The organism is Chloroflexota bacterium (assembly GCA_016197225.1).
Taxonomy (GTDB): Bacteria; Chloroflexota; Anaerolineae; order Anaerolineales; family VGOW01; genus VGOW01.
On the sequence record JACPWC010000057.1, the window covers coordinates 1 to 57,671 of the forward strand.

Annotated in this window: 48 protein-coding genes and 1 CRISPR repeat array (1 of these 49 running past the window's edge); of the genes, 45 read left to right on the forward strand and 3 right to left on the reverse strand. The window is 54.0% G+C overall.

Annotated features, from left to right (window positions below):
* Positions 1 to 26: 26 nt before the first annotated feature.
* Positions 27 to 497: direct repeats of the CRISPR family, unit length 36 nt; unit sequence CTCTCCACGCTTGAAAAAGCGTGGCCCCATTGAAGC.
* 362 nt (positions 498 to 859) lie between these two features.
* The 45 genes from HYZ49_09645 to HYZ49_09865 all read left to right on the forward strand — a co-directional run bounded on the left by HYZ49_09645 (position 860) and on the right by HYZ49_09865 (position 55,696).
* On the forward strand, positions 860 to 3,265 hold the full coding sequence (locus HYZ49_09645; GenBank protein ID MBI3242540.1) for a glycosyl transferase family 36: 2,406 nt from the start codon (positions 860 to 862) through the stop codon (positions 3,263 to 3,265).
* Positions 3,266 to 3,363: 98 nt separating this feature from the next.
* Positions 3,364 to 4,806: an extracellular solute-binding protein gene (locus HYZ49_09650; GenBank protein ID MBI3242541.1), complete on the forward strand. Its 1,443-nt coding sequence runs from the start codon at positions 3,364 to 3,366 to the stop codon at positions 4,804 to 4,806.
* 129 nt (positions 4,807 to 4,935) lie between these two features.
* Positions 4,936 to 7,785 carry an extracellular solute-binding protein gene (locus HYZ49_09655; GenBank protein MBI3242542.1) on the forward strand — a complete coding sequence of 950 codons (2,850 nt, stop codon included), beginning with the start codon at positions 4,936 to 4,938 and terminating at the stop codon, positions 7,783 to 7,785.
* Complete coding sequence (locus HYZ49_09660; GenBank protein ID MBI3242543.1) at positions 7,782 to 8,750, forward strand: sugar ABC transporter permease; 969 nt, start codon at positions 7,782 to 7,784, stop codon at positions 8,748 to 8,750. The genes HYZ49_09655 and HYZ49_09660 overlap by 4 nt, the downstream gene beginning before the upstream one ends.
* A gap of 9 nt (positions 8,751 to 8,759) precedes the next feature.
* Positions 8,760 to 9,668 (forward strand): carbohydrate ABC transporter permease, encoded by a 909-nt coding sequence (locus tag HYZ49_09665; protein ID MBI3242544.1) that lies wholly within the window; start codon positions 8,760 to 8,762, stop codon positions 9,666 to 9,668.
* Entirely contained in the window at positions 9,668 to 11,674 is a 2,007-nt protein-coding gene (locus HYZ49_09670) for a hypothetical protein (protein MBI3242545.1), read from the forward strand. The genes HYZ49_09665 and HYZ49_09670 overlap by 1 nt, the downstream gene beginning before the upstream one ends.
* Complete coding sequence (locus HYZ49_09675) at positions 11,667 to 13,889, forward strand: hypothetical protein (protein MBI3242546.1); 2,223 nt, start codon at positions 11,667 to 11,669, stop codon at positions 13,887 to 13,889. The genes HYZ49_09670 and HYZ49_09675 overlap by 8 nt, the downstream gene beginning before the upstream one ends.
* Positions 13,890 to 13,918: 29 nt before the next feature.
* Positions 13,919 to 14,653 (forward strand): sugar ABC transporter permease, encoded by a 735-nt coding sequence (locus HYZ49_09680; GenBank protein MBI3242547.1) that lies wholly within the window; start codon positions 13,919 to 13,921, stop codon positions 14,651 to 14,653.
* Positions 14,650 to 15,579, forward strand: a complete 930-nt coding sequence (locus HYZ49_09685; GenBank protein ID MBI3242548.1) for a carbohydrate ABC transporter permease — start codon at positions 14,650 to 14,652, stop codon at positions 15,577 to 15,579. The genes HYZ49_09680 and HYZ49_09685 overlap by 4 nt, the downstream gene beginning before the upstream one ends.
* Before the next feature lie 427 nt (positions 15,580 to 16,006).
* Entirely contained in the window at positions 16,007 to 16,996 is a 990-nt protein-coding gene (locus tag HYZ49_09690) for a LacI family DNA-binding transcriptional regulator (GenBank protein ID MBI3242549.1), read from the forward strand.
* A 76-nt stretch (positions 16,997 to 17,072) separates the two neighbouring features.
* A complete protein-coding gene (locus HYZ49_09695) occupies positions 17,073 to 18,371 on the forward strand; it encodes a glycoside hydrolase family 1 protein (protein ID MBI3242550.1) in 1,299 nt (432 codons plus the stop codon).
* A 205-nt stretch (positions 18,372 to 18,576) separates the two neighbouring features.
* Complete coding sequence (locus HYZ49_09700; protein ID MBI3242551.1) at positions 18,577 to 19,824, forward strand: hypothetical protein; 1,248 nt, start codon at positions 18,577 to 18,579, stop codon at positions 19,822 to 19,824.
* Positions 19,825 to 19,890: 66 nt separating this feature from the next.
* Positions 19,891 to 21,216, forward strand: a complete 1,326-nt coding sequence (locus HYZ49_09705) for an ADP-ribosylglycohydrolase family protein (GenBank protein ID MBI3242552.1) — start codon at positions 19,891 to 19,893, stop codon at positions 21,214 to 21,216.
* On the forward strand, positions 21,209 to 23,533 hold the full coding sequence (locus tag HYZ49_09710) for a beta-galactosidase (GenBank protein MBI3242553.1): 2,325 nt from the start codon (positions 21,209 to 21,211) through the stop codon (positions 23,531 to 23,533). Before HYZ49_09705 ends, HYZ49_09710 begins: the two co-directional genes overlap by 8 nt.
* A 108-nt stretch (positions 23,534 to 23,641) precedes the next feature.
* Positions 23,642 to 25,327, forward strand: coding sequence for a sensor histidine kinase (locus HYZ49_09715; protein MBI3242554.1), 1,686 nt, complete (start codon positions 23,642 to 23,644; stop codon positions 25,325 to 25,327).
* Positions 25,317 to 25,982 (forward strand): response regulator transcription factor, encoded by a 666-nt coding sequence (locus HYZ49_09720; GenBank protein ID MBI3242555.1) that lies wholly within the window; start codon positions 25,317 to 25,319, stop codon positions 25,980 to 25,982. Before HYZ49_09715 ends, HYZ49_09720 begins: the two co-directional genes overlap by 11 nt.
* Before the next feature lie 21 nt (positions 25,983 to 26,003).
* The gene (locus HYZ49_09725) at positions 26,004 to 29,468 is read left to right on the forward strand and encodes a PAS domain S-box protein (GenBank protein MBI3242556.1); all 3,465 of its coding nucleotides are present in this window, start codon (positions 26,004 to 26,006) and stop codon (positions 29,466 to 29,468) included.
* Positions 29,469 to 29,687: 219 nt separating this feature from the next.
* Positions 29,688 to 30,020, forward strand: coding sequence for a winged helix-turn-helix transcriptional regulator (locus HYZ49_09730; GenBank protein ID MBI3242557.1), 333 nt, complete (start codon positions 29,688 to 29,690; stop codon positions 30,018 to 30,020).
* A gap of 66 nt (positions 30,021 to 30,086) precedes the next feature.
* A complete protein-coding gene (locus HYZ49_09735; GenBank protein MBI3242558.1) occupies positions 30,087 to 30,326 on the forward strand; it encodes a sulfurtransferase TusA family protein in 240 nt (79 codons plus the stop codon).
* Positions 30,327 to 30,356: 30 nt separating this feature from the next.
* Positions 30,357 to 30,878, forward strand: a complete 522-nt coding sequence (locus HYZ49_09740) for a DsrE/DsrF/DrsH-like family protein (GenBank protein MBI3242559.1) — start codon at positions 30,357 to 30,359, stop codon at positions 30,876 to 30,878.
* An 89-nt stretch (positions 30,879 to 30,967) separates the two neighbouring features.
* Positions 30,968 to 31,351, forward strand: a complete 384-nt coding sequence (locus HYZ49_09745; protein ID MBI3242560.1) for a DsrE family protein — start codon at positions 30,968 to 30,970, stop codon at positions 31,349 to 31,351.
* 58 nt (positions 31,352 to 31,409) lie between these two features.
* Positions 31,410 to 32,099 carry a 4Fe-4S dicluster domain-containing protein gene (locus tag HYZ49_09750; GenBank protein ID MBI3242561.1) on the forward strand — a complete coding sequence of 230 codons (690 nt, stop codon included), beginning with the start codon at positions 31,410 to 31,412 and terminating at the stop codon, positions 32,097 to 32,099.
* Positions 32,100 to 32,149: 50 nt separating this feature from the next.
* Entirely contained in the window at positions 32,150 to 33,355 is a 1,206-nt protein-coding gene (locus HYZ49_09755; protein MBI3242562.1) for a heterodisulfide reductase subunit B, read from the forward strand.
* 79 nt (positions 33,356 to 33,434) lie between these two features.
* Positions 33,435 to 34,502 carry a CoB--CoM heterodisulfide reductase iron-sulfur subunit A family protein gene (locus tag HYZ49_09760; GenBank protein MBI3242563.1) on the forward strand — a complete coding sequence of 356 codons (1,068 nt, stop codon included), beginning with the start codon at positions 33,435 to 33,437 and terminating at the stop codon, positions 34,500 to 34,502.
* A 127-nt stretch (positions 34,503 to 34,629) separates the two neighbouring features.
* Positions 34,630 to 35,388, forward strand: coding sequence for a hypothetical protein (locus tag HYZ49_09765; protein ID MBI3242564.1), 759 nt, complete (start codon positions 34,630 to 34,632; stop codon positions 35,386 to 35,388).
* A gap of 48 nt (positions 35,389 to 35,436) precedes the next feature.
* Positions 35,437 to 36,747: a (Fe-S)-binding protein gene (locus HYZ49_09770; GenBank protein MBI3242565.1), complete on the forward strand. Its 1,311-nt coding sequence runs from the start codon at positions 35,437 to 35,439 to the stop codon at positions 36,745 to 36,747.
* A gap of 84 nt (positions 36,748 to 36,831) precedes the next feature.
* A complete protein-coding gene (locus HYZ49_09775) occupies positions 36,832 to 37,599 on the forward strand; it encodes an electron transfer flavoprotein subunit beta (GenBank protein ID MBI3242566.1) in 768 nt (255 codons plus the stop codon).
* A 73-nt stretch (positions 37,600 to 37,672) separates the two neighbouring features.
* On the forward strand, positions 37,673 to 38,635 hold the full coding sequence (locus HYZ49_09780; protein ID MBI3242567.1) for an electron transfer flavoprotein subunit alpha/FixB family protein: 963 nt from the start codon (positions 37,673 to 37,675) through the stop codon (positions 38,633 to 38,635).
* A 68-nt stretch (positions 38,636 to 38,703) separates the two neighbouring features.
* Positions 38,704 to 40,755 carry a (Fe-S)-binding protein gene (locus HYZ49_09785; protein MBI3242568.1) on the forward strand — a complete coding sequence of 684 codons (2,052 nt, stop codon included), beginning with the start codon at positions 38,704 to 38,706 and terminating at the stop codon, positions 40,753 to 40,755.
* 30 nt (positions 40,756 to 40,785) lie between these two features.
* A complete protein-coding gene (locus tag HYZ49_09790) occupies positions 40,786 to 41,307 on the forward strand; it encodes a hypothetical protein (protein ID MBI3242569.1) in 522 nt (173 codons plus the stop codon).
* Positions 41,308 to 41,500: 193 nt separating this feature from the next.
* Positions 41,501 to 41,956: a hypothetical protein gene (locus HYZ49_09795; protein ID MBI3242570.1), complete on the forward strand. Its 456-nt coding sequence runs from the start codon at positions 41,501 to 41,503 to the stop codon at positions 41,954 to 41,956.
* A gap of 61 nt (positions 41,957 to 42,017) precedes the next feature.
* Positions 42,018 to 42,308, forward strand: coding sequence for a hypothetical protein (locus HYZ49_09800; protein ID MBI3242571.1), 291 nt, complete (start codon positions 42,018 to 42,020; stop codon positions 42,306 to 42,308).
* Between the two features lie 43 nt (positions 42,309 to 42,351).
* The gene (gene gcvH / locus HYZ49_09805; GenBank protein MBI3242572.1) at positions 42,352 to 42,792 is read left to right on the forward strand and encodes a glycine cleavage system protein GcvH; all 441 of its coding nucleotides are present in this window, start codon (positions 42,352 to 42,354) and stop codon (positions 42,790 to 42,792) included.
* Between the two features lie 75 nt (positions 42,793 to 42,867).
* Positions 42,868 to 43,329, forward strand: coding sequence for a glycine cleavage system protein H (locus HYZ49_09810; protein ID MBI3242573.1), 462 nt, complete (start codon positions 42,868 to 42,870; stop codon positions 43,327 to 43,329).
* A gap of 12 nt (positions 43,330 to 43,341) precedes the next feature.
* Entirely contained in the window at positions 43,342 to 43,782 is a 441-nt protein-coding gene (locus tag HYZ49_09815) for a glycine cleavage system protein H (GenBank protein ID MBI3242574.1), read from the forward strand.
* 3 nt (positions 43,783 to 43,785) lie between these two features.
* Positions 43,786 to 44,913: a hypothetical protein gene (locus HYZ49_09820; protein MBI3242575.1), complete on the forward strand. Its 1,128-nt coding sequence runs from the start codon at positions 43,786 to 43,788 to the stop codon at positions 44,911 to 44,913.
* Positions 44,876 to 45,805, forward strand: coding sequence for a radical SAM protein (locus tag HYZ49_09825; protein MBI3242576.1), 930 nt, complete (start codon positions 44,876 to 44,878; stop codon positions 45,803 to 45,805). The genes HYZ49_09820 and HYZ49_09825 overlap by 38 nt, the downstream gene beginning before the upstream one ends.
* Entirely contained in the window at positions 45,806 to 46,888 is a 1,083-nt protein-coding gene (locus HYZ49_09830) for a radical SAM protein (protein ID MBI3242577.1), read from the forward strand.
* Between the two features lie 47 nt (positions 46,889 to 46,935).
* Positions 46,936 to 47,940 carry a lipoate--protein ligase family protein gene (locus HYZ49_09835; protein ID MBI3242578.1) on the forward strand — a complete coding sequence of 335 codons (1,005 nt, stop codon included), beginning with the start codon at positions 46,936 to 46,938 and terminating at the stop codon, positions 47,938 to 47,940.
* Entirely contained in the window at positions 47,937 to 48,701 is a 765-nt protein-coding gene (fabL, locus tag HYZ49_09840) for an enoyl-[acyl-carrier-protein] reductase FabL (protein ID MBI3242579.1), read from the forward strand. Before HYZ49_09835 ends, fabL begins: the two co-directional genes overlap by 4 nt.
* Positions 48,702 to 48,713: 12 nt before the next feature.
* Positions 48,714 to 50,261: a polysulfide reductase NrfD gene (gene nrfD / locus HYZ49_09845; protein MBI3242580.1), complete on the forward strand. Its 1,548-nt coding sequence runs from the start codon at positions 48,714 to 48,716 to the stop codon at positions 50,259 to 50,261.
* 59 nt (positions 50,262 to 50,320) lie between these two features.
* Positions 50,321 to 53,227: a molybdopterin-dependent oxidoreductase gene (locus HYZ49_09850; protein ID MBI3242581.1), complete on the forward strand. Its 2,907-nt coding sequence runs from the start codon at positions 50,321 to 50,323 to the stop codon at positions 53,225 to 53,227.
* The gene (locus tag HYZ49_09855) at positions 53,224 to 54,129 is read left to right on the forward strand and encodes a molecular chaperone TorD family protein (GenBank protein MBI3242582.1); all 906 of its coding nucleotides are present in this window, start codon (positions 53,224 to 53,226) and stop codon (positions 54,127 to 54,129) included. Before HYZ49_09850 ends, HYZ49_09855 begins: the two co-directional genes overlap by 4 nt.
* Positions 54,126 to 54,887 (forward strand): hypothetical protein, encoded by a 762-nt coding sequence (locus HYZ49_09860; protein MBI3242583.1) that lies wholly within the window; start codon positions 54,126 to 54,128, stop codon positions 54,885 to 54,887. The genes HYZ49_09855 and HYZ49_09860 overlap by 4 nt, the downstream gene beginning before the upstream one ends.
* Positions 54,866 to 55,696, forward strand: a complete 831-nt coding sequence (locus tag HYZ49_09865) for a DUF2270 domain-containing protein (protein MBI3242584.1) — start codon at positions 54,866 to 54,868, stop codon at positions 55,694 to 55,696. The genes HYZ49_09860 and HYZ49_09865 overlap by 22 nt, the downstream gene beginning before the upstream one ends.
* 93 nt (positions 55,697 to 55,789) lie before the next feature.
* Here HYZ49_09865 and HYZ49_09870 read toward each other — a convergent pair whose 3' ends face one another.
* The 3 genes in view from HYZ49_09870 to HYZ49_09880 are tightly spaced (at most 7 nt apart) and all read right to left on the reverse strand, a layout consistent with a single transcriptional unit that may run on beyond the window.
* Entirely contained in the window at positions 55,790 to 56,953 is a 1,164-nt protein-coding gene (locus HYZ49_09870) for a CPBP family intramembrane metalloprotease (protein ID MBI3242585.1), read from the reverse strand.
* A 7-nt stretch (positions 56,954 to 56,960) separates the two neighbouring features.
* A complete protein-coding gene (locus tag HYZ49_09875; GenBank protein ID MBI3242586.1) occupies positions 56,961 to 57,653 on the reverse strand; it encodes a methyltransferase domain-containing protein in 693 nt (230 codons plus the stop codon).
* Positions 57,650 to 57,671: the end of a methyltransferase domain-containing protein gene (locus HYZ49_09880; protein ID MBI3242587.1), read on the reverse strand. 800 nt of this gene lie beyond the right edge of the window; only the last 22 of its 822 coding nucleotides appear in the window; its start codon lies off the right edge, out of view — the gene reads right to left on this strand; the stop codon is at positions 57,650 to 57,652. The genes HYZ49_09875 and HYZ49_09880 overlap by 4 nt, the downstream gene beginning before the upstream one ends.

A 57,671-nucleotide genomic window follows, 5' to 3' on the forward strand; every position in this document is an offset into this window, starting at 1 on the left:
CGTGGCTCTCGGTCATAATGCGTGGTCTCTCCACGCTTGAAAAAGCGTGGCCCCATTGAAGCACGGTGACAGATTCATTAGATGTCCGTCGTGTTCAAACTCTCCACGCTTGAAAAAGCGTGGCCCCATTGAAGCTTTGAGGTGTCATGCGGTGGAGAGATGCCCTGGAAACTCTCCACGCTTGAAAAAGCGTGGCCCCATTGAAGCCAGGTTGGTAAAATTGTTAGGCAAGACGGCGGCCACCTCTCCACGCTTGAAAAAGCGTGGCCCCATTGAAGCTGGCGGCAAAGGCCCGCAATGCGTCAAGGTGTTCAACTCTCCACGCTTGAAAAAGCGTGGCCCCATTGAAGCTTCAGCGTAGGCGAGGGGATGACCGTCACTTACTCTACTCTCCACGCTTGATAAAGCGTGGCCCCATTGAAGCGATACCGACAATTTCCCAACTCCGCCCGTCGCCTATTCTCTCCACGCTTGAAAAAGCGTGGCCCCACTGAAGCGGCTCTAACGCCCCTTTGGGTATCGGCATCCCGCAGGCTCTCCAACCTTGACAAATAAAAAAAGGTATGATAATTTTTGCCATGCCCTTAACCACAAGGAACCCTCTCGAAAAACGAATTTTCGTTTTTTTTTCTAAGAGAGTGAAACGTTTCACTTTTTGAGATTATCAATAATTGATGTCAAAGATGTAGAAAAGGAAAGACTCTTGGTTCTCCCGTTTTAGCGGGAAACGGGACGCGGATAAACGCGGATTTTGTTTTTTTTCAGCGAAAACCAGCGTTCATCTACGACCCAAGAAATTTCTCAAGTTAAATCTGATAGAGCCAGACTCTTGTCACAACCTATCTTCTCAGAAAGCAAAATGAATAAGAAATTTGAAAATGCCTACGGTTATTTTTCAGAAGATGGAAAAGAATACATTATTACGACTCCTATAACGCCCAGACCTTGGGGAAACATCATAAGCAACGGAGATTATGGGTTCATGATTTCCCAAAACGGATCCGGTTACAGTTGGCGAGGTAATGCAGGACAAAATCGGATTACACGGTCGTTTCAGGATCTGATAAAGGACAACTGGGGAAAGTATTTCTACATTCGCGACTTAAAAAGAAATGTTTATTGGTCTGCAACTTATAAACCGGTGATGCACCCGTATAATTATTATTCAGTTGTTCACGGAATTGGTTACTCCAAATTCATCCAGCAAGTCGAAGAAATTGACAGCGAGTTAACAGTTTTTGTATCAGCGAAAGATCCAGCAGAGATATTTCAGCTAAAACTTATAAATGAAAGCAATGAGGTACGTGAACTTGATATCACATCTTATGCTGAGTGGTTATTGGGGTTTGCGCCAGATGAACACCGTGAGTTTCATAAATTGTTTATCGAAACATCGGCCGATGTAGCAGGGAGCACGGTATACGCCCGCAAATGCTTATGGGGTTTCCCGGACGATAAAGGCAGACACAACAATACCGATTGGCCATTCACCGCATTTATGTCGGTCAGTGAACCTTTGAAGTCATTTGACTGTGACAAAGAATCGTTTATCGGTTTGTATAACAATGATGATAAACCAAAGGCTATGGCCGATAGCTTACTGGCGGGCAGAACTGGAAGATTTACCGATGCCATTGCATCCTTGCAGGTTAAGGTGACTCTTGAACCCAACGAATCAAGAACCGTGGTTTTTACTCTTGGGGTTGCCGAAGATGGTAGAGAGGATTTAGCTGAATTAATAGGCCGTTATACTGCAGTTGAGAAAAGTGAACAGGCATTGCAGGATGTCAAAGATTTCTGGTCACGCTTTGTTGACAGTGAGAGGGTGGAAACCCCGGACGAAGCGTTTAATTTTATGACCAACACCTGGTTAAAATATCAGTCGATTTCTTGCCGATTGTGGGGTAAGTCAGCTTTTTATCAAGTATCAGCCGGATACGGCTTTCGAGACCAATTGCAAGACAGTCAGATTTTCCTGATCAGCGAACCTGAATATACCAAAAAACAGTTGTTGGCGCATGCCGGACAACAATTTATCGAGGGAGATGTTTTGCATTGGTGGTTCTCCATTAAAGGCGGCGGCCCTCGTACAAACTGCTCGGATGATTTGCTGTGGCTACCGTTTATCTTGGATGCATATCTAAAAGAAACTAATGATTTCAGCATATTGGATGAAATGATCCCTTATCTGAACGGTCCCGCAGAACCCTTCTACGATCACTGCAAACGGGCAATCGAACGATCCTTCTTTCGCTTTTCGCCAAGAGGGATTCCTTTAATGGGCGATCATGATTGGAATGACGGATTGAGCGCGGTCGGAACGCTTTTGAAAGGGGAAAGTTTTTGGGTTGCCGAGTTCTTATATATGATCCTCGGAAATTTTATTCCGGTTGCCAGGATGCGCGCGGACGATGACTTTGCCAAACGGTGCGACACGGTCCGCCAGAGCGTAAAAGATGCATTGAACCGTTATGGTTGGGATGGTGAGTGGTATTTGCAGGCAACAACCGATGATGGTTTATTGTTGGGATCAAAAGAGAATGATGAGGGCAAGATATTTTTGATGCCGAATAACTGGGCCGTTATCAGCGGTGTGGCTGATCATAACAGAACCAAAGCCGCCATGGCTTCTGTAACGAAATATTTGTTGAAGGATTATGGAACGCTGCTTAATTATCCAGCCTTTACAAAACCTCGTCCGGATGTTGGATATGTTACCCGTTATGCCCCGGGATTGCGTGAAAATGGCGGAGTTTATACTCATGCCGCAACCTGGTCAGTTTGGGCATATACACTTGCTGATCAACCGGAATTAGCCTATGAAGCTTACCGAAAAATTTGTCCGCCTAACAGAAGCCAGGATATTGACACATATAAGGCAGAACCCTATGTAACACCCGGCAATGTTGACGGCCCGCTTTCCGAGTTTTATGGTCGTGGTGGATGGACATGGTATACAGGTTCTTCACAATGGCTGCACCGTGTAGCAACTCACTGGATTTTGGGCATCAGACCGCAGGAAGACGGTTTATCGGTGGAGCCGTCCATTCCATCAAATTGGCCGGGTTATAAAGTAACTCGGAAATTTCGCAACGCTCTGTATAAAATTGATGTAAAAAACCCCGAAAATGTCAGTAAAGGCGTTAAATCTGTGGCGGTTGACGGAAGAATCTTGGATGGCAAATTAATTCCAGTCTTTAATGACGGGCAAACCCATATTGTCGAAATAATCATGGGAGAGGCTGAACAAAACCCCGTTCGTTAATATGGCGCTGAAAAAGAAAGGAGGTGCTTATTGGGATAGGCCAAAACAAAACATGTTTGTTTTTTTACAAATCACAATAATCAATGAGGAGATAAGAAATGAAAACCTACGCTAAATTAGTGTTCACTGTAATGTTAGTTGCAAGTCTTATCGGATGCACCACGCAACCCACGAAGACCGCTGAACCTGCAGCGACACAACCAGAAGCCACCGCCGTGCCGGCCACCGCCGTGCCGGCTACCGCTGTACCGCCCACCGCCGTGCCGCCTACCGCCGCGCCGGAACCGATTACGCTGAGATATGCGAACTGGAACCTGGGAACCGAAGAAGAAAATAACATTCAAAGGCAACTGGTCAAGGCATATACAGACTTAAACCCGCATGTGACGATTGAGTTTGTGGATATGTCCGGTGAAGGCGGTTGGGACGCAATTCTAACTGCTTATGCGGCTAAGGGAGAGCTGCCGGATGTCTTTATGGCTAACAATGTTCCGTTATATGTTTCCAACGGATGGCTGGCCGATTTAACAGACTTGACGAACGATGATGCGGATTGGCAGGATGTTCCCCAGGTCTTAAAAGACGCCTTTACTTACAACGACAAAGTTCTCGGTTTGCCAGCGGCCCAGTTCGTCATGGGCTATTTCGTCAATCGAGAACTGTACGAGGCTGCCAACCTGGATGCGCCAGAATATGGTTTTTCAATTGACGAGTTCAATACCGGTATAACCACCTTAACTGATGTCTCCAAGGGCGTTCTTGGCTTGGATGAACAAGAGTTCGTTATGGGGTGGTATCCGAGCGCCGTTGACAGCAACCTGAAATGGTTCAGCTATGACGGAACAGAGATGAATTACAACTCCTCCGCGTTTAAGGAAGGCCTTGCCAAGGCGGGCGAGGTGAAACCTTATACCTGGCAAGGTTTGTCGGATGAGCAGAAAACGAACTTTAAATCTGCCGGGCCTTGGGAGTTGTTCCTGAATCAAGAAGTCGGTTTGCGGTGGGATGCCTCCTGGGCAGTGCCAGACTACGTGCAAAAAGCTTCTTTTGATTGGGACTTCATCGGTATTCCTGGCGGCAATCAGGCACTAGTGGCGGATGTCATCGTGGTGTCCAAGACAACCGCTAACCTGGAAGAAGCCTATAGGTTTGCTAAGTGGATGACGTTCTCCACTGCCGCCTATGCTAAAGAAGCAGAATTAGCCCGCGCCGCGGGTTCTGCACCCAAAATGCCGGTTTCGGTCAATGATGCTTCTATAGAGCTTTATAAAGAATTCGTAGACAAGCCGGGCATCCTCAAAGCACTGGATAACCTGAACACCAGTGTGATTGAGTCTCTAGCAAAGATCGTCCCGGGCTATATCAATGCGCGCTGGGAAGGTAAACCAGGTATTGACGTCGGCGAAGATAAAGATGTTAATATGTGGTTTATGTTCAATTTCGCAAATGATGGTCGTTACAAATACGAGGACTACTCCGCGCAATTGGAAGAGTTCGCCAATCAAATCTTGGCAGATGCAGCATCTGAAATGAACAAGTAGTTGGTGAATAAAAAGGGGCGTTGTGATTTCACAACGCCCCTTTTTTTATAAAATCGGATAAAACTAAAATTGGATATTCCAATGAAGTTTAGTAGATTTCTAAGGTTAGTAGGGGCAGTCACCATCTTAATGACGGCGACGCCGTTTTCGGCGTGCGCCTCATTGACTGAAAACCATAATTCGGTGGTTGCTGCTCAGCAAAGTCAATCTCCTGATAGGGCTGAACACAGGAATATCATCGAGATTCGCGCCGATTCACTCGGACTGCCCATAACCAAACATGAAATCGCCGGCTTGTATGAGAAACCGAGTGTATTCCTTCAGCAAAATGACAGTATCCGTTTTGATGTTTTGCTTGAGGAAGAGGGGCTTTATACAATATCTTTTGATATGGCCGCCCCCGAGTCATTCATCAATGCGCCCGAAGGACAACTTTTGGTGGATGGGGCGTTCCCTTCGAACGATACACAGCGCATTGTGTTTCCGATTTTTTATCAAAATACCAGGGATACGTTCCCGTTGGACAGATATGGCAATGAAGCTTTAATCCGCCAAGAAAGGCTGGTTCGCTGGGCAAAAACCGCCTTGCGAGATGCGAATTTCAGCCAGGAATATCCTTTGCAATTCTATTTACCCAAAGGGGAGCATAACTTTGAGTTTAAATTAACTGAAGAATCCATGTTGTTGGGGAGTGTTTATATTGAAACATTTTCAACATATCCTGATTACGACCAATACGTAACAGACAACCAGGCCCCTGATTCTTCGGGTGTGTTGATCGACATTGAGGCCGAACACCCTTCCTATAAAAACGACACCTCGATTCGCCCGATCAATAATCGCAGCCTGGAGGTAACGCCTTATGATACCTACCAACTATTATTAAACACCCTGGGCGGTGAAAGCTGGAAACGCAGTGGAAGCGCTGTCTATTATGAATTTGACGTGCCAGCAGATGGAATGTATTTAATTACCCTGCGCGCGCTTCAGAATACCAAAAACAATTTTACTGTTTTCAGAAGAATTACTATCAATGACGCCGTTTTGTTTGAGCAGTTGAATGAGGTGGCTTTTGATTATTCTTCTCAATGGGCCAACATGACACTGGGAGGCGACACACCCTACAAGATTTTTTTGAGAAAAGGCGTGAATGTGTTGGGGATTGAAGCGAATAATTCTCCCTACCATTCGGCGATTGAAAAAATCAAAAAGGTGTTGATAGATATCAACAACCTGTCTTTGGAAATCAAAAAACTGACTGGAAACCAGGTTGATCCATTTAAAGAATGGGAAATTTCCGAATATATCCCCGATCTCCAAGAGCAACTCATCGCCATTGCGGATGATCTGCGCGAAGATTTGGATGTTTTGTCAGCCATTAATGAAAGCGGTGGGTCACAAGAAATTCTGACGTATCAAATGGCGATAGACAACATCCTGTTTTTGGCGCAGGACCCCGACAAGATTCCAGTGCGAATGAATCGTTTTTCAGAAGGTTCGGGATCAGCCGCCCAATTGCTTGGTAATATTCTGCCCACGTTGCAGAGTCAGCCTCTGGCTTTGGATAAGATCTATGTTCATTCACCGGATACCGTGCCTCCGCAGGTTAAAGTGCCGTTTTTTACTTCTTTGATTGAGGGAATCAAACGCTTTATCCACTCATTTGAACCGGATCCCTATCAATCCATTGGGGCCGGTGAAGACGAGATCGAAGTTTGGGTGAATCGTCCGCGCCAGTATCTCGACTTATTGCAAACGATGACGGATGAATCGTTTACAAAAGACACAGGCATAAAAGTAAAGTTCTCCATCATGCCAGATGAGTCAAAATTAGTGCTGGCCAATGCCGCCAGTATACAACCAGATGTCGCCCTGGGAGTCAGTACGAATGTTCCGTATGAATTAGCGATCCGTAATGCCCTAAAAGATTTGCGGTCATTTGACGACTTTGATTCTTATATTAGGATCTATTCCCCTGGCTCGCTATTAAGTTACATTATTAACGACTCCGTCTATGCCATCCCAGAAACGCAGGATTTCTGGGTCACTTATTATCGGCAAGACATTATGAATTCATTGGGGATTCCGATTCCGCATACATGGGATGAGGTGATTGAGATTTTGCCTGAACTGCAACGATACGGGATGAATTTCAACACACCCCTTTCCAGTGGCAGTGGCTTCAAAGGGTATTTAATGACCGCGCCTTATGTTTTTAATCAGGGCGCACAGCTGTATAGTGCCGATGGGTTTTCAACCGGGTTAGGCAGTGAGGAGTCCATTAACGCCATGAAGTTTATGGCCGAGAGTTTTACCATCTACGGTATGCCGCTGACGACTTCAAGTTTTTACGATAGTTTCCGATACGGCAGTTTGCCCATTGGGGTATCCAACTTTGAAACCTATCTCAAATTGTTAACCGCTGCGCCGGAAATCAATGGGTTGTGGGGGATTGACTTGTATCCGGCAACCGTCTTGGCCGATGGAACACAATACCGGTATGCGACTGGCTCGGCTCAAGCAGGGATCATATTTGCCAATACCGATCAACCCGATGAAGCGTGGACGTTTATGAAATGGTGGATGTCTACGGAGACCCAAGTAGATTTTCAACAGCAATTGATCCTAAATTACGGGTTGGAGTATTTGTGGAACTCGGCGAATGTGGAGGCATTTGCGTACTCTCCGATCCCTCGGGAGCAGAAAGACGTGATTTTGGAACAATGGCAATGGTTGCAAGAGCCGGTAAAACTCCCTGGCAGTTACATGCAGGAAAGAGAACTGAGCAATGCCTGGAACAAGATCGTTTTCGATGGGGTGAATCCTCGCGTCGCCATTGACAGTTCTATCATCATTATCAATCGTGAAATCACCCGGAAAATGGAAGAGTTCGGGTATCTCGAAAACGGGGTAAAGGTGAAAGAGTTCAAGATTCCGACGATAGAAACCGTCAAGGGGTGGATGGAGGCTGGAGAATGACGGCCAAAACAAGTGAGCAGACCATCCTCTTGCAGCAGAAGTCTTCGTGGGATTGGCCTTTCGGTAAGGCGCTAAAAAAATGGGTTGAGAAGGAAAGCGGCGCATATGCTTTTCTGTCCATGTACGCGCTGATGTTTATCATTTTTATCGTGGTGCCCGTTTTAGTGGCCTTCTTTCTGTCGTTTACCTTTTTTGACACCATTCAATTTCCCAAATTCAATGGTTTAAGAAATTACATTGTCTTGCTGACGCAGGACGAAATTTTCATGCGTTATGTGCTGCCCAACACGATCAAATTTGCGGTGATCGTCGGGCCGGGCGGTTACATCTTGTCATTTTTACTCGCCTGGATTTTGGCGCAGCTCCCGAAAGCCCCCCGCACGGTTTTGGCCTTGATCTTATATTCTCCTTCTATGACGTCAGGCGTCGCGATGGCCGTCGTGTGGAAGACTTTATTCAGTGGTGACCAAAATGGCTACTTAAATAGTATTTTGTTGGGGATGAGTGTCATACAAGAACCTATTCAATGGCTTCAGTCGCCACAGTATTTAATGACCATTATGATCATTGTCACTTTGTGGAGCAGTATGGGGGTTGGTTTTTTGGCGATGCTTGCCGGTATCTTGGAGATCAATCCCGAGCTTTATGAAGCTGGTAGCCTGGACGGGATCAGTAATCGATTCCAGGAAATCATTCATATTACGATCCCTTCCATGAAACCACAAATGTTATTCGGCGCGGTGATGTCCATTGTCGCTACTTTCCAGGCCGGCGCGATTGGTGTAACTCTTTCCGGGGGGAACCCCACGCCTCAATATGCCGGGCAGTTGATCGTCAATCACATCGAAGACTTTGGTTTCTTGCGGTATGAAATGGGATACGCTGCGGCAGTTTCGGTCGCACTGTTGCTGATGGTGCTCCTTTTTTCCAGACTTGCAAACAGATTATTTGGCAGTGAGGATTAGAGGAAAATGATGAGCCGCAAGAAGTTTAGCAGCCGATTTTCCGGCATTCGCAATCGGGGGATCAATCCTCAGGGCTTTCATACAAGCCAGATAAAGTTTTACTTTTTTCTGCTGCCTTTAGTCATTTTCATGCTGTTGCCGATCATCTTTATTTTCTCTCACGCTTTTAAACCGCCCGACGAATTGTTTGCTTACCCCCCGCGCTTTTTTGTCGTCAATCCGACCTTCAAGAACTTTACCGACTTGTTTGCGAAATTGTCGAGTTCCGGGATTCCGGTCAGCCGTTATTTATTCAACAGCGTCGTCATCACTATCGTAACGATTGGCGCTTCGATCCTGGTCTCGACGGCGGCGGCTTATGCCTTATCGAAAAAACGCTTCAAACTCAAAAAGGCTTTATTCGCCATCAATACGGTGGCTTTGATGTTCGTGCCGATTGCGGTCACGATCCCGCGTTTTTTGATCATCGAGAAACTCAACCTGATGAATACGTTCCTGGTTCACATCTTGCCGGGATTAGCTTTGCCGGTCGGGTTGTTTTTGCTCAAGCAGTTCATTGACGGGATTCCCGATGAGGTGGTCGAGGCCGCGCAGATTGACGGCGCGTCCGACGTGGGGATCTATTGGCGGATTATTTTGCCCATGATCAAACCCGCGATTGCCACTATTGCCATTTTGACGTTTCAGGCCACGTGGAATAATGCGGATATTTCAACTTTGTATATCAACAGTGAAAGCCTTAAGACCTTCGCGTTCTATCTGACGACCCTGACGACAACAACCGCAGGTGCTAATGCAGTGGCCGGCCAGGGGATTGCGGCGGCGGCTTCATTGATAATGTTTTTGCCCAACTTAATCATCTTTATATTATTACAAAGCCAGGTCATGAGCACCATGTCCCATTCGGGCCTCAAATAATGAAAAGGCTTATTCAGATCGCCTTCATCGCCGCGATATTTTTATTAACAGATACTCAGGCGAGTGCTGAGTCTCCCTATACGACGTGGGCATTAGGCCCCGGAGGGGGGCTTTTTATGACTCAAGACGCGTACACGCCCTTTGCCGAGGTGGATTTGCCCATATCCGGCGCAGAAGATATGGTTGTGACCCCGGATGGGTATATTTATATCGCGGATACCGAAAATGGGCGGATCGTGAAATTGCAGGATTTTGAGGTAATCGCCTCTTATGGCGAGGGAATTTTAGGAGAGCCGACCGGGCTGTTCGTGGATGATGAAGGGATCATGTATGTGGCGGATGCAGAGCAAGATGCCATTTTTACCCTGGCTCCCGACGGAAGTGTACTGAACCAATTCGGACGTCCTACCGAACCGTTGTTTGGAAAAAACCAGGAATTTCTGCCCCGGAAAATCGCGGTGGATGCGCGCCAGAATTTGTACGTCATTAGCGAAGGCTCGGTCAACGGGATCGTTCAAATGAACACCAATGGCAATTTCATCGGGTATTTCGGCGCGAATTCTGCCTCAATGTCGCTCAAGATGATTTTGCAACGGTTGTTTCTGACCAAAGAGCAACTGGATCAGTTTATTAAGAACCAGGCGGCTTCCCCCTCCAATATCGCCATTGATCATCAATCGCTGGTGTATACGATCACTGCCGGCACGTCAGATGCAAAGAGCATCCGGCGGTTTACGGTTTCTGGCAAAAATATCTTTCCTGACACGATTGGGTCAACCTCGTTTCGGGATATTGATGTGAGTGAAGATGGTTTGATATTGGCAATTGCCGCCGACGGAGTAATCTTCGAATATGATCTTAACGGTACACTGTTGTTCGTGTTCGGAGCACAGGACACTGGGGATCAGCGTTTGGGCACCCTGCAGAATCCAACTGCCATCGAACGGTATCAGGATACCATTTATGTCTTGGATAAAGACAAAAACGCTATTGTCGTTTATCAAACCACAGCTTTTGCCAGGCTCGTACACGATGGTGTTCGTTTGTATATGGAAGGGTTTTACAGCGAGGCCAAACCTTATTTTGAAGAGGTCTTAAACTACAACGGCTCTTTTATTATGTCGTATCAGGCTATTGCAGATGCTTATTTTAAGCAGGGAGATTATCCAAACGCCCTCACCAGCTATAAATATGCTGAAGACCGAAACGGGTATTCGCAGGCATTTTGGGAATTACGGAATTTCGTTTTACAGCAGTATTTGACTCAGACCATTTTGTGGATCATCGGCTTGTCGCTGGTTCAAAAAGGGGTCATGCGGCTGGATAAGCGGCACAAATGGTTTGATCCGATCCGACAGTGGGTTAGAGATTTACAGCGCATCAAGCTGGTGGATGACTTTGTTTTCATGTTCCGGTTTATTAAATTTCCGGCGGACAGCTTTTATTACATCAAGAAGGACCTTCGAGGTAGCTGGAAATTTGCATTGTTGATCTATGGCTGGGTGATCGTGGTCAGGGTATTGTCACTTTATTTAACAGGATTTACCTTTAATCCATATACCTCGTTGTCCGATATCCGGTTAGAGAATGAAATCGTCAACACCGTTTTGTTGATTGTTCTTTGGAACGCGGCGAATTATCTGGTATCTACTATCAGTGACGGGGAGGGCCGTATCCGGGATGTCATCACCGGCAGTGCCTATAGTTTATTCCCCTATGCGCTGTTTGCCTTACCAATTGCCCTGATCTCGAATGTTTTGACGCTCAACGAGATTTTCATTTACTCATTCTCCCTCAATTTGATGGGGCTTTGGATGGGGATCATGCTTTTTATCATGGTGAAGGAAGTTCACAACTATTCGTTTTCAGAGACGGTGAGAAACGTGCTGATCACCATATTCACCATGGCTCTGTTCCTTTTGACGGGATACATTCTGTATGTCCTGTTCAACCAGCTGTTTGACTTTATTTCAGCAATACTTCAGGAAGTAGGATTACGTGGCTAAAATAAAGCGAACATTTCAAAGCTTCATCTTAATTTGGTTGTTTTTGGGAGTAAACGCCGAATCGCTGACTGCCATAGCGCAGAAGCCTGAATTTACTTCTAATCAGTTTACCCGGCTCAATACCGTAAATACAAACTGGCAAAACTATCAAGGCATCCCGGATTCCTATGAACTCGTGGCCGAAAATGCCTTTTTTCAATTATATGCAGATAAATCCACTTTAGCTTTTAAAGTAGTTGATAAGCGTAGTGGATATGTCTGGCATTCCAATCTTGATGAAGTCAGTAAAGATGATCAACTAAACAAGACATGGACAGCGTTTGCTCGCAGTGGTATCAGCATTGATTATCTGGATAAAAAAGCAATCAGCAAACGCGCCTCCATCACCAACTCAAATCGTTCTATTGAAGTAAAACCAATTGACCAGGGATTTGAGGCTTTGATAAAATTCAGCGATGTCTCAATATCGATTGGCGTTATTGTCCGATTGGAGGCAAAGGGTGTCAGTGTTGAAGTGCCGTTTGAGTCAATTAAAGAGGAAAACGCGGATTATAAATTAGGTTTGCTTTATATATATCCTTTTTTGGGGGCCACCAAAGAAGATAGTGTTCCAGGCTATATGTTCATTCCCGATGGATCCGGAAGTCTGATTCGCTTCAGTGCGGCTACAAAAGCCAAAAACATGTTTTATGGCCGATATTATGGCGCGGATTTGGGCATGATCACCACGCTACCTTATGATCCAACGGTTAACCGGCCATACAAAATTTCAATACCTGTCATTGGTATGGTTCATGGGGAAAAGCAGAATGCATTTATAGCCATTGTCGAAAAAGGCGCATCGTATGGTGAAATCCAGGCGCATATGGCGGGTATCATCACGAAATTCAATTTTCTATACAATGCATTTATTTATAACGAAAGTTACTTCCAGGCTACCAATCGCTCGGGAGCTGGTGTTACAACTCTTCAGCCCAGAACGAATGCGTTTGATGTGAAGATATCTTATCGTTTTTTGACCAAAGACGATGGTGATTATGTAGGGATGGCGAAAAGCTATCAGCAGTATTTGATTGAAAAGGGGATCTTAAAAAAGATTCCCGATCAAAACAGCGATATCGGGATCAGGGTCGAATTTTTGGGCGGGGATAAAGAAAGAATTTTGCTGTGGAATCGCTTAATTGCGATGACTGCCGTTAGCCAGATGAGCGATATTCTAAAAGATTTAGGGATTAAGAACCCGGATGTCATTTACTACGGCTGGCAGCCGCTTGGCGCTTCCAGCACGCCTCCAAAATCATTGCAGTTAGATAGTAGCTTAGGCAACCCGGATCAGCTTCGCTCATTAATTGAAAAAATCGCTGCGGGTGGCGGAAATTTTTACCTGTATTTGGATCCACAGGCGGCATTGAAGGATGAAAATGGTTATTCGCCCCGCAACGATCTGGCGATGTCAATTACCAGTGTTAATTTGCAGGGTTACAATCGTAACAAAGTTAATTATTATCTAAATTTTGATGCGTTCAGCAAACACTATTCTACGCTTAGCAATGATGTTTTTTCGAAACTTAAGGCAGGCCTGGCATTAGATGGTATCGGTTCGATGCTTTATAGTGATTTTAAAAGCAATCATTTTTTGAATCGAGAAGATGCAATTAGGAAATATCAAGATTTGCTGGCTGAAAACAATGAGAGCACATCTTTTTACACACCGAATGATTACATGTTTGGTTATATGAAGGCTTATTATGATATACCTTTAACCAATAGCGGTTACATATATACCACCGATGCGGTGCCGTTTTTACAGATTGTCTTTGCCGGTTATGTTCCCTATTATGGGACAGCGTTGAATTTCTCATCCAATTTGCAGGATGATTTATTACGGCATGTTGATTTCGGCGTCTATCCGTCATATTTTCTCAGTTATGAAGTAACCGCCAAAATTCTTAATACCAGTTCAAACTGGATTTATACCTCATCCTATGACCAATGGACACAAGAGATAAAACGAACTTACCAATGGCTGAACAATCTGCTAGGGCCGGTAAAAGGACAGGAAATTGTCGCCCGGCAGGTTCTTGAGGACGGCGTCGTGGCCACAACCTACGCTAACGGAAAACAAATCATTGTCAATTATAACGATAAGCCATTCTTAGTCGGCGATGTTGTGGTCAACAGTAAAGATGCTGTAATCAGGGATGTGTTACCGTGAATTTGCGCAAGACTTTTCGCAACAAAGAAATGAGGCATAGCACAAGAGAGGCGCTCTACGGCTATGCTTTCGTCATGATTTGGATTTTAGGCTTTGGGATATTTACGTTAGTCCCTCTAATTCAAACTTTTTTCTATAGCCTGAACCAGGTCACTGTTTCGGCAACAGGCATCAATCTTGATTTTGTTGAATGGGCGAATTATTCAAGAGCCTTATTTACAGACCCGACATTTGTGGAGTTATTAATCGGATATGTGATCGAAACGTTAGTTTCAGTGCCGATTGTATTGATATTTTCAATGATTATCGCTTTATTTTTAAATCTGAATTTCAGATTCAAGGGTTTATTCAGAACGATTTTCTTTTTGCCGGTTGTCATCACCAGCGGACCGGTGATTCAGGAACTGACATCGCAAGGCGCTACCTCGGTGCCGGGGATTGCTAATTCAGCAGTAATTGCGGATTTTTTAGCCCAGCTGCCGCGCTATTTACGCAATCCGATTGAATACCTTCTTACCTCGTTTATATTAATCCTCTGGTTTTCCGGCGTACAAATCCTGATTTATTTATCCAGCTTGCAGAAAATTGACAAGAGCATTTATGAGGCGGCTGCCATTGATGGGGCATCTGCCTGGGAATCTTTTTGGAAAATTACGTTACCATCTATATTTCCTTGTGCTGATTTTGCTTCTGGCGATTGTATATTTGCTCCTAAACTTTCGCGCGGAGAAAAAAATCAGATAAGAGGAGATGGCCGCATATGAAAAGATTTATTCAGGAAAATTTGAAAAGCTTTCTGCTGGGCAATCGGGCCAATTATGGATTGATATTTAATATATTGTTGTATATGCTGTTGATCGCCATTGGCTTTGTTTATCTTTATCCGCTGTTATTCATGTTTGTCACTAGCATGAAAAGTCCGGCGGATTTACTAAACCCGATGGTGCAATGGGTTCCGACTGAATTATTCGTTGGCAACTATATCAAGGCCTACCATGTATTAGATTATCCCACTACACTATTGTCATCTGTAATGATTAGTGTTGTCCCGTCGGTCATTCAGGCTATTGTGTGTTCGCTTGTTGGTTATGGGTTGGCGCGGTATCGGTTTTGGGGCAAAAATCTCATATTTGTTCTCATTCTTGCCACGTTCGTCATCCCCGCGCAAAACACCGTTATCCCGCAGATGTTAACTTATCGAAGTCTTGGGTTGCTCGGCAATATTTATTCTCTGATCTTGCCAGCAATTATGGGGCAGGGATTTAAGAGCGCTATTTTCATTCTAATTTTTTACCAGACATTTCTTTCTTTGCCCAAAGTATTGGAAGAGGCCGCGCGCTTGGATGGGGCATCTGACATAAAGATTTTTGTGCAAATCGCTCTGCCGGCCGCAATACCTTCCTATATTATTTCGATCATTTTCTCGACCGTTTGGTATTGGAATGAGACTTATTTGACCGTCATATTTCTTGAAGGCGGCATCCAGTCACTGCCAATGCAATTATCAAAGTTTGTTCAGGCATATGAGAATTTGTATCCACCTGGAACGGTGAATATTTTTGATCGCCTAAATGAGGCGGTAAAACTAAGCGGCACATTTTTAAATATTCTGCCATTGTTGATAATGTACTTTGTGTTGCAGAAATGGTTTGTTGAATCGATCGAAACGACAGGTATAACAGGTGAATAAACTGATCGTTTTGATCCTTGTGTTTTCGCTGACTATCACTGGTTGTTCTTCTCTACCCCAACAAGCGCGGCAAGCCATATGCAATTCAGTATAGGCTAAAGCGGCAGATTGCACTCCCTGATCAGAGTGATAAATTTCGGGGCGATGCTCGGCTCAGGCGCCCCGGCTTAGCGATACGCGCTTGCTGTGGGTCAGCCCGCCATCACCCCGGAAGAGCCTGGGGCGTTGGCGAGAAATTGGCTTTTCCACTCCGACATCAAATCCGGCTTGAGGTTGTGCTCATGATCCAGGTCGGCGGCGAATCTATAATACGTGGCGATTGCACAGCGTTTTAGGCTATCAAACCCCGGCGAAATTTGCAGCTGCCTACAAAACTAAGTGCGCTGAGTCTCTCGCTTCGCCTGGTCATAAAAACTGAGGCAGATCAATGACTACTATCAAAGATGTGGCTAAACATGCCAAGGTCAGCATCACGTCAGCATCATATGCTTTAAATGGCACAGGCACTATCAGTACAGCAACCCGGAAACGCGTGTTAAAAGTCGCGGAGGAACTGAATTATCATCCCAATGCTTTTGCCAGAAATCTAAAAAAACGAAAGACATATACTATTGGTGTCTTTATTACCCGATTCGGCGGCTCGTTTTATGAAGAAATTCTCGAAGGAATCCATGATGCAGTTCTAAAAACCGATTATGAGTTGATTGTATGCCCTGAAAGCCGGATGTTTCGAAAACTCCTCACACAGCGGCAGGTAGATGGAGCCATTGTGTTTGATTCGAAAATAAAAAGTGATATCCTGGTTAAACTTGCTTCAAAAAGATTTCCTATCGTCGTTTTAGATCGCTATTTGGAAGTTGATTATTTGCTTCCTTTGTTAGTTGACAACCAGCAGGGGGCCAGGGAGGCTTTTTATCATTTATATGCCCAGGGAGCTCGCCGCTTCTCCTTTATTTCAGGTGCTTCGGATTCATTTGATAATATGGAGAGAAAAAAAGCATTTTTGAATGAGGCGGACAAAAACAATGTCACCGTCCAATGCTATAACGGGAATTTTACCGAGGAGTCTGGCTACGATATTGCCAGAACGATGATTGAAACCAATGATTTGCCGGAAGCAGTTTTTTGCGCAAACGATCAAATGGCTATAGGATTTATTAATGCAATGAAGGAGAATCATTTAAAGGCTCCTGACGACATTGCCGTTGTAGGATTTGACGATATCCAAATTGCTAAATATATGCAGCCGACCTTGTCAACTATTGGAGCGTCGCGTTTTTCATGGGGTTCGTTAGCTGCAACTCAGTTGATTGATTTTCTGGAGAATGAAAAACCTTTTCAGCCGTATAGAATTCCCGCCAGGCTGATCCAGCGTGAATCGTCTACGAAGAATCACAATGCGCTATTGGCAAAATAGTCGAGAACGCAAGATAACCTGTGACCCTGGCGCCATTGGTTATATCATTTGATATTCGTATTTTCGGAGAACAACTATGTACGATGTATTCAGCCTGCCGGCGATAAGCTTCCCGAAGGATTTCTTGTGGGGCAGCGCTACAGCCGGACATCAAGTTGAGGGCGACAATATCCACTCGCAAGTGTGGTTTGACGAACAGCAGGACAAATTTTGGCTTGACGATCCCGAACGGAAAATCAGGGCGACCTCCGGTAAAGCTTGCGACCATTACCGGCTGTATCGGGAAGACGTGGATTTGCTGGCAGAGCTTGGCCACCGGGCGTACCGGATGTCAATTGAGTGGAGTCGAATAGAACCTGCCGAAGGCCAGTGGGATGTAGCGGCGGTCAACCACTATGTTGATTTACTGGCGCGCCTTAACCAACGGGGGATTCAGGTGTTCGTCACGCTCCATCATTTTACCCACCCTTACTGGTTCGAGCAGCAAGGAGGTTTTCGGGAACGTGAGAACTTACGCTACTTTGAGCGCTATTTGGAGTACCTCTTGCCGAAGATTAGCGCATACGTGAGCGGATGGAATGTGATCAATGAATTCAACTTAGGGCTATCTCCAACTGGCGGGTCTTACAAATTCAATATGCTTCGCTTTCACGCCCTGGGGTATCACTTGATTAAACGCTATTCTTCAGCCCCGGTAAGTAGCGCCCATGCTTTTATCCATTGGTTTCCACGACGTTACCATGATACTCTGGATCGGCGCATGACAGATTACGCGGATTTCCTTACAAATGAATTCTTCTTTCATGCCCTGCGGACCGGTGAACTGGTGTACCCAAATATGAATAGCGAATATGACCCGGACGTGAAGGGAACGCTGGATTTTTGGGCGATTAATTATTATACGCGCCACATGGTAGATGCGCGCCAGGCAGGTTTGGAAGGCTCCCGGTTCAAGCACAAGGAGCTAAAGATGATCCCGATGAATTTTTATTTAGAGGAGATGTATCCTGAAGGGTTGATTGCGAATTTGGAACGCCTGACTGATCGCCCGGTTTACATTACTGAAAACGGGTGTGCGACCACCGATGACCGGTTTCGGATTGTCTATCTCGCCTTGACTCTCTCCGCGTTGAAGGAGGCGATAGATCGCGGGGTGGATGTGCGCGGCTATTTTTACTGGTCATTGATGGACAACTACGAATGGGGATCGTTCCTGCCTCGATTTGGCTTGGTGGATGTTAATTTTGAGACCTTTAAGCGGACGCCGAAACCTAGCGCGATGTTCTATCGAGATATTATTGGGAGAAATGGATTTGAGGGCGCGACGTTACAACGCTACCTGAAGGAATTGCCTACATTGCAAAAGAGCCAATAAACAAGCGCACCCAGCCCGCCACCCAGCCGACGCTTCGTCTTCAGTTCGGCGCGGCGGATGGCGACCGCGCATCTACAAAGCATCGGTAGATCGAAATGAGGAGCAGGGCATGCCCACATGCCCGTCTGCACGTAGGCGTGCAGACTCCTCACATTGTGATGTGCTGAGAATCACAACGCCCCATCAGAAAAATAAGCGAGCATGTATGGATATACGAAACATATTACATGATGAGCTAAAAGGCTCGTGTGACTTTTTCCTTAATTTCACGAATCTGAATTCAGATAGCAGAGGATTTGGTTTAACTGTTGACTCCACCAAGGATCCTCAGGTGGCTTCCATTGCCTCAGTGGGGTTTGCCCTTACTGCCTGGGTGATTGCTATTGAGCGAGGCTATATAACTCGTCAAAAGGCGCTGGATATTACCAGAAAGACTTTACGCACGCTTTGCTATCATGCAAGCCATTATCGCGGCTTCTTTGCCCATTTCCTGCATCTGGAAAGCGGCGAAAGAATTGGAAAATGCGAATATTCAACGATTGATACCGCACTTTGCTTAAATGGCGTGATCACAGCAGCCGCCTACTTTCGGGACGAAGAAATCGGGCAAATGGCACAGCAGTTGCTCGAACGGGTAGACTGGAATTTCATCATTTTTGAAAAAGACGGCAAAACCCTTTTTCGGATGGCCTACAACCCGGATAAAGATGGCGATTATGTGACGGATGATCCCGGATTTATTCACCAGTGGGATATGGCCGCCGAACAAAAGATGATGTATTTGCAGGCAGCCGGGCATATAGAGCCGTCATTGGCAAAGAAACTTTATAGAGGCTTCTCCCGTGATCTTGGGAACTTTGAGGGGCAAAAAATCATCATCAACCCAGGCGGCAACTTATTTGCCTATCAGTTCAGCGAAGCCTGGTTAGATGCCGCCAATTATCTTGATCCAGACGGAGTAGACTGGTTCAACAACACCCGGCTTGCCACATTAGCCAATCGCAATTTTTGTCTCGAGCACGCCCATGAATTCAAAACCTACCATGCCAACAGTTGGGGGGCTAGTGCTGGCGACAGCCCGTGGGGATACGATGTCTCCGGCAGCACACCTTCTCTGCATACACCGAAACCCAATGGGACCGTCTCTATTTATGGGGCATTGGCCTCCCTGCCGTTTATTCCCGAACTGACTGCGGATATGATTCAATACCTTTATCGCCATCATCCCCAAACCTGGGGGTCGTATGGCTTTTTTGATTCCTACAACCTCGATGTCTCCCCACCCTGGTACAGCAATTCGATTTACGGAATTGATAAAGGTTGTTCGATGATCATGATCGAGAATCACCTGAGCAGACTGATTTGGGATACCTACACCAACAGCCCTTATATTCAAAAAGCTGTCGGCATTTTAGGCTTTCATAAACGACAGGGAGGGCAAGTTACAAGGTGACTCCGGCGACTCAGCCACTCCCATGGGCAGTATCAATGGAACTCATATCTGTAGAGGACACATACGATGGCGTACCCGGACGAATCAAAGCTCAGGCATCTCCTTGAGCAACTTCACTTGTACAGTCACCTTAAACATGATTACGGCGCTCCAGGTATTGAGGCCTTGTTGACGAAAGCCGAACAAGCCCTTCAGGCCACTCTGGAAGAACTGCAAACTTTGCCGGTAAATGCAGAACTGGCCCAACAGGAGCCAAACCATCTGGCCGGCATTCGACAATTGCGACCAAATGGACCGCGCCGTCTTTGGGATAGCATTGATCACGCGGTCTACCGGGAGAAACTGGAAGGAGCCTTGTTAGGCCGCATGGCCGGCTGTATTTTAGGCGTTCCGGTGGAAGGTTGTTCGCCCAGCTTCATGGAAAATCTTGCCAGAGAGAACGAAGACCCTTTTCCACCGGCCGATTACTGGAAATATGTTCCCCAGCCCTTTGAGTTGCACAATGAGCGCAGCCCGCGAGAGGCTTACACTCGTACGAAGATGAATGGCGTGCCCGTTGACGATGACCTCGTCTACACGTTGTTAGGTCTATTCATCGTTGAAGCGTGTGGGCCGGACTTTAGCACAGAGGAGGTGGGAAAAGCCTGGTTGAACTATTTGCCCCTTGCTTATACGGCGGAAGAAATCACCTTGAGAAATCTCAAAGCGGGTATTCCGGCCCTGGAAGCTGGCGCCTTCCAAAATCCCTTTACCGAATGGATTGGCGCGGATATTCGCGCCGACCCGTGGGGTTACATGGCGCCCGGCTATCCGGAACTGGCCGCGGAAATGGCATACCGCGATGCCTACCTGAGTCATCGTCGGCAGGGGATTTATGGAGAAATGTTTTTTTCAGCCGCGATCGCGGCCGCGTTTCAGGTGAAAGACCCGCTCGAGGCCATTCAAATTGGGTTGACCGAGATTCCGGCAGACTGTCAATTGGCACGGCATGTCTGTTGGGCTTTAGCCGAAGCCCCTCACATCACCAACTACCGGCAGGCGCGTCAGGCGGTAGAACACCGTTTTGCTGGCATGTCGGGCGCCCATACGCTCAATAATGCGTGCTTGACTATCTTTGGGCTGGCTATTGGTAAGACGGATTTCAGCCGGGTCATTGGCGAAACCGTGGCGATGGGAATGGATAATGACTGCACGGCGGCCACGGCGGGGAGTATTGTTGGGGCGATTGTCGGGAAAGCCGGAATACCTCAACACTGGTATCAGAACTTCAACAATAGCATTCATACCTATATGATTGGAACGCCCCGGCTTGCAATCACTGATGTTATTGAACGATTTACCGAACAGACAACGCAGGTCTATTGCAGACACAAAGGAAAGCAAAATGAATAGATTTTATGCAGAAAGCGGTCAGTTCTGGCTAAATGATCAACCCCAGTTAATTCAGGCGGGAGAATTTCATTATTTCCGAACGCCTCAGGATCAATGGCGTCATCGCCTGAGCTTGTTGAAAGCCGCCGGTTTTAACACCGTAGCGTCATACATTCCTTGGCTGTGGCATCAACTGGACGAGGGCGTGTCGGACTTTGACGGCCACAGCCATCCGATGAGGAATTTAGCGGGCTTCCTTGATTTAGCTGCCGAAATGGGCTTATTCATCATTGCCCGGCCAGGCCCCTACATTATGGCCGAAACCATCAATGAAGGAATTCCGCCGTGGGTTTTTAGTAAATATCCGCAGGTAGCTTTTATCGGTCAGGATCAAAAAATTCAAAATATCGCCAGCTACCTGCACCCCGATTTTTTAGCGTGCGTGACAAAATGGTATCAGGCGATCTTTGAAGTGCTGACTCCGCGTCAGATTGCCCGTGATGGAAAGATCATCATGATCCAATTGGATAATGAGATGGGTATGCTGCAGTGGGTTAGAAACATCATGGATACGAATCCCGACACGATATTCAGGTTTGCGGCACATTTATCCAATGCCTATGGTAAACACCTCCCTGACCGATACCCGACCAGCGATTTGGCGGGCTTTTTGCGGGAAGGTATCTTGAATCCCGGCGAACCCCATGCCGGAAAAATTGTCGAAGATTACCGGCGCTTTTACCGGGATTATCTGCATGAATACGCATCCTTTTTATGGTCGGAGGCGAAATCGAACGGGTTAGACGTTTTACCGGTGATCAATATTCATGGTTTTGCGAATGGCGGGAAGACTTTCCCCATCGGGTTGTCTCAGTTGGTTGCGGTGATGGGCATGGATGGGATGGTCAGCGCTACCGATGTTTATCCGGGATTCATCGGCGAAGGCAATTTTCACCAGTTGTTGTTGGTCAATGAAATGACAAAGGCTTTGCAGAATAAACAGCAGGCGCTTTTTTCAGTAGAATTTCAGGCTGGCGGAAATAATGATTTTAGCAACGGCCAGTCTTCGCTGTGTGATTTGCACAGCCGGTTATGTATCTCCTCAGGCATGCGCGCTATAAACCATTACCTTTTTTGTGACGGCGAAAATGATCCAATTCTAAGCCCGGTAAAACGCCACGACTGGGGACATCCTGTTCGTAAAGATGGCACGTTGCGGAAGCACTATTTCCGCTATCCGAAGCTGTCAAAGGCGTTGGATTCCTATGGGTCTGATTTGATCCTGTCACAGTCCAAAACGGTTGCGACCATTGGTTTTTTGCTTGATTACTTTATGACGGAAGTCAACAATGCCTTCACCCAGGAAGCCGCCAGCATCATCACACACCAGCGGGATGTAATTTTATTTGACATGATTGCAAGAGGCTTGTCACTGACACACCGGCCTTTCGGCGCAGTGGAACTTAGCAGTTGCGACCTTGATGTTTTACAGACGCCGGTATGCTGGGCGATGATGGAGAAACAGTGTAATGCCGATACGCAGCGGAAATTGGTGGGTTACATTAATCAGGGCGGAAAATTGATCTTGGCAGGGCGGATGTGCATTGAGGATTTTAACCACGCCGAGTGCACAATTCTAAAAGATGCTATCGGTATCAAACAAATTAATAGTGACTTGCCGTTTGTTTCAGATTCCATCAGCGCTTTTAATTATCACGACGTTCCAGTTTCGTTTTTGGAAACATACGCCGGTGAATTTGCTGAAGTCTTTGCAACGCGCGAAAATGGGGATGTCGCAGGATTTATTAAAATGATGGGCAAAGGAAAGGTCATGATGTTCGGCGCAGCAATGGCCGCGAATACCCTGGATGATTTGGATATTGTTCATCAGATGGCAATGAAGATGGGTTGCCCGTCTCTTTTTAAACTAGGCAACTGGGCGGATGTCCGCCTCAGCCGCGGAGAACATGGCAGTTTTCTATTTATTAATAATTATCAGGATGATCCGGTTGAAACGACGGTTGAATATGAAAAAGAAATCATGTTCGGCGGAAACTCTGTGCATCTTCCGGCACGAAGAGGGTCAATCCTTCCGATTGATTGGCGGCTAAGTAAAGATGTAATGATTCATTATGCAACTTCAGAGCTTGTCGAAATAACCGATGACGGATCAATGATAATTCTTAAAACGGAACAAGATGAATTTTTCGCTGAAATCACCCTTTCGGGCTATAGCTGTGATCATTCAATAATAATCAAGAAGTCTGCCGAGACACAGCGCATAAAGATGCATGGCAAAGAAGGTGTGATTGTGCTAAGAAAGGATGGTAAATTCTGATTTAGCTCAGAACAGGCGCCGACCGACACTACGTTGCTGTTTTGTTGACTCTTCAGGACGACGGTATCATAATTATCCTCGTTGACCCATGATCCGGCGAAGGCTCACATGACGTCTGCGCGCGAACCCCTCAATACCCGCCAGGTTTTCAGGCTACTCATTCTCTACCGATGGTTTAGTCTGATCCCGGCCGCTCTACTGCTGGCTACAAGCCAAAATGCCATTCCTCTTTCCCTTTTGAGCATCACCCTGGCCGCGGCCGCCTTTGTCAATCTTGCCATCACCTTGTTTGCCGCCCGATTGAATGCTTTGCTTCGGCGCCGGCCCTGGTTGTTGGCTTTCGATTTGCTCTTCTGCTTCGCGTTGGTTGTCCTCACCGATGGTTGGAACACGCGATACTATCTGTACACTTTCAGCCCGCTGTTAGCCGCCGCCTTCTTCTTTCAACTGCGCGGCGCGATGCTCGGCGCGGCAGGGATGGCGGGCCTGTTCTTGCTGGCCGGAATCGGCCAGACCGGCACGGGCCTGACCTGGCTCAAACTGGCCGAGCAATTGACCGGATACTTTGTTATCGCCGGGACCTTTGGCTATGCCACAACGCTTCTGGCCCGATATACGAATTCTCTCACTGAACTCGATCAGGCTCATCGCGACCTCGAAGTAATTCACGAACTCACCCTCTCGCTACAAAGCGCAGCCGACGTGGTGGAAGTGGAAGAAAGAGTGCTAGTGGCCGTGACCAATGACTTGGGTTTCCCGCGGGCTACAATTGCTCTCGTGGATCAGCAAGAGCATGTGCTGACCGCCTGGCTGGGAAGGGCGCTCGACGGGCAGGCCATGTTTGTCGGCGGCTTGCCACACCCGATCCAATTGCGCCTCGCGCCCGATTCGGGAATGATTGCGCAAAGCCTGCTCGATGGTCAAGTCCGGCTGTCCGCCAAGAGCCGGCTCACATCAAATGAGCAGGTGAACACCTATCTGGGAGCTGATTCTTATCACGTCTTTCCCTTGTTATTGCGCGAGCACCCGGTTGGCGTTTTATTGGTGACCGCCTCGGATGGTGAAGAAGCGTCTCGTTTGCGCTCCCTACAAGCTATTGCCAATCAGGCCGCAGTGGCGGTGGGCACTACAATGTTGTGTATTGACCGGGCGCAACGGCTCGCCGTGCAAGATGAGCGCATCCGCATTGCCAGAGAGATTCATGATAGCGTCTCTCAATCGCTGTTCGGCATCACCTATTCGCTTGATGCTTGCGTGAAGCTCCTGCCACAGGAGCCGGACACTGTAAAGAATGAGCTGGCCGGTTTGTTGAGTTTCGCCCAGACCACACGCGATGAGGTGCGACAATCCATCCTCGACATCTGGCCGTCGGAATTGACCGCCGAACGGTTTGCTCAGGACTTGCGCCGCTATCTGGCCGGAATCTGCCGCGTGAGTGAGTTGGCTGTAGCGATTGAAATTCGCGGCGACTTTAGCCTCATCCCGCCACGCGCCAGGCGAAATTTGTATCGTATTGCCCAGGAGGCGCTGACCAACATCGTCCGACATGCCGCGGCGACCGAGGCGCGAGTTTGTCTCGAAGCTGGGCAAGGGCAGGCGATGCTGACGGTTCGTGACAATGGTCGCGGATTTGATCCTGCGCTGGCGATGGCGCGCGAAATTGATCGCGAGCGGTTTGGCCTGCTCGGAATCGGTGAACGTGTCGCGTCGCTCGGTGGAACCACTGACATTCTCTCCCAACCTGGGGCAGGCGCGACGATAGTGGTTAGCGTTCCCTTTGCCAATGGCCGGTAATTCAAGCCCCACCGTCATTCGCCTTCTCATTGCAGACGATCACGAAATTGTGCGCCGGGGACTGGCTATGGTACTCCGGCTGGAACCGGGCTTTGAGCTTATCGGTGAAGCGCGTGACGGCGCCGAAGCCGTCCAAAAGGCGCGTGACTTATGCCCTGACGTATTACTGCTCGACTTTAAGATGCCGGCGCTGACCGGCGATGTGGTAGCTCACCAGGTTCGCGCGCACTGTCCAAACACCCGCATTCTGATTCTGAGTGGGGCTGAAATAGACGAGGCGGTGCTGAACGCCATTGAAACGGTGGACGGCTACGTGGTCAAGGATATCGGCCCGGACGAATTGGCCCGCGCCATCCGCCACGTGGCGGCGGGCGGGCGATACGTCCACGCGGCGGTGACGACAGCTTTGCAGGAGCGCCTGGGCGCGCAATTGAGCCTTCCTACCAGCCTGCGCGTCCCACTGTCTCCCCGCGAATTGGAAGTGTTGCGTTTGATGGCAACGGCGGCCACGTACCGGGAAATCGGCCAGAAGCTATTCATCTCTGAAGAAACCGTCCGGTCTCACGCCAAAAACATCCTCGCCAAACTTGATCAACCCAATCGCACCCAGGCAGTAGTGGCCGCGGTGAAGCTGGGGCTGATTACCCTCGAGTAAGACAGGAATATTTCATTCAAAATGCCGCCATCCAAGTCCAAGCCAGGCCGCTTACTGATCGTTGACGACGAAGTTGAACTGGTGATGGCTTTGTGCGAGATACTGACCAGGCAGGGCTACGAGGCGGTGGGGTTAGCCTCGGGCCGGGAGGCATTGCAGGCGCTGAAGGAACAGGAATTCGATCTGCTCCTGGCCGACTTGATGATACCCGACCTGGATGGCATCGCGCTGTTGCGGGCGGGGTTGGAAACGGACCCGCACCTGGTGGGCATCATCATGACCGGGCAAGGCACGGTGCCGACCGCCGTGGAGGCGATGAAGATCGGGGCCTTCGATTACCTCTTGAAACCGTTCAAGTTCAACGCCGTCCTGCCCGTTTTGGCCCGCGCTATGGACGTGCGCCGCCTGCGCTTGGAAAACGTGCAGTTGCGCGAGACGGCAACAGTTTACGAACTGATCCAGACGATTGCGTTTACGCTGGACTCGGGGGCGATTTTAAACAAAGTGGCCGAGGTCGCGCTTCGGCAGTGCGAAGCGGATGAGGTTTCCATCATGCTCCCCACCGAGGCGGGCGACGAGTTGTACGTAGCCGTCGCGCGCGGCGAGCGCGCCGAACACATTGTAGGGAAACGCGCGCCGCTGGAGCAGGGCGTTGCCGGTTGGGTGGCGCGCTACCGCGAACTGCTCGCCTTGCCCGGCGAGGTGCGCGACTCGCGCTTCGCGCCGCTCTATCCGCGCCCCGACATCGGCTTTGCCGTTTCGATGCCGATGATAGCGGGCAACCGATTCGTCGGCGTCTTGAACGCCAACACGACCCGCCGCCGCCCCTTCACTTCCGGCCAGGTGAAAGCGTTGACCATTCTGACCGGGGCGGCTTCGGCGGCGCTGGAAGCCGCCCGCCTCTATGAACAAGCCCGACGGGTGGAAGAAAAAGAACGGCTGATTTTGGAGAACGTGGATGAAGTCGTTTACATGATCGGAATAAGCGACGATCCATTTCGGGGGACAACCCAATTTGTCAGCCCGCGCGTCAAAAACATTATTGGCTATCGGGCGGAAGAGTTTTTGAATGACCCCGGCTTGTGGGCCAGGCTGATTCACCCGGACGATATTTCCACTATAGGGTCGCAGACTCAAGCGATCTATGCCAGCGGACAGAGCGGCACGCGGGAATATCGGGTGCGGCATAAAACGACCGGCGAATACCACTGGATGGAAGACCGGGTGACGCCCCTGTACGACGCGGCGGGCAAAGTGATGAGCGTTTTTGGCGTCGCCCGCGACATCACCGAACGCAAACGGATGGAAGCAGAGCGCACAGGACTTTTGAATATGCTGGAATCCAGCCTGAACGAGATTTACTTGTTCAACGCCGAGACCCTGCGCTTTCAGTATGTCAACGCCGGCGCGCTTCGCAACCTGGGCTATTCGCGCGCCGCCATCGAGACAATGACGCCGCTGGATCTGAAGCCTGAATTCGACGACGCCTCTTTCCGAAACCTGCTGGCGCCTTTGCTCAACCACGAAAGAGAACTGCTGATTTTTCAAACCGTTCACCGCCGCGCCGATGCCAGCCTCTATCCCGTTGAAGCGCATTTGCAACTGGTTGAGCAGAATGGCGCGCAGATGTTTCTGGCGATCATTCTCGACATCACCGAGCGCAAACAGGCCGAGGTAATCCTGAAGAAACTCTCCAGCGCCGTCGAACAAACGGCGGACAACGTCTTCATTTGCAATCGGGACGGCGTCATCGAATACGTGAACCCGGCCTTTGAGCAACTGACCGGATATACCCAGGCCGAAGCCATTGGCCAAACACCGCGGCTCCTCAAGTCGGGCCAGCACGCCTCCCGGTTCTTCGAAAAACTCTGGGACACCATCCTCGCCGGATGCGTTTTCCGGGCCACCTTCATTAACCGCAAGAAGAGCGGCGAGTTGTATTACGAAGAAAAGACCATCACCCCCCTGAGGGACGATCATAGCAACATCACCCATTTCGTCTCGACCGGCAAAGACGTCACCGAACGCATGCGGGCGGAGGCGGCGCTGGAGAAGAGTGAGGCGGAGTTGCGCGCCCTGTTTGCCGCCATGCCCGATGTTGTTGTCGTCTACGACCGGCAGGGACGCTATCTCAAAATTGCGCCGACCAACACCTCGCTCCTGTACAAACCGCCTGGCGAGATGATCGGGAAAACATTGCCCGAAGTCTTGCCTGCCCCCCAAGCCAATCTGCTCCTTGAACACATTCAGCGTGCTTTAGACACGCAGCAGACCGTCATGCTTGACTATAGCCTGAGCTTGTGGGGCCAGGAAACTTGGTTTGCCGGGGCCGTTTCCCCCATGCCGGGGGAGGCGGCGATCCTGGTAGCGCGTGACATCACCGAACGCAAGTGGCGTGAGCGCGAACTCGAAGTCATCGTCGGCGTGAGCGCCGCCCTGCGCGCCGCCCCGACTCGGAGCGCGATGTTGCCGATCATCCTCGGCCAACTGTTAGAGTTGTTCAAGGTGGATGGCGCGGCGCTGGCAATGCTTGATCCTTCTACGGGGGAGATGGTGATAGAACTGGGGCAGGGGAGTTGGGTGGCCTGGAAGGGCGAGCGCCTCCCGATGGGTGAGGGCGTGAGCGGGCGCGCTATTGCCACTCGTCAGCCCTACGTGAACAACGACATGCGATCCGATCCGCTCTTCGCCCGGCCTGACTTGCTTGCCGGTTCAAACGCCGTGGCCTGCGCCCCACTCATGGTTGAGGAATGGGCCATCGGCACCCTGTGGATAGGACGTGGCCGCGCCCCAGGTCCGGCGCTCTACTCGGAGATCACCTCTGAGGAACTGCGCCTGCTCACCGCCATTGCCGACATGGCGGCCAATGCTATCCACCGGGCCACGCTACACGAGCAAACCCTGCGTTACGCGGCGGATTTGGCTCTGGCCTACGATACCACCATCGAAGGCTGGTCACGGGCGCTCGACTTGCGCGATAAAGAGACCGAAGGCCACACCCTGCGCGTCACCGAGATGGTCTTGCGTTTGGCGCGCGCAATGGGCATCTTCAGTGAAGAACAGTTGTTGCACATCCGCCGGGGCGCGCTCCTGCACGACATCGGGAAGATGGGCATCCCTGACCCTATTTTGCTCAAGCCCGGCTCGCTCACCGATGAAGAATGGGTGATCATGCGCAAACACCCCGGCTACGCCCACGACTTGCTCTCGCCGATTGTATACCTGCACCCGGCGCTGGACATCCCGTATTGCCACCACGAAAAGTGGGACGGCACGGGCTACCCGCGCGGGTTGAAAGGCGAGGCCATTCCTCTGGCGGCGCGCCTCTTTGCGGTGGTGGATGTGTGGGACGCCCTGCGCTCCGACCGCCCCTATCGCCCCGCCTGGCCGGAAGAGAAGGCGCGCGAGCATATTCAGTCACTGGCAGGAATGCACTTCGATCCGAAGGTGATCGAGGCGTTCTTGTCAATGTCAAACGACATGTGAACGCTAAACTCCAGATTGGCGCGCCAAACCGATGGGGTGGCAGTTCAACTGCCGCCCGAACCAGCGGTCATCCCATCACTTTGGCGCACTAACAACTCCAGCGGCTAATCTTGTAGCAAACCCCCCTTTAGGGTGATGAAGTCACGCGGCTTTGAGGCTACAATGCCTGCGTCTATTCGTTTATTCGTCAAAACATATATTTCAGTGCAGACTCTGCCTATGCAAACCACCCTCCGGCGCGAAGTCCATCAACTCCATGCTGAAATCTGCCAGGCGCTCTCCGACCCCAGCCGGATTCTGATTCTGTATGAGTTGCGCGACGGCCCGCGCAACGTCAGTGAGTTGGCGGAAAGCTTGGGCCTGAGCCAGCCCACCGTATCGCGCCACCTGAAAGTCTTGCGTGATCGCCGGATGGCGCTGGCCCAACGCGAGGGAACGAACGTTTACTACACCCTGGCCGATGCGCGGGTGATCGAAGCCCTCAACCTTCTGCGCGAAGTGCTGGCCGGAATTTTGGAAGAGCGGACGGCGCTGGTTGAAGAATTGGGATAGCGCGTTTCTGGGCTTGTGAGTCCGAGACGCGCTTTTATTTTATTGCTCCAGGAAAGGAAGACACTGATGACAGCGCTACAAGAGGATAAACTTCTCGATTGCTCCGGGATGTTGTGCCCGGTTCCCGTCATCAAGACATCGAAAGCGATCAAAGAGATTCAGATCGGCCAGGTGCTCAAGATGATCTCGACCGACCCCGGCGCGCCGCCAGACATGGAAGCCTGGGCCCGCCAGACCGGGAACGAATTGCTGGACTCACACCAGGAAGACAAGAAATACATCTTCTACTTCCGGCGCATGAAGTAACGTATCGCCTAAATGCCATAGGAGGCTTCAATGTCTAAATCCGATCCGAATGCACCCAAACGCCTGGCGCTGATTGCCAGCAAGGGCACGCTCGACTGGGCCTATCCGCCTTACATCCTCGCCAGCGCCGGGGCGGCCATGGGCTGGGATGTCGCTATTTTTCACACCTTCTACGGCCTGACTCTGCTGTTGAAGGAGATCAAGGCTGAAGTGACGCCGCTGGGCAACCCGGCCATGCCAATGACCATGCCGTTTGGCCCCGAAGCCTTTCAAAAAATTGACTGGCCGATTCCAACGGCGATGATGGCTACTCCCGGCTTCAGCAGTCTCGCCACCGGCATGATGAAAAAACTGTTCAAAGATAAAGGCGTGGCCTCCGTCCCCGAAATGCGCGCCATGTGCGTGGAGGCCGGCGTCAACATGATCGCCTGCCAGATGACGATGAGCGTCTTTGGCTTCGAGAAGGACGACTTCATTCCGGAATGTACCGTCGGCGGCGCGGGTATGTTCTTAGATTATGCCGCCGACGCCGACGTGCAACTGTTCATTTAGTAACAGCCATTAGGCCAATAACGAGCGAGGGTTGATCACGCTCCGCCTCGCGGAGACGAATTAATCTTGCCTGAAGCCGGAGGGCCGCTGTGGACGACGAGACTAAGAAAATCCTTTATGTGCAAACGCATGGCGTGGACATGCCTGAACGTTCAGCTACGCCTTTTTACCTGGCGGCGGCCGGGGCGGCCATGGACGCCGACGTGGGCATCTACTTTACGATGAATGGCCCGACTCTCTTGCAGAAGGGCGTGCCGGAAACATTGGTCGTCCCCAAAAAAGGCGGCGGCGGACGTGAACTGGCTTACTTCATCAAACAGGCCCTCGACTGCGGCGTAACTTTATATGTCTGCCAGCCCTCACTCGATTTGCACGCGCTCAAATTGGATGACCTGATTGACGGCGTGAAGATGATCGGCGGCGCGGCCTTCAACGACATGGCGCTGAATGCGGATGCGGTGATTGCGTTCTGATTCTCCAATTCTCTAATCCTCAAAGAGATTGGAGAACTGGAGAATTGGAGAATTGACAATGGGACTCTTTGCCGACAAATACCCCGACGTTGCCTACAAAGAAAAACTGCGTCTGTGGGAAGAAGTGAAAGCCGACGTGCGCTTCCCGTCCGTGCTGTACGGGTGTTACGAGTGCGGCATCTGCGTGGCCGCCTGCCCCTCGGCCCGGTTCTACGACTTCTCGCCGCGCAAAATCGCCCAGGCGGCGGCGCGCGAGGACATCGAGTTGATCTACGAGCAGATGAATGACGACGTGTGGAACTGCTCGCAGTGCTTTTCGTGCAACCGTTGCCCGCGCCAGAACTCGCCCGGCGGGTTGATCACCGTTTTGCGAGAAGTGGCGGTGAAGAACGGACTCAAGTCGGCCAAGCAGGCCCTCGAAGGTTACTCGCGCATCATCTACAAGATCATGGGCACTGGCACCCAGGTTTCGCCCGACATGCTCCAGCCCGACGCCTTTCCCGACTGGGGGCCGCAGGTGCGTGACGTGTCCGCCGAACTCGACGTATGGCGGCGGGCCTTGCCCCCCGAAACCTTGCACACCACTTCCACCGGCTGGCAGGTGGACGACAAGACCATCATCGAGCTTTACCTCATCTGGCACAACACCGGGGTGATGGACATGATCGCCGAAGTGGATGAGGGCCTGCATATGATCTTGAATGACGTGATGGAAGAAAAACTTGAAGAGGCAGGGTACGAAGTGTAGCGAATGGCAGATAGTCATCAGCTATCAGCCATCTGCCACAGGAGGCGACTATGACAGCCACAACCGGTTTTATCCCTTACGACGCCGTCAACACTAAGTCTTCGCGCAAGTTTGAGCGCGCCGCCGAATATGCGCCCGAAGATTTCCACAAGCACGTCTTCGAGTTGGAGGCAGAGGGCGAGTGGATCGTCCAGCGCGTGCCGGAGCCTTACGTCGAAGTGATGACGAAGTACGGGCGCACGAAGAAGATTCCGCTCGAACTGACCTGGCACCACAAGTCGTGCGGCCAGTGCGGCCATATCCCCGGCTACTCGACGGCTATCTTCTGGCTGAATCGGAAACTGAACTTCAAATACATTGACCCGACCGACCAGACTTCCTGCACGGCGTGGAATTATTACGCTTCGGCCACTTCCAACGCGGCGGCCCAGGCCGGCGTCGCCATGCGCAACTTCGCGGCGGCCTACGAGACCGGCTACTACCCGCTCATCCACTGCGGCACGTCTTACGGCCACTACAAAGAAGTGCGCGAGGAGATGGTGCATCATCCCGAGATCCGGCACCAAGTGCGCGACGTGATGAAGAAACTCGGCAAGCCGCTCGTCATGCCGGAGGAAATCGTTCACTACTCCGAGTGGATCCACGCGGTCCGTGACCGCATCGCCGCTCTACAGACGCGCGATTTTTCCAGCATCGCCGTCACTGTGCACCCGGCCTGCCATTATTACAAGCTGGTGCAGGAGGACGCCATCTACGACCCCGACATTTACGGAGGACAGCGCACAGCCACTGTCTCGGCGCTGATCGTTGCGTTGGGCGCGGAGGTGCGCGACTACTCGACCTGGTTCGACTGCTGTGGCTTCGGCTTCCGGCACATCCTCGTCCAGCGCGACTTCACCCGCTCCTTCGCCACCCGGCGCAAAATCGAAGTGATGAAGGAAGAAGCCAACCCCGATGTTGTCATCACACATGATACCGGTTGTGTGACCACACTCGACAAGAGCCAGTTCGTGGGCCAGGCGCACGGTCTCAACGTCGGCGTCCCCGTCATGTCCGACGCCCAGTTTGCGGCGCTGGCGATGGGCGCGCATCCTTACCGCGTCTGCCAACTGCACTGGCACTCCACCGATTACAAACCCTTGCTCGAAAAGATGAACATTGATCACGAAAAGGCCTGGGCGGAATTTCAGGAAGACTTGAAGAAGTTGAAGAGCGGCGAGAAGGAATATCTTACCTGGGAAGACGTTGACGCTTGATAGTTATCAGTGGACTGTGATCAGTAACCTGGAATTGCATTGACCACTGACCCACTGTTCACTGATTACTGGAGGTCAAATGGCATCAGACACAGTTCTCATCATTGGCGGCGGCCCGGCGGGGCTGGAGGCGGCCCGACTGGTGGGCGATTTGGGCGCGAAGGCGGTCGTCATAGAAAAACGCGATCACCTGGGCGGCACGCCCATTGCCGAAAATTATGCGGCGCTCACCCACGGCTTCCGCGACGCGGAAGAGGCGATGGACGAAATGATGCGCGGCGTCACCCATCACCCCAACGTCGAAGCGCGGCTCGGCTGGGAAGTGGCGGCCTCGGAGGGGAACGCGGGCGATTTTAAAGTGACGGTCGCCAAGTCCGGCAACGGCGCGAGCGAGGTGCTCAACGCCGGGGCCGTCATCATCGCCACCGGCTTCCAACATTTCGATCCGGGCCGCGAGACGCAGATGTACGGCTACTACGAGTACGACGATGTGATCACTCTGGCCGACGCCGAGCACATGCTCAAGCATCACAAGTTCGTCAAGCCGTCCAACGGCCAAGCGCCGGAGCGGGTGTGCTTCATTCAATGCGTCGGTTCGCGCGACCGCCAGATCGGCAACGAGTATTGCTCAAAGGTGTGCTGTGGCATCTCGTCGAAACAGGCCATTGAAATTCGACAGCAAGTGCCGGGCGCAAAAGTTTTCATCTTCTACATTGACATGCGGATGTACGGCTATTGGGAAAATGAGATTTACTGGCCGGCGCAGGAGAAATACCACGTTCAATACGTAAAGGGCATCATCACCGAGATCATTCGCAAGGGCGACCGCCTGCTGGTGCGCGGCGAGGACACGACGATGGGCCGCCCGATGGAAGTGCCGATGGACATTGTGGTGTTGGCCGTCGGCATGGAGCCGAGCCGGGGCACGAAGGACGTGGCCCAGATTTTCGGCCTCAAGCAAAACAAATATAAATTTATTGAAGTGCCGCACGATGCGCTCGATCCGACCGCCACTTCGGTTCCCGGAATTTTTGTGGCCGGGGCCGCCGCCGGCCCGAAAGACCTCGACGACTCAATCGGGATGGCTGGAGCGGCGGCGGCAAAAGCAGTGGCGTTGGTAAGGCGGCTGGCAAAAGTCACCGCTTGACTTCAAACTTTAGGTTTATTGTGGCCGGTCAAAATAAGATTCGTCAATCAAGGTTTGAAGTTTGAATTTTGGAGTTTGAGATTTGTCCACAGGACAAGTAGTTGACACCGAAACCGCCCAGGAGTTCATGGCCCAGGCTCTCGAAAAGGTGGAGCGGGCTGAACTGGGCGATATTGTGGCCGAGCTTGAGAAGAAGAGCGCGCGCTTTCGATCTTTGCTGGCGCCAGAGGTCGTAACCGACCTCACCCGCGAGCAGTTGCGTTTCATTTTGCGCTCCGTCTTTGCTACACGCCGCAAAGCCGACGCCATTATTGACGTGATGGGCGTGGAGGGCTTGTGCAACTCGTTCGCCTACCTGCTCTACGACCCGGCCCCAGTGCAAAAACGTTTCCAGGGATTTGTAGATTGCCTCTCCGGTTACTGGGGCGATGTGCGATTGGCCCGCAAGGCACTGCCCGGAAAAGAAGGCAAGGCCGACCTGCCCGAAAACGTCCTCTGTGACTTGGCTTCAGAGTTGTTGCACTTCACCGGCCCAGACGATCGCTGGCTTTGGACGCGCTGGATGTGGGATCCACGGCTGGGCACGGGCGCACTGCCGCTGGTGACGATGGAAGAGTACGACTTGCATGGGCGGGACGCGGGCGAGACGTACATGAAAGTCGGTGTGGGCGTTGCCTTTGTGCAGGCCACCGGCGAGGCCGCCGGGTTCGCCAACTTTGGCGTGAGCAAAAGCCCTTTTGGAATTGATGTTTTCCTCGCGTGCGTGTACGCCGTTTACATGTACACCACTCTGCGAATACGAATGACACAGGAATTCAACAAGGTTGTGCCGCAGTTGCCCGAACTTTCGCGGCGGCTGTTGGGTGTTTGGAAAACAGAGAATTAGAGGATTGGAGAATTCTCTAATTCTCCAATCCTCTCATATGGAGGCGCAATGGCTGTCGGCCTTGATAAAGTAAAACCCGAAAACATCAAAGAAGAAAAACACCTCGTCGTGCAGGGCATGGACATTTCCGGCCACTGGAACCGGATGTTCGAGCAGAGGGTGATCTGGGATTACGACGTTGAGCAGTTGGAAAAGGTCGCCGCCCTGCCCGGCGGCGAGTCGCTCAACTGGTGCTACGGGTGCGCCAAATGCACCGCCGTCTGCCCGGTGGACATCGTCGGCGACTACTCGCCGCGTAAGATTCACCGCAAGACGCAGATGGGCATTGACCTGTTCAATTCCCCTGACCTCTGGCTTTGCACGACTTGCATGAACTGCCTGCGCGTGTGCCCCAAAGAAGTGAACATGATCCAGATAATGCCCGCCGTGCGCGAACAGGCGGGGCGGGAAGGCACGACCGTGCCGCCCGAACTGCAAAAGGCCTTCGAGGACACGGCCAAACACGGCAACCCGCTCGGCCAGCCGCAACGAAAACGGGCGGACTGGGTGAAGAAGGCGGGCGCCCCGGTGCCGATCATGAAAGACCTCAAGCGCCCGGTGGACATCCTGTGGTACGTCGGCTCCTATCCCTCTTATCATCCGCGTGGCATTGACGCCGCCTGCGCCGCCGCCCGCATCTTCAACGCTCTGGGCGTTGACTTCGGCATCCTCGGCCTAGAAGAGAAAGACGACGGCGACTCACAGAGGCTGGCGGGCGAGAAGGGCCTGTTCGAGATGCTGGCCGAGCAGAACATCGCCACCTTTGGCAAATACGAATTCAACCGTATGGTGGTGACCGGCCCGCACGAGTTCAACGCCTTCAAGAATGAGTATCCGAAATATGGCGCGGATTTCAAAGTGTTGCATTACACGCGCTTCCTCGTCGAGCATCTCGACAAACTCAAGCTGATGTTGAAGAAGCCGCTCAACCCTTCGACAGGCTCAGGTCGCGGCCTGAAAGTGACCTTTCACGATCCGTGCTACCTCGGGCGGCACAACGGCGAATACGACGCGCCGCGCGAACTATTGCGCGCCATCCCCGGTATTGAACTGGTGGAGATGGGCCGGTGCCGCGAGAACGGTTACTGTTGCGGCGGCGGCGGCGGCGGCATGTGGCTCGACTCGTTCACCAAAGAGCACACGACGATGCGCCTCTCCGAGCGCCGCGTCCGCGAAGCCGTCGAATACGGCGCAGACGTGCTGGCTGTGTGCTGTCCATTCGAAGTCTCGCGTTTTGAAGACGCCGCCAAGAGCACCGGCAACGACAAGTTGATGGTGCGGGATATTCTGGAATTATTAGATGAATCCATGCGAGGGTAGTTGGGTGGTTTGGCGGTTGGGTTGTTGGGGCGAACCACCCAACCACCTAACAACCTAACCCCATTATTTCAGTGGAGCGATAAAGTGAATATCGTCGTCCCCATCAAACAAATCCCCAATCTCACCGACGAACTGGAAATCAACGGCGACGGAACCGGCCTCGATCACGACGCGCTTCAGTACGTGCTGAATGAGTTTGACGAGCACGCGATTGAGGAGGCAGTGCTGGCCAAAGAGAGCGCGGGCGGCGCGGTGACCGTCGTCGGCGTGGACACGACCGGCGAACTCGACGGGGCGCTTCACACCGCCCTGGCCAAAGGCGCAGACAAGGCCGCCAAGATCACCGGCGACTTCCCGCGCGGCACCGACTCCCACACCCAGGCCAGGCTTCTCGCCGAAGCCATCAAAGACATGTCGCCCGACATCGTGCTGACCGGCGTGCAGGCCGCTGACGACCGCGACGGGCAAATTGGCCCGATGATCGCGGCCCACTTGGGGATGCCCTACGTTGGCGTTGTGACCGGCGTCACCGTGTCAGGCGGCAAAGCTGTGGTTCACAAGGAATATGCAGGCGGCGTCATGGCCGAGTTTGAAGTGTCACTGCCGATGGTCGTCGGCGTGCAGGCCGCGCACCAGCCGCCGCGTTACGCCCCGGTGAGCAAAATTCGCCAGATTGCCAAGACGGCGAAGATTGACGAGATCGCCGGCGGCGAGGTTGCAGGCGCGGGTTCGACCGTCCGCCGCATGTTCAAACCCGAAGCCGCCGGGCATGCCGAGATGTGGGATGGCTCACCCGAAGAAGTGGCGGAGAAGATTGTGGCGATGATCAAAGAGAAGGGGCTTTTGAAATAACTGTTCCGTATTGCGTATTCCGTAGCGCGTATCTACGCATACGGAATACGCAATACGCACTACGTGACCGGCTATGGCAAACGACATTTTTATTCTCGCAGAACATCTCAACGGCAAGCTGGCCGACATCACTTTCGAGATGACGGGCAAGGCCAAAGAGTTGGCCGCCGCCTTTGGCGGCCAGGCCGTCGCCGTGTTGCTGGGCAGTGGCGCAAAGTCGCTGGCCGAGTCCATCGGCGCCGACACGGTTTTGTATGTGGACGATTCCACGCTGGCCGAATTCAATCCTGAAGCCTACAGCCGCGTATTGGCCGCGATGATCAAAGAGCGCGGCCCGCGAGTGGTGATGATGGGCAACACCTCGGTGGGCATGGATTTGGGAGCAGGACTGTCGGTGATGGCCGGCCTGCCGCTCATCGCCTACGTCAACGGTTTGGCCGCCGACGGCGGCATGTTCGTCGCCACCTCGCAAATTTACGGCGGCAAGATTCAGGCCGAGGCCGTGCCTGATGGCGAAGCCTGCATCGTCTCCTGCCTCGCAGGCGCGTTCCCTGCGGACGCGGGTCGCGGCTCCGCTCCGGTTGAGCAAATCGCCTCCCCGGTTCCGCTCGACGACTTGAAAGTGAAGTTCGTCAAACTCATCCAGCCCGAGGGCGGCGACGTGGACATCACCCAGCAACCGATCCTGGTCTCGATTGGGCGCGGCATCGGCGGGCAGGAGAACATCGAACTGGCGCAGGAACTCGCTGAGGCGCTGGGCGCGGCGGTGTCGGCTTCCCGCCCGATCACCGACGCCGGCTGGTTGCCGAAGACGCGGCAGGTCGGCAAGTCCGGCCTCACGGTGAAGCCCAAAGTCTATCTTGCATTCGGCATCTCCGGTGCGCCCGAACACCTCGAAGGCATGCGCGGCGCAGAATTGATCATCGCCGTCAACACCGATCCCAAAGCGCCCATCTTCGACGTGGCCCACTACGGCGCGACCTGCGACATGCTGGACTTGCTTCCGGCGTTGACCGAGAAAGTAAAAGGCGGGTGACGTTTGTCGGTTGACGTTTGATTTATGCCGCGTCAGCCGTCAAACGACAAACGTCAGTTAAAAACGTCATGCTGACTCTTGTCGAAAAGATCATCTTCTTCCTCATGGCCGCCGTCTTCGGCGGTTTCACTGCCTGGGGCTTCTACAACATCTACCGCATCGTGCGGCGCGGGCGTCCAATCTCCAATTCTCCACGCGAAGCGTCTAATCTCCAATCTTTCATCCCTCAAGCTATCAAAGCCTTGCTTGAAGTCGGCCTGCAAAAGCCGATCTACAAATCGCGCCCTATCCTCACCACCTTTCACGCCCTCATCTTCTTCGGCTTCTCGTATTACTTCCTGGTCAACGTCAACGACGTGTTGGAAGGCTTCATCTCCGACTACTCCACCGCCGAAATTTCCGCCTTCCCCCTCGGCCTGTTGAACCTGGCCGGCGATTTGTTGAGCATCGGCGTTTTGGTCGGCGTCGTCGCCTTCCTCGTCCGCCGTTTCATTGCCAAAGACAAGCGGCTCGACTACAACAAGGATGTATTGTTGTACGCCCCGGTCAAAGCGGGCGGTATCAAACGCGACTCGCTCATCGTCGGCGGCTTCATCCTGTTTCACGTCGGCTCGCGTTTCATGGGGCAGACCTTCCGCCTGGCCGAGATGCAGGTCTTCAATCCAATGCAGCCGTTTGCCAGCGCCCTGTCGCTCGCCCTGCGCGGCTGGCCCGACTACACGGCGGCGATTCACACGACGTGGTGGCTGGCCATCGGCCTCATCGTCGTCTTCCTTCCCTACTTCATCATCAGCAAGCACATTCACATCATGGTCGCGCCGGTCAATCTGGCATTGGCAAAACAGGGTGAGCGTGGCCATCTCGACCCTTCGGCAAGCTCAGGGTTGCCCGGCGCGGGCGCATTGAGTGATCTCGCCTGGCCGCGCCTGCTCGACGCTTACGCCTGCATCATGTGCAATCGCTGTCAGGACGTTTGCCCGGCGCACAATTCACTGCGACCTCTGAGTCCCTCGGCGCTGGAGATCAACAAACGCTACTGGCTCAACGCTAATTTCACCGCCTTCGCCGGGGGTGCCGCCTCGCCGCCCCTCACCGAATTCGCCATCAGCCCTGACGCAGTGTGGGCCTGCACCACCTGTTATGCCTGCGTGCGCGTCTGCCCGGTCGGCAACGAGCCAATGGCCGACATCATTGACATCCGCCGCCGGTTGGTGAACGACGGCGCGGAACTGGACAGCGGCGTGCAGTCCACGCTGGAGAAGATCGGCAAGACCGGCAACTCGTTCGGGCAGGCGGCCCGCAACCGGGCCAAGTGGACGCAGACCGGACTCGATTTCAAGATCAAAGATGTTCGCAAGGAGCAGGCCGAGTATTTGTGGTTCGTCGGCGACTATGCTTCGTTTGATGCGCGTGCCCAGGAGATCACCCGCACCGTGGCCCGCGTGCTGACCGGCGCTGGCGTGGACTTCGGCATCCTGTACGAGGCCGAGAAGAATTCCGGCAACGACGTACGGCGGGTGGGCGAGGAAGGCCTCTTCGAGCAGTTGGCCGAGCAGAACATTGCGGCCATGAGCAAAGCCAAGTTCGAGCGCGTCATCACCACCGACCCCCACACCCTCAACGCGCTCAAGAACGAGTACCCGGACTACGGCGGCAAGTGGGAGACGATTCACTACACCCGCTTGCTGGCGCAACTGATCGAGTCAGGCAAGATCAAACTCAATAAGAAACTCGACTATCGGGTGACCTTCCACGATCCGTGTTACCTCGGGCGCTACAACAAAGGCTTCAACCCGCCCCGCGCCCTGATTCAGGCGACGGGCTGTGATTTCGTGGAGATGCAACGCAACAAAGAGAACTCGTACTGCTGTGGCGCGGGCGGCGGCCAAATCTGGATGGGGACGACGCCCGAAGGCGAGCGCCCGGCGGAGAACCGCATCCGCGAAGCCCTGGCCGCCCTCGGCCACACGGCCAACGGCGCAAGCGGCAAGAAGCTCCTCTTCATCGTCGCCTGCCCGAAGGACGTGGTGATGTATACCGACGCGGTGAAGACGACGGGTAACGAGGGTAAAATTGAAGTGCGGGATGTGATTCAGTTGGTGGCGGAGGCGATGGGGTGAGGATGGCTAGGTTGCATGTTAAACGCTCCAATGAACAAAACCAAGAGCAAAACTAGAATCTCGCCCAACTCCGTCTCCCTTGCGGGCGAATTCGCGGCGTTATCACGCCTTGCTCTATGGGGCTACGATGCCAACATGACCCTGGGCCGAACGAAAAACGTGGACATTTTGGTCTCGAACCCACGCACAAACCAGTTTTATCAACTTGAAGTGAAGACCAATCTGGATAGTAGAAAGCGACCGCCTGTTTCAAAATTGTTCGGACGCTTTGTGAGTGGCTGGATTATGAACAAGAAACACGAATCCATTTCAAGGCCAGAGCTCTGGTATTGTTTCGTGACATTCCGATTGGAATCAAAGATCGCGAGGTACTTCATCGTGCCCAGCGCCGTCGTCGCGCGATATGTTCTGGCGCAACATCGCTTGTGGCTGGAAATGAAAGGCAAAGACAATCCGATGCGTCTTTTTCGGATTGGATTTGCGGAAGAGAAATATAGAATCTCCACTCCAACCGCAGAACGGTATGAAGACAATTGGGAATTCAAACAGTAGCTTATGCAACCTGGCCACCGCCAGCAGGCAAATATGTTCAACGGGTGTCTCGGTTAGTAGTCAGCCAATGCTAAATTGATGAGTGCCTGATCCGCCGCAGTTGTACTGCGGCGCGGGCGGCAGTGCAACTGCCACCCATCAAAACAGGCTTGGCGGACTACTAGTCCCGCTGCCGCCACTAAAATCGACCCTTATGCCTCAAGGCCTCACTGACCTCTCTCTCGCCCTCGCCATGCGACTGCGCGACATGGCGCGGATGCTTGATCGCCTCGACCGGCTGGAGTCCGGCACCGGCGAGTGGCTGGCCGCGCAAGGTGACGGCGCGCTGCAAGAGGCCGCTGCCGACATGACCCTGCGCGCCCTGCGCGCCGCAACCGACCCGACGAACTTCGCTGTTCTTGCGTTTCTCTCGGCGCATACGTCCGCGCCCATTGCCGAACTCGAAACGGCCACCGGTCTGGGGCGGCTAGCCCTCACCGAACGGGTGAATGACCTCGTGCAGGTTGGCCTGGCCGGGCGGAATATTGACACCGATCAGGTGCAAGGCACGGCGGCGGGCGCGGCCCTCGTCGGCCTCATCCAAAGCATCTCTGAGGCCACAGCGACGAAGTTGGGAGAGGTGTTGAAACCGGTTACTAGTGAACAGTGATCAGTGATCAGTGATCAGTAAACACTGTTTACTGATCACTGTTCACTGATAACTTTTTACAATGAAGTGTCCTCACTGTGACTTCGCCGACACCCGCATGAAGCTCCACCGCCACCTGGCCGAGGCGCATTTGGATTTGGTGGCGACCGAGCACGACGAGGAGACGGGGAAGATGAAATATATCGTCGCCTGCCCGGTGTGCGGCTTGAAATACCAGCACGCCGTCAAGCCGCGCTACAAAGACCCGCGCTTCCTCGAAGAGTTCAAAAGCGAGATTGCGCTGGTGGCGTTTGATCAATTGTTGTATCACCTGACGGAGAAGCATCCTGAGACTGGAGAAGCAGAGAATTAGAGAATTCTCTACTCCTCCAATTCTCTATTTCACAGAGGCAATCATGGCGATCTGTAACAACTGCAACATCCCCGACGACCTCTACTATTGGGTAGAGAAACACACCTGGTGCCGGCGCGAAGCCGATGGAACCGTCGTCGTTGGCATCACCGACGTGGCCCAATTTCTCGCCAAGTCCATCATCTCGGCCACGGCGAAAGAGGCGGGCAAGCCGGTGAAGAAGGGCAAGAGCGCGGGCACGGTGGAGAGCGGCAAGTGGGTGGGGCCGGTCACCGCGCCCGTCAACGGCGCCATCACCGAAGTCAACGCCGCACTTAAAGCCAGGCCGGGCCTGCTCAACTCTGATCCTTATGGCGAAGGCTGGTTTGTCAAAATCAAGCCCGACAACTGGGAGGCGGACTCGGCTGATCTGGTCACAGGTGCAACAGGCATTGCGGCTTATCAGAAGTTTTTGGACGAGCAGGGGATAGACTGTCTCAAATGAACAATGAACAATGACACAATGAACAACGTGCGCTTCTCATTGTTCATTGTTCATTCCCTCATTGTTCATTAACCAATGACTGTTTACTACGGTTGCGACATTCCCGAAGACCTTTACTTCGACCTTGAGCGAGACGTGTGGATTCGGTTCGAAGCTGATCAGGCGGTGCTGGGGATGACCGACATCGCCCAGACGCGGGGCGGCAAGCTGGTCAACATTGCCTTCAAGAAGCCGGGCAAAGTCGTTTTGCAAGGCAAGAGCGCGGCCACCATTGAGTCGGCCAAATGGGTGGGGCCGTTTCCCATGCCGTTCAGCGGCGAGATCGTCGAAACGAACGAGGCCGGTTTCAAGCGCGACATTTTGCTGGCCAACAAAGACCCTTACGGCGCGGGTTGGTTGGTGAAGGTGCGCTCGGCCAATCTTGAAGCCGAACGCGTTCACCTCCTCACCGGCGCGGCGGCGGTGGAAGCATACAAGAAGAAGATAGAAGAATTGCAGGTGAAATGTTTTCGTTGCATTGACGAAACAGAAATTTGAATCGGAGACCTTATGCCTACGAACGGTCATTATTCTTTTCCGCCCGAACTTTATTACGACCGCGCCACTCACGTTTGGGTGCGGCCTGACGGCGAAGGGGTCACCATCGGCCTTGATGCGCTCGGCCTCGAGTCGCTCGGCGACATGGCTTACCTCTCACTGCAAGCCGTCGGCCTCCCGGCGCGGCGCGGCGAGACCCTCGGCAGTCTGGAGGCGGCAAAGATGGTGGGCGATCTGATCGCGCCCGTCAGCGGCGTCATCACTGCGCGCAACGAAGCTGTTCTGCACGATCCCAGCCTGATCAACCGCGATCCTTACGGCGCAGGCTGGATCGTCCAACTCGCGCCTTCGGACTGGGAACGTGACTCTGTCGAACTCGTTCACGGCGCGGAGTTGAAGCTCTGGGTCGAGGCGGAAATTGAGCGATACCGGGCGCAGGGCTGGATTGGTTAGCAGATGATGAACTGGCGACTCATCACTGACGACGGTGCAACCGCCTCTTTCGGCCTCGCCGCCGACGAGTGCCTCGCGGCGCGAGTCGGCGCGAGCGAGAGCGAGCCGACTCTGCGGCTGTACACCTATCAATCTCATTGCGCCCTCGTCGGGCGTTTTCAAAATCTCGATAACGAAGTGTATCGCGAGTATTGCGAGGCCAATGGCATCGCCCTCAACCGCCGCCCCACCGGCGGCGGCGCGATTATCATGGGCGCCGATCAACTTGGCGTGGCGCTGACCATTCCGGGAGCCGGCGATGATTCGTACAGCCGCGCCCGCGAACTCATGGCCCAGTTTTCGGCAGGCGTGGTTAAGGGGTTGCAGTCGCTCGGTGTCGCCGCCTCGTTCCGGCGCAAGAACGACATCGAAGTCAACGGGCGCAAGATCGTCGGGCTGGGCATCTACCGCGCGCCGCGAGGCGGCCTGCTCTTTCACGCCTCCCTGCTCGTCGGCCTCGACATCCCGCTCATGTTGCGCGTCCTCAAAACGCCGTTTGAGAAAATCTCGGACAAAGAAATCGCCACCGTTGCCGACCGGGTGACGACTGTGCGCCGCGAGATCGGGCGCGAGATTGCGTTGAACGAAGTCCGGGCGCGAATCGCCGACGGCTACGCCGCCGCCTTCGGTGTCTCGCTCCACGCCGGCGGTTTCACCGCCGACGAATGCCGCGCAATCTCTAATCTCCAATCTCTTAAGTATGACACCGTCGAGTGGGTAAATCAGACCACCGCCGTGCCAGACGCGCTCGGCTCGGCCAAACTCAAAACGTCCGGCGGCCTGCTCGACGCGCGCGTGACGCTGGCCGGCAACACGATCAAAGCCGCCTTTATCGGCGGCGACTTCTTTGCCGCCGAAGGCGCGGTAGCGGATCTTGAAGCGAGTCTCCGTTGGCATACTGCCGATCCGAATGCCGTCGCCGCCACCCTGGCCGAGGCCCACGCCAGACGCGCTCACGACTTTTCGCGTCTGCCGCTCGACTCGCTGACGCAGGTTATTCAACAAGCCGTCCGCCGGGCGCAGACCGCCGAGTCGGCGGCTCGCGCCGATCCGTATGGCTGCTTCGTCACGCCGGAGGGCGTACATGCCTGAGAAAGAAATCGTCTTTCACGCGCCCGGCCTCAAACGCTTCAAAACGTCCGAATACGCGACGCAAGAACTGACACGTTTTGTGTCTATTAGCGTCACCGGCACCGAGTGCGCCCTGGCCTGTGAGCATTGCAAAACCCACGTGCTCGAAGGCATGACGGCTCTGCCAAAGTTCGACGGCTCGCTCTTCGATTTATGTTGTGAACTCGCCGAACGTGGCGCGCGCGGCGTGCTGGTGTCCGGCGGGTGCGACCGGCACGGGCGCGTGCCGCTTCTCCGTCATCTCCCCGATCTGATTCGCGCTCGGCGCGAACTGGATTTCACCATCCGCGTTCACCCCGGCCTGCCCGATGAAGAAACCGTCGCCGGTCTGGCCGAAGTGGGAATTGACGGGGCAATGGTGGACATCATCGGCGACGACGCGACCATCCGCGAGGTCTATCACCTTGAGACAACCGCCGCCGAGTACGAGGCTGTGTTGGAACGATTAGAACGCTACGAAGTTCCCGCCGTGCCGCACATCATCCTCGGCCTGCACTTCGGGCAGATGCGCGGTGAGTGGGCGGCGCTCGATATGATTGCTCGCCACGCCCGGAAATTTTTGGTGCTGGTGATCCTGATGCCGCTGACGGGGACGCCGATGGTGGGTGTGACTCCGCCGCCGGTCACCGAGGTTGCCGATTTCTTTGCCCTCGCCCGCCAGACCCTGCCGGCCACGCCGGTGATGCTTGGCTGTGCGCGGCCACTCGGCAAGATCAAGGCCGACATTGATCGGGCGGCGGTGGACGCCGGGTTGAACGGCATTGCTTATCCGGCGGAAGGCATCATCGCCTATGCCCGCGAGCGCGGTCTCACACCAAAGTTCGTAGATGCATGTTGTGGAGTGAACTGGTAAATGGCTAAAGTAACGCTTTCAACCAAAGAGCAAAGCGAGCAATTGCAAATCAGCCCGGAGTATGTGCGTATTAGCATGGCGGCGGCGATTGAATTGGGGCTTAAGCGGGGCCGTTTGTATCGGGGCGCGCACTGCGGGTGCATCAATCTGCTGCAAAACTATCCCGAGGGCTGTTACGCCAATTGCACCTATTGCGGTCTGGCCCGCGAGCGGCCCGGCGCGCCGGAAGACAATACCTTCATCCGCGTGGCCTGGCCGTTGTTCCCGACCGACCTAGTAGCCGAGAAAATTGCCGAACATCAGGAACGGGTAGGTCGGGTGTGCATCGCTCAGGTGCAAGACCATCGCGCCTACGACGACCTGATTGACATGACTCGGCGCGTGCGCCGCCTGAGCGATGTGCCGATTTCGGCCCTCGTGTCGGCCACCACGCTCAACGAAGAGCGGCTGGTTCACATCAAAGAAGCCGGCGCCGACATCATCGGTGTTGGGTTGGATGGAGCCAGCGAGGACGTGTTCCATAACACACGCGGCAAAGGCGCGCGCGGCCCGCACGACTGGGATCACCACTGGCACATCGTCCGCGCCGCCCGCCAATTATTCGGGCCAATGAAGGTTAACTGCCACATCATCGTCGGCCTCGGCGAGACCGACCGCGATCTGGTCAACCTCTTCTACCAACTCAAGTCAGAGCAGATCGCCGGTTACTTGTTCTCGTTCAATCCCGAACCCGGCACGGCCATGCAAGCCGTGCCGCGCGCGCCGATCCATCGCTGGCGGCGCATTCAACTCACCAAGCATCTCGTCGAGGAGCGCGACTTGCCGCGCGATGCAATTGAATTCAATGCTAGTGGAGAAATCAGGCGCATCAACGCACCCGATATCATGGTCGAAGTCGCCATCAACACCGGCATGCCCTTCATGACCAACGGTTGCCCCGATAAAAACGGCGTCATGGCCTGCAATCGCCCGTATGGCTCGTACCGCCCCGCCGAAGAGTTTCGTGATTATCCCTTCCTGCCGGAGGCCGATGACCTGGTTCAGATTCGCCAGCAGATGAGGCTGGAAGAAATCTGGCAGTGACGTATTGCGTATTCCGTATTACGTAAGCAAAACGGCGGATACGGAATATGCAATACGCAATACGCGAAATGCCGTCCGCGATTCGCCTTCTCACTCTCGGCCCGACGCACTGGCTCAAAACCCAGTCGGTCTATCACGCCCTGGCGGAGACAATGACGGCGGACTCGCCGGACACCCTCATCCTGGCCCAACCCTTACAACCGTATCTTTGCCTGGGCTATCACCAGGAATTGCATTCGGTGCTGGATCGCGCGGCGTGCGCCCGGATGCACTTGCCTATCGTCCGGCGGCGGGTGGGCGGGGGGGTGACGTATTTGGATGTCAACCAACTGTTTTATCAGTGTGTCTTTCACCACATGCGCGTCCCGGCCCTTATCACCGATGTCTATGCCCGATTGCTGGCCGCGCCGGTAGCGGCTCTGCAAAGACTGGGCTTGAAAGCAGAATTATGCGGCGAGAATGAGATCGAGGTGAACGGCAAACGCATCGCCGGCATCGGCGGGGCGCGGATCGGCGAGGCGGCAGTGGTCGTCGGCAACCTGCTGTTCGATTTTGATTACGACAAGATGATACGGGCCTGGCGAGTTCCCTCCGAAGCTTTTCGCCAATTGGCCGCCGACGCTTTACGCGCACGGTTGACGACACTCTGGGCCGAGCTATCTTATCCCGTCGCGCCGTTTGAAGTTCAATATACCTTGATTGAAGAGTTTGCCCGCGCCCTTAATCGCTCTGTCGAAGAGGGCAAACTGACCGATGAAGAGATGCGAAAGATTGAAGCAGTCGAGAAACGGCTGGTCTCGTATCAATGGTTGAACCTCCATAACAATGGCGGCCAGCCTATGTCGGCGCTCAAAATCTCGCGCGGCGTCTTCATCCGCGCCGCTGAAGCGGATAGGGAAGGTAGCCGCATTCGAGCCGCGTTCCGCTTGCGTGACGACGTGATTGAGGAGGCCTGCCTGGAGTCCGATCCGGCGCAAGACTGGGATCAGGTCGAGGCCGGCCTGCGCGGGGTACTGTTCAAGAAGTGGCAAACGCATCTGGCGGCTCGCTGAACGGCAAAGTGGCTCTCGTCACCGGCTCGTCGCGCGGGATCGGGCGGGCGATTGCGCTGGAACTGGCCGGGGCGGGCGCTGATGTGGTGGTGCATTACGCGCGCAAACAACAAGCGGCGGAAGAAACGGTTGCCGCCATTGCAGCACTGGGCCGCCGGGCCGTTGCCCTCAAAGCCAATTTGGCCGAGGCCGACAAAATAGAGGCCTTGTACGACTCGTTGGAAGCCGCCTTTGGCCGCTGTGATATTTTCGTGGGCAATGCGGCCAGCGGGGTTCATGCGCCCATGCTGGAGATTGCCGACAAGCATTGGGACTGGACAATGGATGTGAATGCGCGCTCCGTCCTGCGGTGCGTCAAACGCGCTGTGCCACACATGGAAAGAGCGGGATGGGGGCGAATTGTGACGATCACCAGTTTGGGAAGCACGCGCGCTGTTCCCAACTACGGGGCTGTGGGCGTATCCAAAGCGGCTGTAGAGTCCTTGACTCGTTATCTGGCCGTGGAACTGGCCGGCAAGGGCATCATCGCCAACGCCGTTTCTCCCGGCCTCGTCAACACCGACGCTTTGGAGGCTCTACCAATAGATCAACAGGCCGCTTTGGCGCACGTAGCTCGCCGCAATCCGGTCGGCCGGCTGGTGACACCGGAAGACGTGGCGCGAGTGGTCGCTTTTCTTTGCTCCGAGGCCGCCGGCATGATCGTGGGGCAGACGATATTGGTTGACGGAGGCTACGGGTTATTGACCGAGTATTTTGTATGAAATGGAGTATTCATGAATTACGGCTTTGTCATTGACAACCGCAAATGCATCGGCTGTCACGCCTGCTCGACCGCATGTAAGAGCGAGAACGAAGTAGCGGTCGGCGTCAACCGCACATGGGTGAAGTACACCGAGAAGGGCGTCTTCCCGGACACGCGCCGCTACTTTCAAGTGACGCGCTGTAACCACTGCGCCAACCCGCCGTGCGTCTACATCTGCCCGGTCACGGCGATGTATCAGCGCAAAGACGGAATCGTCGAATTTGATCCGACGCGGTGTATCGGCTGCAAAGCCTGTATGCAGGCTTGCCCCTACGACGCCATTTACATTGATCCGAATACGAACACTGCCGCCAAATGCCACTACTGCGCTCATCGCACGGACGTGGGCCTCGAACCGGCCTGTGTCGTCGTCTGCCCCGAACACGCCATCCTCGCCGGCGACCTCGACGACCCCAATTCCGAAATCGCGCGGGCGATTGCCACGCAACAGGTGCGCGCCCGCAAACCGGAGCAAGGCACGAAGCCCAAACTGTTTTACATTGACGCCGAAGAGTCCTCCATCGTCCCAACTCTCGCAACGCAAGACGGCGGCATGTTGTGGGCCGAGTGGCCCAATCACGGCCAGGGTGACTGGCGCGGCCCGATTCAAATTGGCGATGGAAACATGGCGAGCGCCCTGGTGCGTTCCGCCGCTGCACCGCGAGAAACGTACAACGCTCCCCACAAGATTCCCTGGCACTGGCAAGTCCCGTCGTACCTCGTCGCCAAATCAATCGGCGCCGGCGCGTTCATCGTCGCCGCCGTCGGCGTGGCCCTGGGCCTGCTCCCGGCCACGCCGCTCTTCACCACCGTCGCCGCTTTCGTCTCTCTGCTCTTCATCGGCCTCAACACCGGCCTCCTCGTCTGGGATTTGGATCGGCCTGATCGATTCTGGACGATTCTGATTCGACCACAATGGCGATCGTGGCTGGCCAGAGGCGCATTTATCCTCGTCGGCTTCACCGGGGTTGGCGGCCTCTATTTCCTCAGCTACCTCTTTAATCTCCAATTCTCTAATCTCCTTCTGTGGCCCGGCGTCATCCTGGCCGTCCTGTCAGCAATTTACACCGCCTTCCTTTTTGCCCAGGCTGAGGGCCGCGACTTGTGGCAGAGCACACTGCTCCCAGGGCATTTCTTTGTGCAAGCCATCATGGCCGGGGCCGCCGCCTTGCTCGTGGTTGGCCCATTCTTCGGCATTGCGCCCGACTCAACTCGCGCCCTGGCCTGGACGTTCGGGTTGAGCCTGCTTGTCAATTTGCTGATCACCGTCGGCGGCGAGTTTGCTGTGCCGCACGCCAGCCAGGTAGCGGCAACTGCCGCCCACCTGATCACCCACGGGCGCTACAAGACTCACTATTGGTTCAGCATCACCGGCGGCCTGCTCCTACCGCTGGCAACCGTTGTCTTCGTCGGCAACTCGCCTGTGGCATTGGCCGTAGCAAGCCTGCTTTCTCTCGTTGGCTTGTTTGCTTACGAATGGGCATTCGTCATGGCTCCGCAGGAAGTGCCGAATAATTGAGAATTAGAGGATTGGAGAATTCTCTAATTCTCCAATCCTCTCCACATGAAACGATGCCTATGACTGACACCATCACCCCTACCCGCCTCACCACCCAACACAACGACGCAGGTGAACGCCTGCAACAATACCCGCCGCCCGAAAAATGGGACGACTGGGTTGAGTGGGATCACAAACAGTGGCCGAAGAAAGTGCCCAAGCACTACATGCTCGTGCCGACCGTGTGTTTCAATTGCGAGTCGGCTTGCGGCTTGCTGGGCTGGGTGGATAAAGAGACGATGCAGGTGCGGAAGTTCGAGGGCAACCCGGTCCACCCCGGAAGCCGGGGCCGCAACTGCGCCAAAGGCCCGGCCACCATCAATCAAGTCAACGACCCCGACCGCATTCTCTATCCGCTCAAGCGCGCAGGAAAGCGCGGCGAAGGCAAGTGGGTGCGGGTGACGTGGGAAGAAGTGCTAAAGGACATCGGCGGTCGTATTCGCAAAGCGTTTTTAGAAGAGCGGCACAACGAGATCATGTATCACGTTGGCCGCCCCGGCCACGATGGCGTCATGGAATGGATTCTTCCAGCCTGGGGCGTGGACGGCCACAACTCGCACACTAACATTTGCTCGTCGGGCGCGCGGGCGGGCTACGCTTTTTGGATGGGCTTCGACCGCCCCAGCCCCGACCACGCCAACGCCAACGTCATCCTGCTCATCAGCAGTCATCTCGAAACCGGCCACTACTTCAACCCGCACGCCCAGCGCATCATCGAGGGCAAGATGAACGGGGCAAAATTGATCGTGTGGGACACCCGGCTGTCGAACACGGCCTCGATGGCCGACACCTGGATTGCGCCGTGGCCCGGCTCGGAAGCCGCCATCCTGCTCGCCATCGCCAACTACCTCATCACTACTGGCAAATACAACCGGGAGTTTGTGAAGAAGTGGGTGAATTGGGAAGAGTATCTAAAGGCGACGGCAGACGATGGACGGCAGACGACAGACGACTCGTCGTCCATCGTCCATCGTCCGTCGTCATTCGATGATTTCGAGGCCGCGCTGAAAGAGCAATACGCAAAATATACGTTTGAGTATGCGGCAAAAGAGTCGGGCGTAGAGGCGGCTGTGTTGCGGAGGATTGCTGAGGATGTTGCAAACTGCGGCGGCAAACTGGCGACGCACAACTGGCGTAGTGCGGGCGCGGGCAACCTCGGCGGCTGGCAGGTGGCGCGTTGCCTGTTCTTCCTCAACGTCCTCACCGGCAGCATCGGCGTGGAGGGCGGCACCTCGGCCAATGCGTGGGACAAGTGGGTGCCGCGCCCGCATAAGTTCCCGCCGCACGGCAAACGCTGGAACGAACTCACCTGGCCGCGCGAGTATCCGCTCTCCTACTTCGAGATGAGCATCCTCCTCCCGCACTTCCTCAAAGAAGGGCGCGGCAAACTCGACACCTACTTCACCCGCGTCTACAACCCGATGTGGACGAACCCCGATGGCTTCACCTGGCTCGAAGCTCTGCGCGATGAGTCGAAGATTGGTTGTCACGTCGCCCTCACGCCCACGTGGAGCGAGTCGGCGTGGTGGGCCGATTACGTTCTGCCGATGGGCCACGCCTCCGAGCGCCACGACCTGATGAGTCAGGAGACGCATGCCGGGCAGTGGATTGCTTTCCGCCAGCCGGTCAATCGCGTGGCGATGGAACGAATGGGAAAGAAAGTCAACCGCACCTACGAAGCCAACCCCGGCCAGGTTTGGGAAGAGACTGAGTTCTGGATTGACCTGAGTTGGGAGATTGACCCCGACGGGGCACTCGGCATCCGTCAGTATTTCGAGTCGCCCTATCGCCCCGGCGAGCGCATTACGATGGACGAGTTCTACGGCTGGATGTTTGAGAACACCGTGCCCGGCCTGCCGGAGGCCGCCGCAAGGGAAGACTTGAAGCCGCTGGCGTACATGCGGAAATATGGCGCGTTCGAGATTCGCAAAGGCGCGTTGACTGAATACGACCGGACGCTTGCGCCTGAAGAAATGACTGACGCGCAAGTGGATGAGGCGACGGGCATCATCTACATCAAGACTCCGATGACGCCGCCGAAAAACATCGTGCCGACTCCTGCCCCCGTCACCACCGACTTAGGGCGACCCGTCGGCGTGATGGCCGGCGGCCAACCAAAGTTCGGCTTCCGCACCCCGTCGCGCAAACTCGAATTCTTTTCGACCACCCTCCGCGATTTCGGCTGGCCCGAAGTTGCCACGCCCGAATACATCGAGAGCCACGTCCACCCCAGCCGGGTCAACCGTGAGGCCAATGAGTTCGTTTTGCTTTCTACCTATCGCCTCCCGACTCTGATCCACACCCGAAGCGCCAACGCCAAATGGCTGGTTGAAATTTCGCACTCCAACCCGACGTGGATTCACACCAGTGATGCCAACCGGCTTGGAGTTAAGACGGGCGAGTTGGTGCGCGTCGAAACCGAGATCGGTTATTTTGTGGATAAAGTCTGGGTCACCGAAGGCATCCGCCCCGGCGTGATCGCCTGCTCGCATCACCTCGGCCGCTGGCGGCTGACCGAAGGTGACGGCACAAACCGGATCGCCTCGGCGCTGGTTGAACTAAAAGAGGCGGGCGGCCAGTGGCAATTGACTCAACTCCACGGCGTCCAGCCGTACAAATCCTCCGACCCGGACACCGAGCGCATCTGGTGGAGTGATGCCGGCGTCCACCAGAATCTCACCTTCCCCGTCCAGCCCGACCCGATCAGCGGCATGCACTGCTGGCATCAGAAAGTGAAAGTGACAAGAGCGCAACCCGGCGACCGTTACGGTGATGTTCACGTAGACACGAACAAAGCCCACGAAGTGTACAAGCGCTGGCTGGCGATGGCCCGCCCGCCGACCGGCGAGTGGCGGCGGCCCAATTGGATGCTGAGACCGTTCCGGCCCGACGTGAGCGCGTACCGAATTAAGAAGGATGAAGGATGAATTACGAAATGAAGCTTCATCCTTCATCCTTCACGCGAAGCGTTCATCCTTTGCTTTCCCATCTCTGGCTTCACGAACCGGATGCAGAGGCAGTGGCCCGCGCGGCGGCTGAGTTGGATTTGCCCTTCGCCGATCCAACCGAACTTGCTTCCGCTTACACCGATGTCTTTCTACTCAACGTTTACCCTTACGGCACGGCCTTCACTGATCCGTCTGGCGAATTGAACGGCCCGGCGGCGCAGGAAATGGCGGCGTTGTACGAGGCGCATGGCTACCAGCCGCCCGAACTGAATGTGGTCGGCGCACCGGATCATGTAGGACTATGTTTGGGGTTTCTAGGAAAATTAGGAGAATTAGACGCGAAGCGTAGAGAATTATCTCTTGACTGGATTGCTGTATGTTGCCTTGCCGTCGAGCGGGAATCGGCCGCGCCGCCTTTTTATCGCGCCCTCGCCAACATCACCCGCGAAGCGCTGTTTGCGCACCACGCGCCCCCTTCCGCACCCATCGCCAATTCTCCAATTCTCCAATTCTTGAATCCGCAGGAAGAACTTTCCCTTCGCGACCTCGTCCGCTTCTTCCTCGCCCCGGCGCAGTGCGGCGTGTTTCTCTCACGCTCACAGCTGGGGCAGATGGCAAAGGCATTGGGGTTGAGGCTCCCGTTTGGATCGCGGTTTGAAGTGGCGGAGATGTTGTTCGCCAGCGCGGGCGAGGCGGAACAGATTGAACAGTTAATTGGCACATTGGAGGCCGAAGTTCAGGTATGGGCGACGGAATATCGGGCTTGGGCAGAGAAGTATCCAGAATGGCGGCCCCTTGCCGACGCCTGGCTCGCACGGACGGCGGAGGCTGACCACCTGTTGGCCGGGATGCGGCAGATGGCGACGACGGCGATCACATGACGCCGCCAACACTCCCCGACTATCTCGAACTACGCTTACGTTTCGCCGTCACACGCGAAGCGGCGCAGGGCGCGCTCAATTGGGCGCAACCGCTGGCAATGGAAACTCTCGGCGTGCACACTCAGCGGCAAACACTCGTCGAAGGCGAACTGCCCGCTTACCTCGTGATGACCACGCCCGAAACCAACGGTGGCTGGTCGGAACTCATGCCGTTGTGGTTCAAGCCCTACGAGCGCCCGGTGCCACTCCATTGCCTCGACAACTGGGCCCTGTTCGCTTTGCTCTATCGTTCCGCCTTCGGCTCGGATGCCGACACGCCGGCCTTCGCCGTTGAAAATCTGGCGCGGGTGATCATCGGCGCAGATTTGCTCATCCCGTTTTTGCCGGGCACTGACGGGGCCGGGCGGTTCTTGCGGCATGGCGCTCTGCCAATCTTGTTAGCGATCTTGTGGCTTGAGTCGGAAGTGCGCGACGCCTGGTTAGCTCTGCACGAATGCGGCGGGCAAATATTCGTCGCCGAAAATAACTTGCGGGACGTCGAAAATCTGAACGAATGGCTAGAGCGAATTGAGAATGAGGCCTGGCTGGCGCCTGAACGCGAAGCGGTTGCCAGCGAGGCGGCGGTCGCCACATTTTTGGCCGACCCAACACGTTTCACTCAGTACAGCGCGTTGTTCGGCGGACTGTGTTTGAGTGTGGCGGCCCTGGCCGCCGCACTGGGCAGTGATTGGCGGCAGTGGGTATTTCCTTTCTGGTGACTCTCTTCTTGTGGATCGAGGCGCGCCGCTATCGCTATTACGAATTATGGAGTCTGCGCACGCGGCTGATGGAAACGGATTTCTACGCCGCCATGCTCGTGCCGCCATTTGCCCCCAGTCCCGAATGGGCCGAGAGCCTCTCGGAAAGCCTCCTCCAGCCCGATTTCCCCATCAGCATGTGGGAGGCTTTTGGCCGCCGCTTCCGCCGCAACTATTTGTGGATCTTTCTTATCCTGGCCGCCGCCTGGTTGCTCAAGACATTTCTACATCCCGTTCCGGCCGCCTCGTTTGAAGAAATGATCGTCCGCTCCGGCCTCGGCCCCGTTCCCGGCTGGGCGGTGCTTGCCGCCGGCCTGTTGTACAACGGAGTGCTATTCATGATCGGCTTTCTCACTGCCGGACTCAATCAGGCCACCGGAGAGGTCTTGCCCAAATGGGGCGGCAACTTCCCGGTGCTCAACACCCTGTGGCGAGCGATGGAAGTGCGCGATTCCGAAACGGCGGCCAGCCCCCGATCTGCCTCGCGGCCAACCGGGCGAAAGCGCAACCAGTTATTAGCCTTCATCATCTCCTCCAAACCGCAGGCAATTTCCGACCGGGTGCTCAAGGAATTGAATCGCGGCCTCACCGCTCTACACGGGCGCGGCATGTATGCTCAACAGGAACGTGATGTGCTGATGATTGCCGTGACCGTCACCGAAATGCAACGCCTCAAATCGCTGATCAAGGCCGAAGACCCGAATGCCTTCTGCATCATCGCCCCGGCACAGGAGATCCTCGGGCGAGGCTTTCAGCCACTGGAAAAGTGAAGTCTCTCGCCGACGTGCTGGCCGGAACCATGCCTGGGCTTGACTTACCGCAATTCTGCCAGAGTTTGAGCCACTTAACACACGCACCAACGCCTAGCCGAGCCAGAACGGAAAAATCAGGAAGAGGACGACATTGATCAACCCGTGGGCAATCGAAACGCCCAGGAGTGAGCCTGTTCGGGCGACGATGAGACTGAACAGCAGTCCCACGCCAAAGGCAAAGACAAGCTCTAACGGCAAAGCGTAACCCAGATGCCAGGCGGCGAATAGCACGGCCACGTAGGGAATGCCGAATCGCCCCAGACTTTCGACGGCGGTTCGTTGTATCAATCCGCGAAAGATCAATTCTTCGACAAACCCGCCGAACACCATCAGGATCAGGGCTGGCAACCACAGCTGCTCCCACGTCAGAGACTCGATCAAGCGGGGCGGTCGCAAAATGAGATATTCGACGTAACCCAATCCGATGCCGGACAAGCCGACGACGAGTTGCACCGGCAGGCCCCGAACGGTCAGCCCCATCTTCCGCCCACCAAACCCTATCGTTCGCGCCGTTAAAAATACGGCGACCATCAGCGGCAGGCCGACCACCAACGGCCAAAACGTTGGCGGGAATTGCGCCAGCGGAACAGCCAGACTGAGAATCCGGATCAGGGGAGCCAGGCTCAGGCTCAACACGAATCGCTGTTGCGGGCCGCGGCCTCTAAACGAAGCATGGATGATAAGCGCAATAAAAAGCACAATGTGCAACCCTAATCCGATCACCGGCGATACCAGGGTCGTGATACCTTCGGCCAGGATCAGCGCGGCCAGATAGCCAAACGGGGCGACAAGATTTTCGTTGACTTGGAGCTTGCTGAAGCGGGGGCGGGCAACTGCCGCGTTCGAGGCGTTGGCTGCCTCTAAATCTGCGAGCGGCGGGTTTGTAATCTCTGCGATGGCGGCATTCAGGGCTGGCGGCGTCTGTGTTTCAATTTTAGACGTTAGCTCTGCCGCCCAGTTCAAGCCATCGGCGGCGAGAGGGTTATCCGGCTCAAGGACTAACGCTTGTTTGAAATAGTCCAGAGCCGCCGCCGGAGTCGGCGCGGTCCAACCCAGCAGCAGCCAGGCCTGAAAATGTGCGGGGTCGAGTTTGACGGCGGTCTGGAGCAGCTGATGAGCCGCGTCGGGCCGGTTGGCGCGCAGGGCCGCCAGCGCCGCGACGAACGGCGTTTCCCCCGTCGGCGCTGAGGCAAGGTCCTGAGTGGTGTTAGCCATGAACGCATTATAACTTTTTGCGGCACAACACACTGTAGCCGAGAGTAAAGTCCTGTGCGCGATCAAAATGGTCTAACAGAGAACCCAGCCACGGGAGCGGGGCAAGCATTGCCCAACATACGGCGTAGACCGCGGCCACCCACCACCGCCGTTGTTGGGCCATCGGGCCAAAGAGTTGAGTCGGGATCTGCGCCGTCATGCAACCGATCATCGAGAAGATGCCGCCGCGATGCTTGAGGCGCACGATTTCAAACCCGGCTTCATCGAGGAGTTTGGTCAGTCCACGCGCAGTCCACCGCTGGTAGTCCACGTAATCGTGCACGCCCCAGATTAAAGGAACGGTGATGAGCAAATAGCCGCCTTCCTCCAGTACTCGCCGTATCTCGGCCAGGGCTTGGGGCGGATTGGGAAGGTGCTCGAAGACTTCGGTAGCCAGGGCGAGGCGGGCGACCCCGGAAGCAAAAGGCAGGTTTTCTCCGTCGGCTCTCACATCAGCCTGTTCAAAGTAATCCAACGTGAGGTAGCGGTCGTACTGGAACAGAGGGCGGTACGGGGCGAGCCGGCCACTGCCAATGTCGAGGATCAACGGCATCGGGCCGACGAGGCGGGCGAACTCGGCGAGGTGAGTTGTCAGGTGATGGCGGGGCAGGCTGAGTTGCCGCGAGAGGACGCGCCCCATTAATCCCAATCGTTGCATCATCGCGCTTGACCTTCACCC

Bases quoted from the DNA above. Each gene is read 5' to 3' on its own strand.
- gcvH (MBI3242572.1), top strand. From the start codon at position 42,352: ATGGCGATCTGTAACAACTGCAACATCCCCGACGACCTCTACTATTGG.
- HYZ49_09680 (MBI3242547.1), top strand. From the start codon at position 13,919: ATGAGGCATAGCACAAGAGAGGCGCTCTACGGCTATGCTTTCGTCATG.
- HYZ49_09695 (MBI3242550.1), top strand. From the start codon at position 17,073: ATGTACGATGTATTCAGCCTGCCGGCGATAAGCTTCCCGAAGGATTTC.
- HYZ49_09705 (MBI3242552.1), top strand. From the start codon at position 19,891: ATGGCGTACCCGGACGAATCAAAGCTCAGGCATCTCCTTGAGCAACTT.
- HYZ49_09875 (MBI3242586.1), bottom strand. From the start codon at position 57,653: ATGATGCAACGATTGGGATTAATGGGGCGCGTCCTCTCGCGGCAACTC.
- HYZ49_09735 (MBI3242558.1), top strand. From the start codon at position 30,087: ATGACAGCGCTACAAGAGGATAAACTTCTCGATTGCTCCGGGATGTTG.
- HYZ49_09655 (MBI3242542.1), top strand. From the start codon at position 4,936: ATGACGGCGACGCCGTTTTCGGCGTGCGCCTCATTGACTGAAAACCAT.
- HYZ49_09645 (MBI3242540.1), top strand. From the start codon at position 860: ATGAATAAGAAATTTGAAAATGCCTACGGTTATTTTTCAGAAGATGGA.
- HYZ49_09765 (MBI3242564.1), top strand. From the start codon at position 34,630: ATGGCCCAGGCTCTCGAAAAGGTGGAGCGGGCTGAACTGGGCGATATT.
- nrfD (MBI3242580.1), top strand. From the start codon at position 48,714: ATGAATTACGGCTTTGTCATTGACAACCGCAAATGCATCGGCTGTCAC.
- HYZ49_09825 (MBI3242576.1), top strand. From the start codon at position 44,876: ATGGCTGCTTCGTCACGCCGGAGGGCGTACATGCCTGAGAAAGAAATC.
- HYZ49_09870 (MBI3242585.1), bottom strand. From the start codon at position 56,953: ATGGCTAACACCACTCAGGACCTTGCCTCAGCGCCGACGGGGGAAACG.
- HYZ49_09660 (MBI3242543.1), top strand. From the start codon at position 7,782: ATGACGGCCAAAACAAGTGAGCAGACCATCCTCTTGCAGCAGAAGTCT.
- HYZ49_09800 (MBI3242571.1), top strand. From the start codon at position 42,018: ATGAAGTGTCCTCACTGTGACTTCGCCGACACCCGCATGAAGCTCCAC.
- HYZ49_09830 (MBI3242577.1), top strand. From the start codon at position 45,806: ATGGCTAAAGTAACGCTTTCAACCAAAGAGCAAAGCGAGCAATTGCAA.
- HYZ49_09860 (MBI3242583.1), top strand. From the start codon at position 54,126: ATGACGCCGCCAACACTCCCCGACTATCTCGAACTACGCTTACGTTTC.
- HYZ49_09780 (MBI3242567.1), top strand. From the start codon at position 37,673: ATGGCAAACGACATTTTTATTCTCGCAGAACATCTCAACGGCAAGCTG.
- HYZ49_09685 (MBI3242548.1), top strand. From the start codon at position 14,650: ATGAAAAGATTTATTCAGGAAAATTTGAAAAGCTTTCTGCTGGGCAAT.
- HYZ49_09760 (MBI3242563.1), top strand. From the start codon at position 33,435: ATGGCATCAGACACAGTTCTCATCATTGGCGGCGGCCCGGCGGGGCTG.
- HYZ49_09700 (MBI3242551.1), top strand. From the start codon at position 18,577: ATGGATATACGAAACATATTACATGATGAGCTAAAAGGCTCGTGTGAC.
- HYZ49_09755 (MBI3242562.1), top strand. From the start codon at position 32,150: ATGACAGCCACAACCGGTTTTATCCCTTACGACGCCGTCAACACTAAG.
- HYZ49_09855 (MBI3242582.1), top strand. From the start codon at position 53,224: ATGAATTACGAAATGAAGCTTCATCCTTCATCCTTCACGCGAAGCGTT.
- HYZ49_09815 (MBI3242574.1), top strand. From the start codon at position 43,342: ATGCCTACGAACGGTCATTATTCTTTTCCGCCCGAACTTTATTACGAC.
- HYZ49_09750 (MBI3242561.1), top strand. From the start codon at position 31,410: ATGGGACTCTTTGCCGACAAATACCCCGACGTTGCCTACAAAGAAAAA.
- HYZ49_09665 (MBI3242544.1), top strand. From the start codon at position 8,760: ATGAGCCGCAAGAAGTTTAGCAGCCGATTTTCCGGCATTCGCAATCGG.
- HYZ49_09850 (MBI3242581.1), top strand. From the start codon at position 50,321: ATGACTGACACCATCACCCCTACCCGCCTCACCACCCAACACAACGAC.
- HYZ49_09650 (MBI3242541.1), top strand. From the start codon at position 3,364: ATGAAAACCTACGCTAAATTAGTGTTCACTGTAATGTTAGTTGCAAGT.
- HYZ49_09810 (MBI3242573.1), top strand. From the start codon at position 42,868: ATGACTGTTTACTACGGTTGCGACATTCCCGAAGACCTTTACTTCGAC.
- HYZ49_09820 (MBI3242575.1), top strand. From the start codon at position 43,786: ATGATGAACTGGCGACTCATCACTGACGACGGTGCAACCGCCTCTTTC.
- HYZ49_09790 (MBI3242569.1), top strand. From the start codon at position 40,786: ATGAACAAAACCAAGAGCAAAACTAGAATCTCGCCCAACTCCGTCTCC.
- HYZ49_09795 (MBI3242570.1), top strand. From the start codon at position 41,501: ATGCCTCAAGGCCTCACTGACCTCTCTCTCGCCCTCGCCATGCGACTG.
- HYZ49_09770 (MBI3242565.1), top strand. From the start codon at position 35,437: ATGGCTGTCGGCCTTGATAAAGTAAAACCCGAAAACATCAAAGAAGAA.
- HYZ49_09740 (MBI3242559.1), top strand. From the start codon at position 30,357: ATGTCTAAATCCGATCCGAATGCACCCAAACGCCTGGCGCTGATTGCC.
- HYZ49_09710 (MBI3242553.1), top strand. From the start codon at position 21,209: ATGAATAGATTTTATGCAGAAAGCGGTCAGTTCTGGCTAAATGATCAA.
- HYZ49_09785 (MBI3242568.1), top strand. From the start codon at position 38,704: ATGCTGACTCTTGTCGAAAAGATCATCTTCTTCCTCATGGCCGCCGTC.
- HYZ49_09690 (MBI3242549.1), top strand. From the start codon at position 16,007: ATGACTACTATCAAAGATGTGGCTAAACATGCCAAGGTCAGCATCACG.
- HYZ49_09725 (MBI3242556.1), top strand. From the start codon at position 26,004: ATGCCGCCATCCAAGTCCAAGCCAGGCCGCTTACTGATCGTTGACGAC.
- HYZ49_09720 (MBI3242555.1), top strand. From the start codon at position 25,317: ATGGCCGGTAATTCAAGCCCCACCGTCATTCGCCTTCTCATTGCAGAC.
- HYZ49_09670 (MBI3242545.1), top strand. From the start codon at position 9,668: ATGAAAAGGCTTATTCAGATCGCCTTCATCGCCGCGATATTTTTATTA.
- HYZ49_09715 (MBI3242554.1), top strand. From the start codon at position 23,642: ATGACGTCTGCGCGCGAACCCCTCAATACCCGCCAGGTTTTCAGGCTA.
- HYZ49_09730 (MBI3242557.1), top strand. From the start codon at position 29,688: ATGCAAACCACCCTCCGGCGCGAAGTCCATCAACTCCATGCTGAAATC.
- HYZ49_09835 (MBI3242578.1), top strand. From the start codon at position 46,936: ATGCAATACGCAATACGCGAAATGCCGTCCGCGATTCGCCTTCTCACT.